This window comes from Mycolicibacterium sp. 624 (assembly GCF_040548615.1).
In the GTDB taxonomy this organism is placed as follows: Bacteria; Actinomycetota; Actinomycetes; order Mycobacteriales; family Mycobacteriaceae; genus Mycobacterium.
Genome location: NZ_JBEPRZ010000001.1, coordinates 571638 through 629308 on the forward strand (window position 1 = coordinate 571638; position 57671 = coordinate 629308).

General features: G+C 68.2%; 42 protein-coding genes (2 of these 42 cut by a window edge). 17 read left to right on the forward strand and 25 right to left on the reverse strand.

The genetic code is table 11. The features are described 5' to 3' along the window. The 3 genes in view from ABIA65_RS02610 to ABIA65_RS02620 are tightly spaced (at most 55 nt apart) and all read left to right on the forward strand, a layout consistent with a single transcriptional unit that may run on beyond the window. Positions 1 to 419 carry the end of a vWA domain-containing protein gene (locus ABIA65_RS02610; RefSeq protein WP_354522513.1) on the forward strand. Its footprint begins 568 nt before the window's first position, so 419 of the gene's 987 nt are visible here — the last part of the coding sequence; the start codon falls outside the window, past its left edge; it ends in the stop codon at positions 417 to 419. Beyond that, positions 416 to 1042 carry a hypothetical protein gene (locus tag ABIA65_RS02615; protein ID WP_354522514.1) on the forward strand — a complete coding sequence of 209 codons (627 nt, stop codon included), beginning with the start codon at positions 416 to 418 and terminating at the stop codon, positions 1040 to 1042. Before ABIA65_RS02610 ends, ABIA65_RS02615 begins: the two co-directional genes overlap by 4 nt. A gap of 55 nt (positions 1043 to 1097) precedes the next feature. After that, complete coding sequence (locus ABIA65_RS02620) at positions 1098 to 1733, forward strand: MOSC domain-containing protein (RefSeq protein WP_354522515.1); 636 nt, start codon at positions 1098 to 1100, stop codon at positions 1731 to 1733. A 63-nt stretch (positions 1734 to 1796) separates the two neighbouring features. On the opposite strand, the gene ABIA65_RS02625 is transcribed toward ABIA65_RS02620, so the two are convergent. Continuing rightward, positions 1797 to 1964 (reverse strand): hypothetical protein, encoded by a 168-nt coding sequence (locus ABIA65_RS02625; protein WP_241401942.1) that lies wholly within the window; start codon positions 1962 to 1964, stop codon positions 1797 to 1799. 324 nt (positions 1965 to 2288) lie between these two features. On the opposite strand from ABIA65_RS02625, the gene ABIA65_RS02630 reads away from it, so the two are divergent. Then, on the forward strand, positions 2289 to 4217 hold the full coding sequence (locus tag ABIA65_RS02630; protein WP_354522516.1) for a potassium transporter Kup: 1929 nt from the start codon (positions 2289 to 2291) through the stop codon (positions 4215 to 4217). A 16-nt stretch (positions 4218 to 4233) separates the two neighbouring features. Here the strand turns inward: ABIA65_RS02630 and hrpA are convergent, their stop codons facing one another. Both hrpA and ABIA65_RS02640 read right to left on the reverse strand, forming a co-directional pair. Continuing rightward, positions 4234 to 8178 (reverse strand): ATP-dependent RNA helicase HrpA, encoded by a 3945-nt coding sequence (gene hrpA / locus ABIA65_RS02635; RefSeq protein WP_354522517.1) that lies wholly within the window; start codon positions 8176 to 8178, stop codon positions 4234 to 4236. An 18-nt stretch (positions 8179 to 8196) separates the two neighbouring features. Beyond that, positions 8197 to 8601 (reverse strand): VOC family protein, encoded by a 405-nt coding sequence (locus ABIA65_RS02640; RefSeq protein WP_241401945.1) that lies wholly within the window; start codon positions 8599 to 8601, stop codon positions 8197 to 8199. A gap of 104 nt (positions 8602 to 8705) precedes the next feature. Between ABIA65_RS02640 and ABIA65_RS02645 the strand changes: the two genes are divergently transcribed. Continuing rightward, a complete protein-coding gene (locus ABIA65_RS02645; protein WP_241401946.1) occupies positions 8706 to 9881 on the forward strand; it encodes a hypothetical protein in 1176 nt (391 codons plus the stop codon). Positions 9882 to 9891: 10 nt separating this feature from the next. Here the strand turns inward: ABIA65_RS02645 and ABIA65_RS02650 are convergent, their stop codons facing one another. The 5 genes from ABIA65_RS02650 to ABIA65_RS02670 all read right to left on the reverse strand — a co-directional run bounded on the left by ABIA65_RS02650 (position 9892) and on the right by ABIA65_RS02670 (position 14248). Then, positions 9892 to 10290, reverse strand: coding sequence for a hypothetical protein (locus ABIA65_RS02650; protein ID WP_354522518.1), 399 nt, complete (start codon positions 10288 to 10290; stop codon positions 9892 to 9894). Between the two features lie 129 nt (positions 10291 to 10419). Next, entirely contained in the window at positions 10420 to 11598 is a 1179-nt protein-coding gene (locus tag ABIA65_RS02655; RefSeq protein ID WP_354522519.1) for a SpoIIE family protein phosphatase, read from the reverse strand. After that, positions 11598 to 12398, reverse strand: coding sequence for an alpha/beta fold hydrolase (locus ABIA65_RS02660; RefSeq protein ID WP_241401949.1), 801 nt, complete (start codon positions 12396 to 12398; stop codon positions 11598 to 11600). The genes ABIA65_RS02655 and ABIA65_RS02660 overlap by 1 nt, the downstream gene beginning before the upstream one ends. 36 nt (positions 12399 to 12434) lie before the next feature. Further along, complete coding sequence (locus tag ABIA65_RS02665) at positions 12435 to 12908, reverse strand: SRPBCC family protein (RefSeq protein ID WP_241401950.1); 474 nt, start codon at positions 12906 to 12908, stop codon at positions 12435 to 12437. 110 nt (positions 12909 to 13018) lie between these two features. Next, on the reverse strand, positions 13019 to 14248 hold the full coding sequence (locus ABIA65_RS02670; RefSeq protein WP_354522520.1) for a DUF7373 family lipoprotein: 1230 nt from the start codon (positions 14246 to 14248) through the stop codon (positions 13019 to 13021). 82 nt (positions 14249 to 14330) lie between these two features. Between ABIA65_RS02670 and ABIA65_RS02675 the strand changes: the two genes are divergently transcribed. Next, positions 14331 to 15791 (forward strand): protein adenylyltransferase SelO, encoded by a 1461-nt coding sequence (locus ABIA65_RS02675; protein ID WP_354522521.1) that lies wholly within the window; start codon positions 14331 to 14333, stop codon positions 15789 to 15791. 114 nt (positions 15792 to 15905) lie between these two features. After that, positions 15906 to 18167, forward strand: coding sequence for a M20/M25/M40 family metallo-hydrolase (locus tag ABIA65_RS02680; RefSeq protein ID WP_354522522.1), 2262 nt, complete (start codon positions 15906 to 15908; stop codon positions 18165 to 18167). On the opposite strand, the gene ABIA65_RS02685 is transcribed toward ABIA65_RS02680, so the two are convergent. Next, a complete protein-coding gene (locus tag ABIA65_RS02685) occupies positions 18164 to 18511 on the reverse strand; it encodes a hypothetical protein (RefSeq protein ID WP_354522523.1) in 348 nt (115 codons plus the stop codon). The two genes, ABIA65_RS02680 and ABIA65_RS02685, sit on opposite strands and share 4 nt — an antisense overlap. 72 nt (positions 18512 to 18583) lie before the next feature. Between ABIA65_RS02685 and ABIA65_RS02690 the strand changes: the two genes are divergently transcribed. Together ABIA65_RS02690 and ABIA65_RS02695 are read left to right on the forward strand one after the other, a co-directional pair. Further along, the gene (locus ABIA65_RS02690; protein WP_354522524.1) at positions 18584 to 19255 is read left to right on the forward strand and encodes a TetR/AcrR family transcriptional regulator; all 672 of its coding nucleotides are present in this window, start codon (positions 18584 to 18586) and stop codon (positions 19253 to 19255) included. Positions 19256 to 19354: 99 nt separating this feature from the next. Next, positions 19355 to 19999: a YoaK family protein gene (locus ABIA65_RS02695; protein WP_354522525.1), complete on the forward strand. Its 645-nt coding sequence runs from the start codon at positions 19355 to 19357 to the stop codon at positions 19997 to 19999. 7 nt (positions 20000 to 20006) lie between these two features. Here ABIA65_RS02695 and ABIA65_RS02700 read toward each other — a convergent pair whose 3' ends face one another. The 8 genes from ABIA65_RS02700 to ABIA65_RS02735 all read right to left on the reverse strand — a co-directional run bounded on the left by ABIA65_RS02700 (position 20007) and on the right by ABIA65_RS02735 (position 29003). Next, positions 20007 to 20840, reverse strand: coding sequence for an ABC transporter ATP-binding protein (locus ABIA65_RS02700; RefSeq protein ID WP_354522526.1), 834 nt, complete (start codon positions 20838 to 20840; stop codon positions 20007 to 20009). Next, positions 20833 to 21687 carry an ABC transporter ATP-binding protein gene (locus tag ABIA65_RS02705; RefSeq protein WP_354522527.1) on the reverse strand — a complete coding sequence of 285 codons (855 nt, stop codon included), beginning with the start codon at positions 21685 to 21687 and terminating at the stop codon, positions 20833 to 20835. The genes ABIA65_RS02700 and ABIA65_RS02705 overlap by 8 nt, the downstream gene beginning before the upstream one ends. Continuing rightward, a complete protein-coding gene (locus ABIA65_RS02710) occupies positions 21684 to 22556 on the reverse strand; it encodes an ABC transporter permease (RefSeq protein WP_241401959.1) in 873 nt (290 codons plus the stop codon). Before ABIA65_RS02710 ends, ABIA65_RS02705 begins: the two co-directional genes overlap by 4 nt. Beyond that, positions 22553 to 23503 carry an ABC transporter permease gene (locus tag ABIA65_RS02715; protein WP_354522528.1) on the reverse strand — a complete coding sequence of 317 codons (951 nt, stop codon included), beginning with the start codon at positions 23501 to 23503 and terminating at the stop codon, positions 22553 to 22555. Before ABIA65_RS02715 ends, ABIA65_RS02710 begins: the two co-directional genes overlap by 4 nt. A gap of 34 nt (positions 23504 to 23537) precedes the next feature. Continuing rightward, on the reverse strand, positions 23538 to 25187 hold the full coding sequence (locus tag ABIA65_RS02720; RefSeq protein ID WP_354522529.1) for an ABC transporter substrate-binding protein: 1650 nt from the start codon (positions 25185 to 25187) through the stop codon (positions 23538 to 23540). A 34-nt stretch (positions 25188 to 25221) separates the two neighbouring features. After that, entirely contained in the window at positions 25222 to 26421 is a 1200-nt protein-coding gene (locus ABIA65_RS02725) for a M24 family metallopeptidase (protein WP_241401962.1), read from the reverse strand. 79 nt (positions 26422 to 26500) lie between these two features. After that, positions 26501 to 28093, reverse strand: a complete 1593-nt coding sequence (locus tag ABIA65_RS02730) for a gamma-glutamyltransferase family protein (RefSeq protein ID WP_354522530.1) — start codon at positions 28091 to 28093, stop codon at positions 26501 to 26503. A 235-nt stretch (positions 28094 to 28328) separates the two neighbouring features. Further along, positions 28329 to 29003 carry a TetR/AcrR family transcriptional regulator gene (locus ABIA65_RS02735; protein ID WP_241401964.1) on the reverse strand — a complete coding sequence of 225 codons (675 nt, stop codon included), beginning with the start codon at positions 29001 to 29003 and terminating at the stop codon, positions 28329 to 28331. A gap of 238 nt (positions 29004 to 29241) precedes the next feature. Between ABIA65_RS02735 and ABIA65_RS02740 the strand changes: the two genes are divergently transcribed. After that, positions 29242 to 29904, forward strand: a complete 663-nt coding sequence (locus ABIA65_RS02740) for a TetR/AcrR family transcriptional regulator (protein ID WP_241401965.1) — start codon at positions 29242 to 29244, stop codon at positions 29902 to 29904. A gap of 141 nt (positions 29905 to 30045) precedes the next feature. Here the strand turns inward: ABIA65_RS02740 and ABIA65_RS02745 are convergent, their stop codons facing one another. The 3 genes from ABIA65_RS02745 to ABIA65_RS02755 are packed head-to-tail and all read right to left on the reverse strand — an operon-like array spanning position 30046 to position 32923. Beyond that, entirely contained in the window at positions 30046 to 31479 is a 1434-nt protein-coding gene (locus tag ABIA65_RS02745) for an NAD(P)(+) transhydrogenase (Re/Si-specific) subunit beta (RefSeq protein ID WP_354522531.1), read from the reverse strand. Continuing rightward, positions 31476 to 31802, reverse strand: a complete 327-nt coding sequence (locus ABIA65_RS02750) for an NAD(P) transhydrogenase subunit alpha part 2 (protein WP_354522532.1) — start codon at positions 31800 to 31802, stop codon at positions 31476 to 31478. Before ABIA65_RS02750 ends, ABIA65_RS02745 begins: the two co-directional genes overlap by 4 nt. A gap of 2 nt (positions 31803 to 31804) precedes the next feature. Continuing rightward, positions 31805 to 32923, reverse strand: a complete 1119-nt coding sequence (locus ABIA65_RS02755) for a Re/Si-specific NAD(P)(+) transhydrogenase subunit alpha (RefSeq protein ID WP_354522533.1) — start codon at positions 32921 to 32923, stop codon at positions 31805 to 31807. Between the two features lie 162 nt (positions 32924 to 33085). Between ABIA65_RS02755 and ABIA65_RS02760 the strand changes: the two genes are divergently transcribed. Then, complete coding sequence (locus ABIA65_RS02760) at positions 33086 to 33964, forward strand: EamA family transporter (protein WP_354522534.1); 879 nt, start codon at positions 33086 to 33088, stop codon at positions 33962 to 33964. Positions 33965 to 33975: 11 nt separating this feature from the next. After that, positions 33976 to 35115, forward strand: a complete 1140-nt coding sequence (locus tag ABIA65_RS02765; RefSeq protein ID WP_354522535.1) for an acyl-CoA dehydrogenase family protein — start codon at positions 33976 to 33978, stop codon at positions 35113 to 35115. A 6-nt stretch (positions 35116 to 35121) separates the two neighbouring features. Here ABIA65_RS02765 and ABIA65_RS02770 read toward each other — a convergent pair whose 3' ends face one another. The 4 genes from ABIA65_RS02770 to ABIA65_RS02785 all read right to left on the reverse strand — a co-directional run bounded on the left by ABIA65_RS02770 (position 35122) and on the right by ABIA65_RS02785 (position 38744). Beyond that, positions 35122 to 35775: a flavodoxin family protein gene (locus ABIA65_RS02770; RefSeq protein WP_241401970.1), complete on the reverse strand. Its 654-nt coding sequence runs from the start codon at positions 35773 to 35775 to the stop codon at positions 35122 to 35124. 69 nt (positions 35776 to 35844) lie between these two features. Next, the gene (locus tag ABIA65_RS02775; RefSeq protein WP_354522536.1) at positions 35845 to 36855 is read right to left on the reverse strand and encodes a LacI family DNA-binding transcriptional regulator; all 1011 of its coding nucleotides are present in this window, start codon (positions 36853 to 36855) and stop codon (positions 35845 to 35847) included. Between the two features lie 73 nt (positions 36856 to 36928). Continuing rightward, positions 36929 to 38047, reverse strand: a complete 1119-nt coding sequence (locus ABIA65_RS02780; protein WP_354523071.1) for a sensor histidine kinase — start codon at positions 38045 to 38047, stop codon at positions 36929 to 36931. Positions 38048 to 38102: 55 nt separating this feature from the next. Beyond that, a complete protein-coding gene (locus ABIA65_RS02785) occupies positions 38103 to 38744 on the reverse strand; it encodes a response regulator (protein ID WP_354522537.1) in 642 nt (213 codons plus the stop codon). 299 nt (positions 38745 to 39043) lie between these two features. Between ABIA65_RS02785 and ABIA65_RS02790 the strand changes: the two genes are divergently transcribed. The 5 genes from ABIA65_RS02790 to ABIA65_RS02810 are packed head-to-tail and all read left to right on the forward strand — an operon-like array spanning position 39044 to position 56345. Then, positions 39044 to 39226, forward strand: a complete 183-nt coding sequence (locus ABIA65_RS02790; RefSeq protein ID WP_241401972.1) for a hypothetical protein — start codon at positions 39044 to 39046, stop codon at positions 39224 to 39226. Positions 39227 to 39242: 16 nt separating this feature from the next. Further along, positions 39243 to 51812, forward strand: a complete 12570-nt coding sequence (locus ABIA65_RS02795) for a type I polyketide synthase (RefSeq protein WP_354522538.1) — start codon at positions 39243 to 39245, stop codon at positions 51810 to 51812. 6 nt (positions 51813 to 51818) lie between these two features. Next, a complete protein-coding gene (locus ABIA65_RS02800; protein WP_241401974.1) occupies positions 51819 to 54233 on the forward strand; it encodes a PEP-utilizing enzyme in 2415 nt (804 codons plus the stop codon). A 43-nt stretch (positions 54234 to 54276) separates the two neighbouring features. Next, positions 54277 to 55557, forward strand: coding sequence for an acyl-CoA dehydrogenase family protein (locus ABIA65_RS02805; RefSeq protein WP_354522539.1), 1281 nt, complete (start codon positions 54277 to 54279; stop codon positions 55555 to 55557). After that, entirely contained in the window at positions 55557 to 56345 is a 789-nt protein-coding gene (locus tag ABIA65_RS02810) for a tyrosine-protein phosphatase (RefSeq protein WP_241401976.1), read from the forward strand. The genes ABIA65_RS02805 and ABIA65_RS02810 overlap by 1 nt, the downstream gene beginning before the upstream one ends. Before the next feature lie 16 nt (positions 56346 to 56361). Here ABIA65_RS02810 and ABIA65_RS02815 read toward each other — a convergent pair whose 3' ends face one another. Continuing rightward, a protein-coding gene (locus tag ABIA65_RS02815) for a LuxR C-terminal-related transcriptional regulator (RefSeq protein WP_354522540.1) crosses the window boundary here: on the reverse strand, positions 56362 to 57671 show its 3' portion. The gene runs 1051 nt beyond the window's last position; the window shows 1310 of its 2361 coding nt (coding positions 1052–2361); its start codon lies beyond the right edge, outside the window; its stop codon occupies positions 56362 to 56364.

A 57671-nucleotide genomic window follows, 5' to 3' on the forward strand; every position in this document is an offset into this window, starting at 1 on the left:
TGGTGTTCTACCTCGGTACGGGCGCGGGCGCGTCGCGGGCACCTCAGCGGCAGTTCGATTTGGCCGAGAACTCGGTGGACGGTGGCGCGGTACTCGGCTACGGCACCGCTGCGGGTGGTGTGGTCCCGCAGCGCCCATCGGTGCGCTCGAGCGTCGACGAGTCGGCGCTGCGGGCGGTCGCCGAGCAGATCGGTGTGCCGTATGTCGCCCGTGACGGCAGGCCCGACAGCGAGGACGCCCTGTTCGAGGGCACCGACGAACCCGCCGAGGCACCCGACGCCGTGACCGTGTCCAGCGCGGCCGTCGAGACGTACTGGGCTCCGGCGATCGCCGCCGCGGCGCTGATCCTGCTCGAACTGACGCTGATGTTGCGCGACTACCGGCGCACCCGGCCGCCTCCCGTGGACGTGATCACGTGAGCGCCTCCCGCCGCCGGCTGCTGGTGTGGTCGGCACCCGTCGCGCTGCTGCTGGTCGTGGCGATCGCCTGGCTGTGCGCCACCGGTATCGCCGGCCAGTCCGCCGCAGCCGAGTTCAAGGCGGGTGTCACAGCGGTTGCCGACCGCCGCCTGCCCGAGGCCGAGCGGCACTTCGCCGAGGCAGCGGACGGCGACCCCGCCGACTCCTGCCCGGCGCTGGTGAACCTGGTCCTGGTCCGGGAGACCCGCGGCGACGACGCCGTCGCTGCGGGCGACGGCCCCGGTGCGATCGACCGGTACCGCGACGCACTGGCCGTCGTCGCCTCCGCTCCCGGCGGGTGCTTCGCGGGCAATGAGGACTCCGACGCTGAGCGTCGCGCCGTGCGCGCCGACTCGGCGAACCGACTGCAGACCAAGCTCGACAGACTTCAGGCGCCGCTGCCCGCACTGCCACCGCCCGCGGCACCACCACCTCCACCCCCGCCGGCCGCGCCGCCACCGGCAGAGGGTCCGGCACCCGAACAGCAGCCCGACGTGCGTCGGCTGGATCCCGCCGGCGGCGACCCGCTCGACAAGTTGGGCCAGCTGCTCGAGGACGCCGCCGAGGTTCGCGGCGCGCCGTGACCGACGGAACTAGTCTCTGGGTGTGACAACGCGCGGTGGGGCAACAGTATTGACGGTGAACAGCGCCCACGTCGGTCCTGACGGATCGGCACCGAGGTCGGGCATCGACAAGCGCCCCGTCGAGGGGGACATCACCGTGCGAGCACCCGGCCCGATGCACGGCGGCCTCGGCAGTGGCCTGGTCGGCGACGTCATCGGCAACCAGAGGGTGCACGGCGGTGATGACCAGGCGGTGTACGCCTACGCACGCGAGGATCTCGACGTGTGGGAGACCCGACTCGACCGTGAGCTCACCAACGGCATGTTCGGCGAGAACCTCACCACCAGCGGCCTCGACGTCACGAACGCGGTGATCGGTGAGCGGTGGCGGGTGGGCTCGGACGGTCTGTTGCTCGAGGTGACTCGTCCCAGGACCCCGTGCAAGACGTTCGTCAGCCGGCTCGGAATCGACGGCTGGATGAAGACGTTCACCCGCGGTGGCACCCCGGGCGCCTACCTCCGCGTGGTTGCGGGCGGAACGATTCGCGGCGGCGACTCCGTTGAGGTCATCGACCGCCCGGACCACCGCGTCACCATCGGCACCGTGTACCGCGCGCTCATGCTCGAACCCGACCTGCTGCCCGGCATCCTCGCCGCCGACGCCCTGCCCGAGGACGTCAAGGAACACGTCCGCCGGCGACTCCACGCCTGACCGAGTCTCAACATGAAGAAGGGCACCCGGAATCCCGGGTGCCCTTCTTTCGTCTGCCGTGTGTCAGCGGCCGTTGCCGACAGTCGAGGTGACGACTCCGACGGAGGCCTGCTGCTGGTTGTTGTGCACCCACTCGTGATGGTCGATGCCCGCCTGCGCGGGTCCGGCCAGCCCCAGGAGGGCGGCGGCGAAACCGGTGGCGACAATGCTGGCAAATCCGAACTTCTTCATTTCTCTTCCTCTTTCCGATGTCCTGCATACGTTCGAACCGTGACGCGGAGGCCGCGACTCGAAGTACGTGTGTCAACCGAATTAGGTTTCCCTCACTTCGGTATGTCTGTTCTAACGCCCATGTCAGCGGTCTAATTCCATTGGCAGCAATTGACCGGCGGGTGGCAGGAAGTACTCGAATGCGGGCCAGAATCGGCATCCAAACGGTGCCCGAGTGAGGCAACGCACCCGGCTCTGCGGAATAATCTCGGGCAAACGCAGTCACCGATCGCCTCCGCCGACGGGAACCCGAGCCCTACGATGCGTTCGGACTGAGGAGGAGCCGTGGCCACAAACCTGGAGTCTGCGGCGCCCTCGCACGCACCCCGCCTGTCGACACCGATCGTGATCGGCGCCCTCGGCGTCGTGTTCGGTGATATCGGCACGAGCCCGATCTACACCCTGCAGACCGTGTTCGACCCCGGGGACCCGCATCCGGTGCCCATCGCGAGGGACCACGTCTACGGCATCGTCTCGCTGATCTTCTGGTCGGTGATGCTGATCGTCACGCTCACCTACATCACGCTTGTCATGCGTGCGGACAACAACGGTGAGGGCGGCATCATGGCCCTCATCACGTTGTTGCGGCGCTGGACCGGCGCGGCAAGCCGACGCACGTCGGTGATGCTCTCTGCCCTGGGGATCTTCGGCGCGGCGCTGTTCTTCGGCGACAGCATGATCACCCCGGCGATCTCCGTGCTGTCCGCTGTCGAGGGCCTCAAGATCGTTGAGCCCGAACTCGAGCCGTGGATTGTGCCCATCACCGCCGTGATCATCGTGGCGCTGTTCTCCGTGCAACGACGCGGGACCGCCGCGGTCGGCCGGTTCTTCGGGCCGGTGATGATCGCGTGGTTTCTGACCATCGGCGCGCTGGGTGTCATCGGCATCACCCACGAGCCCGAGATCCTCAGGGCACTGTCGCCCACGTACGCACTGGGTTTCATGGCCACGCACTTCCACATCGGCTTCTTCGCGCTGGCCGCCGTCGTACTCGCGGTCACGGGCGCGGAGGCGCTGTACGCCGATATGGGGCACTTCGGCCGTAAGGCCATCACGATCGGCTGGCTGGGCCTGGTGCTGCCCGCGTGCACGCTGAGCTACTTCGGTCAGGGTGCACTGCTGCTCGGCGACGAGCAGAAGGTGAATGCACCGTTCTTCCTGCTGGCCCCAAACTGGGCGGTCATCCCACTGGTCATTCTGGCGACAGCGGCGACGGTGATCGCCTCGCAGGCCGTCATCACCGGCGCATTCTCGGTGGCGTCGCAGGCGGCGCAACTCGGGTACCTCCCGCGGCTGCGGATCATGCACACGTCCGCGTCGACGATCGGCCAGATCTACGTGCCGATCATCAACGGTGTGCTGATGATCGCCGTCCTGATCCTGGTCTTCGCGTTCCGTTCCTCGGGGGCACTTGCCTATGCCTTCGGCATGGCGGTCACCGGAACGATCACCATCACGACGACGCTGTTCCTGTACTACGCCAGAACCCGGTGGCGCTGGCCGCTGTGGGGGGTGCTTATCGGAGGCGGCGCACTACTCGCGGTTGACCTGCTGTTCTTCGCGGCCAATCTGACCAAGCTGGTGCATGGCGCGTGGCTGCCGCTTCTCATCGCGGTCACCGCGTTCACGGTCATGACCACGTGGAAGCGGGGCCGTGCCATCGTCACCCGCAGGCGAGCCGAGGTCGAGGGCCCCCTGCGCCCCTTCGTCGGCGGACTGCCCGACCGCGATCCACCGTTGACCCGCATCCCCGGCACCGCGATATTCCTCAACCGTGGCAGCGAGACCGCGCCTCTGTCGATGCGCTCCAACGTCGAGCACAACCATGTCCTCCATCAACAGGTCGTGATCGTGTCGCTGGAGATCGAACCGGTTCCGCGCGTGGCTGAGACCGAACGGATGTCGGTCGACGACCTCGGGCTGGCGAGCGACGGGATCATCTTCGTCAGCGCCCGATACGGCTACATGGAGCGACCGGACGTCCCGGCGGCGCTGCGGCTGCTGGACCCGTCACAGACCGAGGGACCCATCGATCTCGACACCGCGTCCTACTTCCTGTCGAAGCTGGAGTTGGTGATCTGCGACAAGCCGACCATGTCACCCTGGCGCACCCGGCTTTTCATCGCGACGTCCTACATCACCGCGGACGCGGCAGCGCACTTCAACCTGCCCGTCCCCCGCACGATCATCATCGGCTCTCGCCTCGAGGTGTGAGCACGAGGCCTGCTCGTCAGCTCACGACAGCGTCGATCGCCCGGTAGATGCGCTGCTCGCTGACCGGACGCGGGGTGCCCAGCTGCTGCGCCCATAGACTCACCCGAAGTTCCTCGATCTGGCGGGCGATATCGCGCACGTCCGCGCCGGCCGCCCGGCTCGGCGACAGCGCGCCGAGCAGTTCCTCATACGCCCCGCGAACCGCGTGCACTCGTGCCATGCGTTCCCGGTCGGCTTCCACGCCATGCGGCAGCCGATCCAGGCGTCTGCCGATGGCCAGCAGATATCGGTTCAGGTCGGCCAGATGCGCTGCGCCCGTCCGGGTGACGAAGCCGGTTGGCAGCAGCGCAGCCAACTGTGCCGTGATGTCGGCGATGGCGGCAGCCTGCGCCCCAGGCGCCTTATCGGGAATCGCGACCCGCACGTCATGCGCGGCGACCAGGACCTTCTCCACCCGCTTGACCACGTCGAGAGTCGTCGAAACCAGATTCGCCGCCACACGGTCCCGAAGCTTTGCGAAATCGGCTCTGATCCATGCTGGTTCGCGCACCAAGGCGTCCACCGCGGCATCGGCACAGTCCTCGATGAGGGCGCTCAGTGAGCCATCCGGGTTGGCGCCGAGCACCAGGCGGGTGCGCGTATCAAGTGCGCGCTCAACGGCTTTGACCGGGGACGCCACTTCCAGTCGCAGCAGCCGTCGGGTTCCGGCGCCCATCGCCGCCTGCTGCTCGGCCGCCGTCGCGAACACATCCAGAGCAACGGCCGCACCGGCATCGACCAAGGCCGGGAATCCCCGCACGGTGTGCCCGCCACCGGAACTCTCGACACTGCGCGGTATCTCGTCGAGGTCGGCGGGCCATCCCCGCAGCCCGGTCCGGCGCAGGTCTCCGGCCACCGCGCCGGCGACGGCCTGCTGGATCGGCGCGGCCAACCGCTCCTTCAGCTCATCGAGATCCTTGCTCCGGGCGATTTCAGCACCGTCGGTGCCCTCGACCGCGAACGTGACCCGAAGGTGGGCAGGCAACTTGCCGATGTCGAAGGCGTCGATCGGCACCAGTACGCCGGTGCGCCTGCGCAGTTCGCGTTGCAGTGCCTCGAGCAGTGACTCACTGCCGGGCTCCATGGTCTCGAGCACGGCACGGGCGGTGTCGGGTGCGGGCACGAAGTTGCGTCGCAGGTCCTTGGGCAGCGACCGGATGAGCGCGGTCACCAGTTCCTCGCGCAGGGCGGGTACGTGCCAGGCGAATTCGTCACCACCGAGGCGTGCGAGGACCTCGACCGGTACATGCACCGTGATGCCATCGTCGGTCGCGCCCGGCTCGTAGCGGTAGGTGATGGGCAGGGTGAGGTCACCCGCCTGCCATGCGTCGGGCTGATCGACGTCGGCATCGTTGCGCAGCAGGTCATCGCGGGTGAAGGTGAGCAGGTCGGGTGTGCGATGCCGTTGCTTCTTCCACCAGCCGTCGAAATGCCGCGCCGAGACGACCTCGGCCGGGATCCTGCTGTCGTACAGCGCGTACAGCTCGTCATCGCCGACCAGCAGGTCGCGACGCCGGGCCCGCTCCTCGATCTCGGCGAGGTCCTCCAACAGCCGGGTGTTATCGCGGAAGAAGTGGTGGCGGGTCTGCCAGTCTCCCTCAACGAGCGCGTGCCGGATGAACAGTTCCCGGGCCAGCACCGGGTCGACCTGGGCGTATCCCACCCGACGCCGCGGCACCAGCGGCAGGCCGTAGAGCGTCACCCGCTCGAAGGCCATGACCGCGCCTCGCTTGGCATCCCAGTGCGGCTCGCTGAAGGTGCGCGCCACTAGGTCCCCGGCGACGCGTTCCACCGTCTCGGGTTCGATGCGCGCGGCGACGCGGCCGAACAGCCGGCTGGTCTCCACCAGGTCGGCGACGACGATCCAGCGTGGCGGCTTGCGCGTCAGCACCGATCCCGGTGCGAGGACGAACTTCGAGTTGCGCGCACCCTGGTAGTCGCGCGAGTCACCCTCGCGCAGACCGACATGGCTCAGCAACCCCGCGGTCAACGCGGCGTGCACCCGAGTCGGGTCGGCAGGCTCTGGATCTCCGGACTCGATGATGCCCAGGTCCCGGGAGATGCTGCGCAGCTGCCCCACCAGGTCCTGCCATTCCCGGATGCGCAGGTAGTGCAGGAACTCGTCGCGGCACATCCGCCGAAATGAGCTGCCGGAACGTTCCTTTCGCTGTTCGCCGAGATAACGCCAGAGGTTGAGGAACGACACGAAGTCGGAGTGCTCATCGGCGAAGCGAGCGTGCTTCTGCTTGGCCGCGTCCTCACGATCGGTGGGTCGTTCCCGCGGGTCGGGGATCGAGAGGGCCGCGGCCAGCACCAGCACCTCGCGCACGCATCCCTCGGCGTCGGCCTGCAGGATCATCCGGCCGATCCGGGGGTCCAGCGGCAGCTTGGCGAGGCGGCGCCCGATGTCGGTGATCGCTCCGGCACCGTCGAACGCGCCGAGTTCCTGCAGCAGCGTCACACCGTCTCGAACGCTTCGCCTGTCGGGCGGATCGAGAAACGGGAACTGCTCCATATCGCCGAGGCCCAGCGCCGCCATCTGCAGGATGACGGCGGCGAGGTTGGTGCGCAGGATCTCCGGATCGGTGTAGCGCGGCCGGGATTCGAAGTCATCCTCGGAGTACAGCCGGATGCACACACCGGGCGCGGTCCGTCCCGACCGGCCCGCCCGCTGGGAGGCCGACGCCTGCGATATCGGTTCGATGGGCAGCCGCTGCACCTTGGTCCTGCGGCTGTACCGCGAGATCCGCGCGGTACCCGGGTCCACCACGTACCGAATGCCCGGCACGGTCAGTGAGGTCTCGGCGACGTTGGTGGCCAGCACGACGCGGCGTCCAGAATGCCTCGGCGCGAACACCTTCTGTTGCTCGGCGGTGGGGAGCCGCGCGTACAGCGGCAGGATCTCGGTCGGGAGGCGATCACTCTTGAGCGCATCGCGCAACGCCTCTGCGGTGTCCCGGATCTCGCGTTCACCGGACAGGAACACCAGCACGTCACCGGGCGGCTCGGCCTCCAACTCCCGCACCGCGTCGACAATCGCCTCGGTCGGATCACGAAGCTCGGTGCGCACGATCTCGTGATCGGGGTCGTCGGGATCATCGTCGCCGTCGGCCGGGATCGCCACTTCCAGTGGCCGGTACCGGATCTCGACCGGGTAGGTACGCCCGGACACCTCGACGATCGGGGCCCCGCCGCCAGATCCATGTTCGGCCCCGCCGAAGTGCGCGGCGAAGCGCCCCGGCTCGATGGTCGCCGAGGTGACGATCACCTTGAGATCGGGGCGGCGCGGCAGCAGTTCGCGCAGGTACCCCAGCAGGAAGTCGACATTGAGGCTTCGCTCGTGGGCCTCGTCGAGGATCAACGTGTCATAGCTCAGCAGCCGGCGGTCACGTTGTATCTCGGCGAGCAGGATGCCGTCAGTCATCAGCTTGATGAGCGTCCGGTCGCTGGCCTGATCGGTGAACCGGACGGTGTAACCGACGGCCTCGCCCAACGGTGTGCCCAACTCGTCGGCGATGCGCTGCGCCACCGTGCGCGCGGCGAGTCGGCGGGGCTGCGTGTGCCCGATGGTGCCGCGTATCCCGCGGCCGAGTTCCAGGCAGATCTTCGGCAGCTGCGTGGTCTTGCCCGACCCGGTCTCGCCGGCGACGACGACCACCTGGTGCTCGCGGATGGCGGCGGCGATCTCGTCCCGACGCTCGCTCACCGGCAGGTCGGGGTAGGTGACGGTGGGGACGGCCGCGGTTCGGGTCGCGATCAGCGCCTCGGCCGAGGCGATCTGCTGGGTGAGACGCTCGAGGTGTTCGGGGCTGGGGTCGCGGAGGTTCTTCAGCCGCCGGCTCAGCCGGGCCGCGTCACGGATGCTGACACCCGACAGGCGGTCACGCAGTGCGCGGACGTCGGCGCGGGGCGGTTCGGACACTCGGTTGAGGATAGGCGGTCAGCCCGCACCCACCGTCGTGAGACAGAACGGGTGCCCGGCGGGATCGAGCAGCACCCGCCACATGGTTGGTCCGGCCTGGTGGTCGGCGAGTCGGGCACCCAGCGCGACAGCCCGTTGCACGGCGTCATCGAGGTCGGTCACCGAGATGTCCAGGTGCATCTGCTGGCGCTGCGGCGGGCCCGGCCAGGTCGGGGGCACGTGATCTTCCACACGCATCATCGCCAGTATCTGCGTGCCGTCGGTGATGGCGATGACGCTGCCATCCGGGGTTTCCACTAGCCTTCGCATCCCCAGCAGCGCGCCGTAGAAGTCCGCGAGTTCGGCCGGATCGGCACAGTCAATGGAGGTCGCCGCCAGTCGTCCCACGGGTTCGGCCGGGACTTCGCCCGTCGGAGTCGTCACAGCCTCCACCTTGACACGACGCTGCGACAGTCGTCGCGCGGTGGCCGTCGGCGTGGGCCCTGCACAGGACGTCGAATTCACCCTGTCCGGCAATTTCGGCTTACATGGACACAGTGAGTCGACGACATCTGGGACGCAGCTGTCCGTCGGCTGCGACGATTCTGGTCCTCGTCGGGGTCCTCGTGAGCGCGGGCTGCGGCACACCGGTCGATGGGCCCGCGGGGTCACTGAGCACCACCACCCCGCCCCTGACGCCGGGCACCAGCACGACGCAGCCATCGAGCAGCTCGGCGCCGACGGGACCCCTGGTGGCCTATCGCACGGCGGGCGAGATCGGGATCGTCGACGGGACCAGCGTCGTGGCCTCGGCGCCCGGCAACTTCGCGTCACTCAACGATCCCCTCACCACCGAGGACGGGCGGTTCGTCTTCGCGCACGCCGCCGACGGCGACGTCGTCGCTATCGAGGTGGCCACGAAGAAGACCAGCGCGGTGCCCGTGCCACCCGGCGTGCGGATCGGCACGGGTGGCGGAAGCACCATCGTCTGGCTTGAGCAGCCGGGCCGGTTGATGCAGGTGGACCTGGCCGACACCGCCCCGGGCCCGACACTGCGCCAGCAGATCGCCCTGCCCGCCGTGTCGGTCTCACCGGCCCCTGCGTCGAGGCTGCTGACCGCGCGCGGCGGCACGGCCGTGCTCGCCAGGGTGGAGTCCGCGTCATCGGCTGACGGCGGTCCCGAGACGTTGTACGCGGTGCGCGCCACAGGTGAGCCGACCTCGCTCGGCGTCGTCGACGCCGACACCCCAGTGGCCGCTGCGACCCTCAGTCCTGACGGCAGCCGGCTGGCGTACGGGCTGTTCCGGCCCACCAGCGACACGTGCGGGACGGCCGCCGTTGTGGTCACCAGCGCCGACGGCTCCCAGCACACGTTCGATGTCGCCGCACCGGACGCGCAGACCGGCTCGCAGGTGATGCGCATGTGGTGGGAGCAGACGGGTCCGATGGAGCTGAGCCTGGCCACGTGGCGGTGCGATCCGAAGAGCTACTACTCCCCGCTGGTGTGGGAGTTCGGCGAGGACCGCCTCAAGGAGGTGGACCCGCGGACGGTGGCGCTACAGGCCGCCGACATCGTGCCGGGTCAGCGCGCGCTCATCATCCCGCAGGGCGGCGAGACACCGGAGGACGCGGGAACGCTGGTCGTCGAGGACAGCGGACGACGCATCCCCGTCAAACCCGGCGTCGACACGATCGACATCATCCCCGCCGCCGCGCCGTCGTGACGGGCCGCGATCAGGGCGAGGCGAGCCGACGCGCCGAGCCCCGGCTGCGCTGGTAGAGGACGCCCACCGCCGCGACGACCTCGATGACGGCGATCGTCGTCGCGACCGCCATCGGGGCCGGCATGCCCGCTGCGCTTGCCGGGATCTCACCGCCGTGACGGTGCCCGGCGGTCGGCATGTGGAGGGCAACCATGGCGATGTTCATGGTTGCGACCAGCACCCAGGCGCGGGAGGTCCCGCTGATCCAGAGGTCGCGGGCGCAGTACAGGCACACCGCGGCCATCGTCAGCATCACCACGACGGCCGCGGAACCGGTCGCGTGACCCACCGCGACGCCGTGCAGCACCGCCGAGCACACCGCCAGCGCCGCGCACGCGCGGCGTCCGAGCACGCTCAGCGCAGCGGTCATGAGCCGATGGCTCGAGACGTGGCGTCAGTCGGTGCATCCATGGTCGTCCTCCGTGTCCATTGTCGGCGAACCGGCGCGGGTCTGCTCTGTGTAGACCGCGAATGGACGCAGAAGTCATCGTGGATGGGCTCAGTGCGCGGGCGGCACACCGAGGGCGAGCAGGGCGGTGTCGTCGTCCACGCCGGCGCCGATGTCGGCCAGCAGTCGGCTGAAGGCTCCGACAATCTCCCCGGCCGTGGCCGGCGCGCGCTCACGCGCGAAGCGCAACAGCCCGCCGTCATCATCGAAACGCTCCTTGTCGCCCCTGGTCCGCGCCTCGGTCAGGCCATCGGTGTAGAGGAGCAGCGTGTCACCGGGACCCAGGTGGACCGCAACGGAGGCGAACTGCGGGTTGCGGAACATGCCCACCGCCTGCCCGCCCGGCGTGGGCACGTACCGCGCCTCGCCGTCGGCGCCAAGCAGCAGCGCGAAGGGGTGCCCGCCGCTGGCCATCTCGATCTCGAAACCCGCACAGTCCCTGGGACACTCGCACGCGCCACACTTGGTGATCACACCGAACAACACGGTGCAGAACCGCCTTGGATCGTAACCGCCGGACTCATGGGCCAGCATCGTGTCCAAACTGCGCAGTACCGCCTCGGGGTGGTCGTCGTTGACCGCTGAGGCGCGCAGCGTGTACCGCGTCAGCGACGTAAGCGCGGCCGCCTCGGCGTCCTTTCCGCAGACGTCGCCGAGGAAGAACGCCGACCGGCTCCGCGTGAGGGGAAACAGATCGTAGAAGTCTCCACCGACCTCCGAAGCGGATGCGGCGTGGTAGTACGCCGCCGCCTGCAGGCCGGGCGGTGGCGACAGCGACGGAGGCAGCAGCGAGCGCCGCAGTGTGGTGGCGAGGACCTCGGCGCGCTCCTGGGCGACCTCGGCACGACGGCGTTCGACGAGCAGCTCGTGTTCATAGGACCGTCTGTCGCTGGCGTCCTGAACGGTCACCCGGATGAGGTCGGGCCGCCCCGTCGCGTCGTATCCGACATTCGCGCTGACGAACGCGGGCAACCGGCTGCCGTCGGCAGCAACCAGGTCCACCGTGATGCCATTGAGCTTGCCGACCATCTGAAGCACCGGCGCGAGGTGCGTCTCGAAGTACATCCGCCCGCCGACGGTCAGGAAGTCGGAGAACGGGTGGCCGACCAGGTCCACGGGTGCGCGGCCCAACCAGGTTGCGAGGGTGTGGTTGGCGGCGGTGATCGTGCCGTCGAGTGACATCGCGAGGATGCCGCAGGGCGCGTACTGATACAGGTCGTGCTCGGACATCAACGCGTTCCGATGAACTCGATGATCGCATCGGCCGTGTCTGCAGGTGCGCTCACGTGCGGGCAGTGCCCCCACGCGTCGAGCGTGACCAGCGTGCTGCCCTCGATCTGCCGGTGCACGTAGGAGCCGACCTCGCGTGGCGCCAACGTGTCGTGTGCGCACTCGATGATGAGCGTCGGCACCGCGACCCGATTCAGGTCGTCGCGGTTGTCGGAGAGGAACGTCGTCCGCGCGAACACTCGGGCCATGGCGGGGTCCGTTCGGCAGAAGGTGTCCGCCAGCTCATCGCCGAGTTCGGGTCGATCCGGGGTGCCCATGATATTGGGTGCCATGGTCCGAGACCAGCCGAGATAGTTGGCCTCCAGCGAGGCCAGCAACTCGTCGACGTCGGCCCGGGAGAACCCTCCGACGTATCCGTCGTCGTCGAGATAGGACGGGGACGGTGTCAGCAGGACGAGCTTGGCGAAGGGCACCGGATCGGCGGCGACGGCAAGTACTCCCATCATCGCCGCCACGGAGTGCCCGACGAACACGACATCGCGCAACTCCAGGTCGTGCAGGATCTCGAGGATGTCATCGGTGTACCCCTGCAGCGTCGAATACCGCTGTTCATCCCATGCGCCCGGATCCGCTGCACCACAACCGACGTGGTCGAACAGGACCACTCGAAACCGTGGTGCGAGACGGTCGACGACACGGCGCCAGAGGTTCTGGTCGCAGCCAAAGCCGTGCGCGAGCACCACTGTCTGACCGGTCGGGTCACCGACCACGTGCACGTTGTTGCGCGTGCGCACGTTCACCGTCCACCCCCTGCACTCGGCGTCACCGGACAGTCGCTACTCCTGCTCAGGCTGGCGATGCTCCGCTAACGATGCCAGGCGCCTCGTGCACTCACGATTGCGGGGGGCTGCGGCGGCAAGCGCGAGTCGCTTGGGCAACCAGCCGAGCGGCGCACCGACGGGCACCTCCGCCATCTCGACGCGACATCCCTCCTCGATGTCGAACAACCGCAGGGTGATCCGTGCCTTTCCGAACGGCCTGCCCTTGGCCAACAGCACCAGGCGCTCGAGCGGTACGGACTCCTCGACGACGGTCGCGTCGTCCAGCAGGACGGGCCACACTCCGAGGGAGTGCTCGATGGTGGTACCCGGCCTCGGCCAGTCGGAGTCGACTGCGCGCATCCGGCTGTTACCCACCACCCACTGCGAATAGGTCCAACCGTCGGCCAGCACGTCCCACACGCGCTGGCGTGAGGCGGCGATGTCCCGCTTCACCGCCAACGAACTATCTGCATCGTCGAAACTGGCCATCAGACAACACCTCTCACCGCCGCGACGGGATCGACCACCGAGTAATCGATGGGTCGACCCACTGCCGTTTCGCCTACCCGGAGGTGCCGGCGATCAAACACGGCGCGCGGTCAGTGGGCGGTGAGCATGACGTACTGCGCTGCCACCTGCTGGTGGGCATCCTTCAACTGATCCGCCTGAACCTCGATGGCGTACCGGTCACCCGAGGCAACGCAATAGAAGCCCTTCGGGAACTGCAGGCAGCGACTGCCGGGGAGTGCCGGTACGGGGTCGGCCGCGCTCACACCGTCGACCGAGACCTCCTTGCCGAACGAGTTCGCGACCAGGCTCGCTGACGGCGCATCCTTGGCCTCGTAGACGTTCGCCTCTCCCATCGCGACGACGGTGACCCCGGCGTCCTCGAACAGCGTGGCCGAGCCGACCGGATTGCTCTGGAAGTGCACGGCCCCGCGGGGGCTGTAGGCGGCGTTCTTGCTTGCCGGGGCGGTTCCCGCCTCGGCGGGGATCGTCCGGACAAGCAGCCCGGTGGGGTCGAGCGCGACGTCCGCGAGCGCGTCTATTGGGGTCGGGGTGAACTGGTCGATCAGCGGCCCCTGCAGGTCGATCGCCTTCGCCACCATGGCCGCGGCGGGGTCGAGCACGTCGATCGACTGGGCCATCTGCATGAGCACGAACGGCCCACGCGGTGTGAACGATCGAACGGCCGCCCATGGCCGTTCCGTGCCGTGCGGCGTGAACGGATAGGTGGATGCGACGGCGTCGGCATGGCCGGGGATCGCGGTGCTCGTCGGGGTGACCCCCTGGATCGACTGCTGCGCGGCGGCCTGACTCATCTCGCCCGCGGCTGCGGTGGCGGCGGCCGGGTCAGGGAACCGCAGCACCCCGTTGACCAGGATGCTCTTGTCGGGGGCCTGCCGAGCTGACACGAACCCGCCGACCATGCCGCGTTGCTCGGCGGCCACTGCGACGGTCGCCGGTCCGATCTGCTCAAGCGCCGCCGGTGCGGTGATGAGGTAAGTGCTCGACAGGTACGGGTAGACCATGTCGGGGTCGACGTCCCACGGGCCCACGATGAAGTCGGCCATGTGCTGGGTCTCGGCGACGATGCCGGCCGGGGCGTTGCCCGCGACGCCCAGTGCAGGCCGGGGTGTGGTCGGGTAACCGCCCACGTCGAGCTTGTCGGGGCTGACGATCTGCGCGGGTGCCGGTGCGGGTTGCTGCTCAGCTGTCGGGGTTGCCTGCTCGGTCGGGCTGCCGCATGCTGCGATCATCAGTGCTCCCGCCAGGGCTGCACCGATTCTCGTGGCGCGCCGCATCGTGGTGCTCTCTCGTCGGTTCATCGTGAGTAAACCTATCGGGGCCGCCCAGATGTGTTGGCCGTTCACGCCAGGGCAATCCTGCGTCGTCCGTACCCTGGAGCATGTGAGCCTTGCACCGGGTGCCTCAGTCGCGCTTGACGACTTCTTCGCGCGCGAGTTGCCGGAGATGTCGATCCGATGGCAGGCCGCGACGGCCGACAATCCGCGGCTGCTCGTCCTCAACGATGTGCTCGCCGACGCTCTCGGCCTCGATCCCGTGTGGCTGCGCAGCGCCGATGGGCTGCGGTTCCTGCTCGGCAACTCCGTGCCCGACGGTGCGACGCCGGTGGCCCAGGCGTATGCGGGTCACCAGTTCGGCGGTTTCGTCCCGCGCCTCGGCGACGGGCGCGCGTTGCTACTCGGCGAGTTCAGGACCGACGACGGTCTTCGTGATCTCGCGCTGAAGGGCTCGGGTGCCACCCCGTTCTCACGCGGCGGCGACGGCCTCGCCGCGGTCGGACCGATGCTGCGGGAGTACGTGATCAGCGAGGCGATGCACGCGCTGGGAATCCCGACCACGCGCTCGCTGGCCGTCGTCGCGACAGGCGGTCAGGTGTACCGTGACACCGCGCTTCCCGGAGCGGTCCTCGCCCGGGTCGCGGCCAGCCACCTGCGGGTCGGCAGCTTTCAGTACGCGGCCAACCACGGTGACCGCGATGTGCTGCGCCGATTGGCCGATCACGCGATCGCCCGGCATCATCCCGCCGCCGCGGACGCCCCGAATCGCTATGTCGCACTGTTCGACTCGGTGGTCTCGGTACAGGCGGAGCTTATCGCCAGGTGGATGCTCGTTGGCTTCGTGCACGGTGTGATGAACACCGACAACATGACGATCTCGGGTGAGACCATCGACTATGGACCGTGCGCGTTCATGGAGGACTTCGATCCGGTGACGGTCTTCAGCTCCATCGACTACGCCGGCCGCTACGCCTACGGCAACCAGCCCGCCATCGCGGCGTGGAATCTCGCCCGGTTCGCCGAGACGCTGCTACCGCTGATCGACGACGACGCGGATCGTGCGATCAAGGTCGCCACGGCCTCCCTCGGCGCGTTCGGCCCGCAGTACGAGCGGGCGTGGTCGGCCGGGATGCGCGCCAAGCTCGGTCTGCGGCCCGATGTCGACGACGAGCTCTTCACCGCGCTCAACCGCGACCTGCTCGACCTGCTCGCGCAGAGCCCCGTCGACTACACGACGTTCTTCCGGTCGCTGAGTGCGGCCGTCCGCGGTGACACCGAACCGGCCCGGGGTCTGTTCATCGACTTGGCGGGAATCGATGCGTGGCTGGCGCGTTGGGCTCCGCTGGCCACCGATGCCGATGCGATGGACCGAGTGAACCCGCTGTACATCCCGCGCAATCACCTGGTCGAGGAGGCCCTCGCCGCGGCCACCGCCGACGACCTGGCGCCGCTTCAGCGCCTGCTGGAGGCGGTCAGCGCCCCGTACGACGAGCGCCCCGGCCTGGAGCGCTTCGCCCAGCCGGCCCCGCCGGACTTCGGCGACTACCAAACCTTCTGCGGCACCTAGCTTTCCCCGCCGAGATCTACACAATGGTCGTGAACACGCCCTCGCGAACAACCATTTCGCAGGTCTCGCGAGCGAATGGCACCCAAAGGAGTCTGTGTCCGTAGTCTCGGGGTCGTGCTCGATCAGGCGAAGCGGTTCATCGCATTGGCGTTCCTGCTACTGATCGCGGTCGCGGTCGGCGTGGATCAACAAGCCCGAGGGTATGAGGCGTCAACCGCTCCCGCCGGGGACTTCAGCGCCGAGCGGGCATTCCGGATTGTGCAGGATATAGCGCGCGAACCGCACCCGATGGGCACACCCGCACACGCCCGTGTTCGCGAGCGCCTCGTCAGCGAACTCGCAGACATCGGGTTGGAGCCCGAAATTCACGAAGGGGTCGGACGGTGGCCCGAAGACATCGACCGCGACACGATCTCCGTTGGCCACGTCTCCAACATCATTGCGCGGGTGCCGGGTTCAGATCCCTCCGGCACGATCTACCTTGCGGCGCATTACGACTCGGTGCCCTCCGGGCCCGGCGCCAACGATGACAGTGTCGGAGTCGCGGCGGTCTTGGAGACTGTGCGGGCGCTGCGCAGCGCGGGAAGCGCGCTGCGCAACGACGTGGTCGTGCTGCTCACCGACGGTGAGGAAGCCGGCCTGCTCGGCGCCGAGGCCTTCGTGCACGCCCTGCCACAGAGCACACAACCGGGGATAGTGATCAACCACGAGGCGCGCGGTGCTGGTGGTCCACCGTTGCTCTGGCGGGTCACCGCGCCGGACGGGGGTCTGATCCGAGCCGTCGAAGGTGCCGCGCCTCATCCCGCGGCGGACTCGTTGTCGACGGCGCTCGGCGCCAGCATGACGTCCAGCACCACCGACCTCGCTGCGTTCGGGCCGGGTGGGCTGGCGGTGCTGGATTGGGCATACGTCGGCGGCGGAGCCTACTACCACAATCGCTTGGACGACCCCGCCCACGTCAATCTGGCAACAGTGCAGCAGATGGGTGACAACACCATTGCGCTGACGCGGGAACTGGGACAGCGCGACCTGGCATCGCTCAGCGACGATCGCAATCGGTCGTATTTCCAGCTGCCCGCCGGTTTACTCGTCGTGTTCCCCTCCTGGGTGACAATCGCCCTCGCCGTCCTCGCGCTGGTCGGGTTGGCCGTTGTCGTTGGGTTGGCGCGGCGTGCGGGCGAAGCCACGCTCACACGCGTGCTGGCGGCTGCCGTGACCGCGCTGGCCGCGGCGGCCATCGCCGTGGCGGCGACGTTCGGTCTTTGGTGGGTGCTGTCGACAGTCCGCCCCGGGTACACCCTGCTGGCCGATCCGTACCGTCCATGGCCGTACTACGGGGCCATGGTGCTGCTCGCCGTGGCCGTGCTGCTGATGTGGTATGCGTTGTCGCGCAAATGGTTCGGGCCGAAGTCGGCATTGCTGGGAATGCTGTGCTGCGTTGTGGTCGCTGGCGCAATTCTGACGTTCACCGTGCCCACCGCCGGCCACCTCTTGGTGATCCCCGCTGTCGCGGCCCTCGCAGGTTGGCTGATCACGTACACAGGGGGTCGGGGGCACGTGGTGGTGATGGCTGTCGCACTGGTCCCGGCAGCAGTATTCCTCAGCGGAAGCATCTGGCCGAGCATTCAGTTAGGCGTTGGCACAGCACCATTCGCAGTCGTTCCTGCAGTGGTGCTGCTCACGGGGTTGATGCTGCCCTTACTCGAGGTCGGGCCGCCGGCAGCCCCGCTCTCGCGGCGTTACGCCTGCGCACTGCCCGCGGTGCCACTGGCGCTGGCGCTCGTGTTGGCAGCGACGGGACTCGCAGTGGATCGTTTCGATGAATCACATCCGATGCCGTCCGAGCTGAAGTACGCACTCGACGCCGACAACGCTTCCGCACAGTGGATATCGCGGATGCCGCCGGATCGATGGAATGGTGGTTTCGTTTCCGACGCGTCCCCCGAGGGAGCGTTCAGCGAACTGTGGAGTGAGACGTCCCACAGCGGCCCCGCCGCGGCCGTCGACCTTCCGGCTCCAGCGGTCGACATCACGTCAGACACCGTCGAATCCGGCGATCGCCGGCTGCGACTGCGGCTGCGCTCATTGCGCGGCGCGACCGCTATCGGAGTTCATTTCGAGGCTGCCGACATCCGTTCTCTTACGGTGGCTGGCCGAGATATCACACCGGTACCCGCGGACGGCTTCCGCTTCTACGCCCCGCCTCCAGAGGGTTTGGAGGTCGAGATCGTTGCACCCTCCGGTCCGCTGACGCTGCGCGTCAGCGACTACCTGTGGCTTCCCGATTCCGGACTGCCGGCCTTCGAACCACCGCCCGCGGACATGTTTCTGGCGCAAGACAGCGAAAGTGCGGTGTTCACGACACCCACCATCTAGCCCTCCGACCACGCTGCGACCGGGAACTGCAGAAACACGCCAACGTCGTGGTCGACCACATCAGCAATCGCCTCGTGCAGTCCATCAGCGCGCGCTTGCCTGGAGTCCACTCGGGACGCCGTCCACTTCGACCGCACCTCGATCACGATGTCGAGACCGCCGGCGTCCCATTCGCCACGCTTCCGGAAGCGAAGATCCACATCTCCAGGCTTCAAGGTCCCGGGAACGTACGGCTCCTCGGGACAATTGACAGCGAGGCTCACCGCATGCGGAAGAACCTCTTGCAGTCGCTCAAGTTCACTGGGCGTTACCGACGACACGTAGGCGATCTCCACCAAAGGCACTCAACGAGGATAGCCAGACCGGCGCGACCGGTATGTGCGTTCATACCTACCGTCGTGTGCCACAGTACTTCTGTGAAGTACGTGCAGAATTGGCGGTTCCCCGTGGTGGACTGGTCATCGACGCGGGGCAGGATTCTGCTGGAGGCCTCGGTCCTCTTCGCGCAACGCGGCTACTTCGGTACCTCGACGCGTGACATCGCCGAGGCTGTACATATCAAGCAGCCGTCGCTGTTTCACCACTTCCAGGCCAAGCACGAGATCTTCCGGACCCTCATCGAACTTGATCTGGGCCCGTCGATCGCCCGGATGAACGAGCGATTGAGCGAGGACACGAGCTGGGCCGAGAAATTGCACCTGTCCATTGCGTACGACGTCCGCGAGATCCTGCAGCAGCCCTTCGATGCGCGAGGGCTGTACCAGGACGCCGTGCTCGCATTGGACGAGTTCGCAGCCGAGCGTGAGGGCATCGCGCTGTTCCACGGCCAGCTCGAGCAGGTGATCGAAGGCGGTCGCGAGGCACGAGAGTTCGTCGCAGTGGAGCCGAGCTTCGTGGTGCGGGCGATCAACGGCGTACTCTTCGAAACCCTGCGCGAACAGGGCGGACCTACCGGTGAGATGCGTATCGACCGACCGCTTCAGGCGGCATCGTTCCTCCTGCGCTCCCTGCTTGAGGATCAGTCCCGCCTTGCGGGCATCCGCGAAGCCACGTCCGCTCGTCTGAATGAACCTCGCGACGCGCAATAGTTCCCTATCGTTCGATAGACTGCGCCGATGTGTCCAGTCGAATCTGCCCCCGCCGTGCGAGGTAGTGCCTTCGTACGACGACATCTGCATCTATGGCTGATGATGACGCTGACAGTGGTCACCGGAGCCCTCGACGCGGTCGGCTACCTCGGCCTGGATCGCGTCTTCACCGGAAACATGACAGGCAACGTCGTCATCCTCGGAATGGGTATCGCGGCGGAGGACGGCCTGCCCGTCGCCGGGCCTCTGATCGCCCTGTTCGGCTATGTGCTTGGTGCCGCCGCGGCGGGCAGGTTGCTGCGAGGGCGTCGCAGCGGTTGGAACACGGTGATCACTGCCACGATCCTGGTCAACGCCGTCGTGCTCGCCGCCACGGCGACGGTCCTGGTCTTCGTTCCGGAGGCGGGCGCCACAGTCACCGGCGTCCTAGTCGCCGCAACCATCGCCGTTGTCATGGGCGCTCAGGCGTGTACCGCGCGCGTCCTCGCGGTGACCGATATGACCACCGTCGTCGTGACGTCCACGATCACGTCCTACGCGAGCGAGACACTCTTCCTCGGCGGGTTCGCCGCGCTGCGGCATCGCCGGCTGTGGGCCGTCGTCGCGATCTTTGCGGGTGCGTTGGCCGGCGGTTTGATGATGAAGATCCACATCAGCGTCCCGGTCTACCTGGCGGCGGTCGCCACGCTTGTGACTGCGCTTGTGGGACACCGCTATTGGAACGGCGCGGCCAAGACCACCTAGGTAGGTTTCACCCGGTCGACGACAGCTGTTCGAGCACACCGGGCTGACGCCATGCCGGGCTGGGAATGCTGGCCTTCAGGCGCTGGGTGTAGGGGTCACGAGGGTCGCGCAGCACCCGGTCAGTGGCGCCAGACTCGACCACTCTGCCGTGATGCAGCACCACAACGTCCTCTGTGAGCTGACGGACGACGGCCAGGTCATGCGATATCAACAGGTAGGCCGTGCCGAGTTCGGTGCGGAGGTCGGCCAGTAAGTTCAGGATCTGAGCCTGGATCGAGATGTCCAATGCCGCAACGGCTTCGTCGAGAATGATGATACGAGGCTCGACTGCGATCGCGCGGGCGATGGCAACTCGCTGGCACTGACCCCCGGACAACTCGCGCGGAGTTCGTTCACGCTGTGCCGCGGACAACCCGACAAGGTCGCAGAGCTGCTCGATGCGGGCGCTACGGGTCATACCGTTGCCCGGCGGATGGAGGCGCAGCACCTCGTCGAGGCATTCACGCACGGTCGCACGCGGATCCAGCGAGCCGTAGGGATCCTGGAACACCATCTGCATCAGACGGGCGCGATCGCGGCGCGCCCGCCGTGTCGTCGCCGGCTTGGTGACGTCGCGTCCCAGCACGCGGACCGTGCCCGTGGTGACGGATTCCAGACCCATGATGATCCGAGCCAGAGTGGTCTTCCCCGAACCGGATTCGCCGACGATGCCTAGATCGCGTTCGGGGAGCATCCGAAACGAAGCCCCGTCCACCCCGCGGGTCTGGACGCCCCGACGCGTGAATATGCGCGAGACATCGGATACCTCGATGAGCGACTCCGGTGTACTCGCGTCAGTCATGGATCTCCTCCGCACCGGTTGAGAACGTCTCGCGGTCCTCGGCCGTGATGACCGGGAGGCGATGCGGACGTTCGTCGATTGATGGCCGCGATCTGAGAAGCGCGACGGTATAGGGATGTTGGGCACCGGTGTGCAAATCGCCTGCGGCGATCTGCTCGACGATCCGCCCGCGAAACATCACACAGACGCGATCGCACAGCGCACCGGCGAGTTCGAGGTCGTGCGTGATGAACATGAGGCCGAGCTCACGCTCTCGACACGCATGTCGCAGGATGGCCGCGACCTCGGCTTGACGTGTCACGTCGAGCGCGGTCGTGGCCTCGTCGGCGAGCAGGAGCCCGGGGTTGGTCGACAGCGCGGCCGCGATCACCGCACGCTGCAGCATTCCGCCCGAGTACTGGTGCGGGTACTCGTCGAGCCGGCGCTCCGGATCGGGAATGCCGACCTCGTTGAAGAGTTCCACGGCACGTTGCCGGGCAGCGGATCGCGACATGCGGCGGTTCACCCGCAGCGCCTCGGTCACGTACTCCCCGACCCGGGCCACCGGGTTGACGGCGGCTCGCGGATCCTGGAACACCATCCCGAGGTCGACGTCCCGGAACCGGCTGAGCTCGCGAGGCGTGAGGCGCAGCACGTCGTGGCCGTCGAACAGGACGTTGCCGGTCGTGGTCGCCGCCGCGGGGAGCAGTCTGGCGATCGCATTGGCGGTCGTGCTCTTGCCGGAGCCGGATTCGCCGATGAATCCGACGATCTCGCCGCGACCGATGGTGAAGGACACGTCGTCGAGCGCGACGGTGCCGTCGGGCATCGTCACACTCAGCCGATCGACTTGCAGCAGAGCACTCATCGTCGGTCACCACCGATGCTGGCGCGGTCGGCGATGCGGTCACCCACGAGCGACACGCAGGTCACCACGATCACCAGGGCGATGCCGGCATAGAGAGATTCCTCCCAGTACCCCTGCAGCAGTCCGCGTTGCCCCTCCGACACCATCAGCCCCCAGTCCGATCCCGGCGGTTGAACGCCGAGGCCCAGGTAGGACAGTGCCGCGAGGTCCACCAGCGCGTAGCCGAAGCAGATCGTGGCCTGTGCGAGCATGGTCGGCGTCACGGCGGGTAGCAGGTGGCGCAGCGCCATTCGCCAACGGGATTGACCGATCGTCACCAACGCCGTCATGTAGGGCAGCGACATTTCCCCGATCGCCACGCTGCGCACGATCCGCCCCACAAACGGAATGTACGAAATGGCCAGGGCCATCACGGCAGTGGTGAATCCGGGTCCGAGAACCGCGACGGCGAGGATGGCCAGCAGTAGACCGGGGAACGCGAAACCGACGTCGAACAACCGGCTCAGCACCCGGTCGACCCATCCGCCGCACATGGCGGCAATGAGCGCGAGGGCGGTTCCCACCGAAGCCGAGATCAGCACGACGATGGTCGGTCCGAGCAGGCTCGACCGCGCGCCGTACAGCAGTCGGCTGAAGATGTCGCGGCCCGAACCGTCGGTGCCCAGAAGCGCGCCCGGCTCGGATGGACGATAGGTGCGCGCGAAGTCGACGGCCGACGGGTCATGGGACGCGATCAGGGGTGCGAACAGGGCCAGGAGTACGACGACCGCGATGACCGCGGTGGCCACCATGCCGGCGACGCCAAATCCGTTGCGGTGCTTGTTGGCCGGCCGCCGGCGACGCAGCGACTCCATCAGGATGGCGGTCATGACTTGATTCCGACCCTGCTGCGCACGCGGGGGTCTATGACGACCTGAAGCACATCGACGATGAGCACCACGATCACGACGACCGTGATCAGGAGCAGACAGACGGCTTGAACCACGGCGAAGTCCTTCTTGGCGACGGCCTCGGTGAGAAGTGACCCGATGCCGTCCAGGGCGAAGGCGCGCTCCACCACAACGGATCCGACGATGAGGCTGGTCAGGGTGAGACCCACCACCGTGGCAACGGGAGTCAGTCCGTTTCGGAGGATGTGTTTGGTCACGATGGTGCGGGTCGGAAGACCACGCGCCGTCGCGGAGCGAACGTGGTCGCGGGCGGCCTCCTCCTTCAGCGCCGCCCGTGTCACTCGGATGACGTACGAGCAGGACGCCAGTGTCAGCGCCAGCACCGGCAGGGTCAGATGATGCAGACGGTCGACGAAACCCTCACCCGACCCGAAGGTGGGGAACCAGCCGAGTTCGACGGCGAACACGAAGATCAGCACCGCGGCCGCGACGAACGAGGGCACCGCGACGCCGACAGATGTGAGTCCGAGGATCACGTCACTGATCGAGCGGCGGGCCAGGGCCGCCACGATGCCGAGCCCGACGCCGACGACGACGATGACCACCAGTGAGTACGCAATCAGCGCCACCGTCGTCGTCATGCGCGGCCCGAGAAGGTTCCACACGTCGTCGCGGTAGTTGATCGACTGGCCCAACTGCCCGGTCAGGATGTCGCCGAGCCAGCTGATCCACCTGGTCAGGAACGGATCGTCGAGGTGGTACTGCTCACGAAGCACCGCGATGGCCTCGGGTGACAGCGTGCGGTTACCGATCAGGTAGGCCAGCGGATCGCCCGGGGCGACATACAACGCGCCGAAGATGAGGAACGACGACAGCAGCAGCGTCACAACTCCCTCGGCCAAGCGCGTTGCGATGAAGCGAGTCACGTCGAGTCCGCGGCGTCGAGCCCCTGGGGGCGCATCACGCGGCCCCGATCCTGGCCGCCCACGGGAAGTACAGGAAGGCTATTGAGGCGGTCGCACCGGTGATTCGGTCGCCCATGTACATCGGGATTCTCGGGTTGGCGACGTTGATGAGGCCGACGTTGTCGACGAGCGCGGATTCCGCGTCCAGGAGATGTTTCGCCCGAGCGTCGTCATCGAGTGTCGTGAATGCGGCGGTGACGTTGTCGGTAACCCCCGGGGCCTTGAGTTGACCGTAGTCATAGGCACTCTGGGGGGTGAACTCACTGAGCGAGACGATCGGGTCGGCGACTCCGGCACCGTACTCGACGACGACGAACGCGTCGTACTGGGCGCGCGCCGCCTTGTCGAAGTACAGGTTGGTGAACGACGTGACGGGCAGCGGAACCTGCTTGACGTCGAGGCCGATCTCTCGCGCGGCGTCGGCGAGCAGTTCGGCGGTCTTGGACTCCGCCTCCAACTCGGTGGGGTAGGCGACCGAGATCGTCTGTCCGCCAAGGCCCTTATCCGCAACGAGCTTGCGCGCGCCGTCGAGGTCCCGTGCCGGGTCGGCGTACTTCGAGGCGGCGGCCTCCCACAGACTGCGGCTGTATCCCCACGCCCCCGGCTGAATCGGCGATGTGGAGGCCTGCGCGGTGCCACGGTAGACACCGTTCACAATCGCCTCACGGTCGAAGGCCATGCTCAGTGCGCGCCGAACGTTCACATCCTGCATCGGCCCGGCCTTCTCGGTGGGCCGGATGGCCAGCCAGTCGGTGCTGGCGCCGAGGTAGAAGTTCCCCTTGCCCGACGTCCGAAGCGGTTCCATCGACGACAGCGGGGTTCGATAGGTGCCATCGATATCGCCCGAGAGCAGGCTGCTGGTGATCGTGGACTCGTCGGTGACGAATGTCAGCGTGACGCGGTCGGCCAGCGCGCTGCGGTCCCCGTTCCAGTAGTCGGCGTTCTTCCGCATCGTGATGCTGCTGCCCGGCTTCCAGGTGTCCAGCGCGAACGGGCCTGTGCACATGATCCCGCCGCGGGCGGTGCCGTACGCCGGCCCGGCGGCTTCGACGAACTGCCTGTTCCCCACGACGCCGGCGGCCGTGGCGAGGATGCGCTCGAACAGGGCATCGGGCTGCTTGAGATGGACCGTGACCTGATCGGGGGCCGTCGCCTCGATCGACGTCACGTTGTCGAAGAACGGTTCTGCCCAGTAGGAACCGACCTTGGGGTCGAGATTCCTGGACAGGCTGAATGCCACATCGTCAGCGGTGAGCGGTGCTCCGTTCCAGAACGTGACACCCGGCCGGACGGTGAAGACCAGCGTGGTGTCGTTCGGCCGGTCCACCCGTTCCGCCAGGCCCGGCTTCAGGGTCATGTCCTCGTTCTGCACCATGAGGCTCTCGCACATGTTGGCCAGGGCCGTGTTCTCCGAATCGGCGTACGCGCGAGTCCAGTCGAGTGATGCCGGTTCACCAGTGGCGAGGTTCCACGTGAACGCGTCGATCGGGCCCTTCGCCGCGGGAGTCGTGAAGATCTCCTCCATCTGCCCCGCACCACCCTGCGGGGCGCCCGCTGGTGGGCGGTCGGTCGAGCAACCGGCCAACCCCGCGGCCACGGTGAGTGTGGCCGCCAATAACGCGGTCCCTGACTTCTTCATCAGCATGTCGGCTCCCTGGGTCGTGCAGATCGGTTTTGGTTTACTGCCAGATGTCGATGACGGGTGCGAGGTCACGGGGCCCGTGCTCTGTCACCACGATGTTGCGTTCGAAGGTGGCGCCCGTCCCGTCCCTGATGACGAAGCGCTCCAGTGCCAGCGTCATGCCGACCTCGATCGGACGCAGGTTGTCGTCACGGATCCACGGCGCCTCGAAGCCCAGCCCGATACCGTGACCGCCAGCCTTGAACTCGGCCGCGGCGAAGTCGTAGTTCTGTTGGCGCAGCAGGTCGTCGGCTGCTCGCGCCACATCGGCGACCGTGGCGCCTGGCACCGAGGCTGCGACGGCGGCGTTCACCGAGTCACGGGCGAGTTCGAATGCTCCGGCCTGGGCGTCCGTCGGGGCCCGGTCGATGACGCGGCTGCGGGCGAGGTCGTAGAAGTAACCTCGGTAGGCCCCGCTGAAGTCAACGGTGAAGAGGTCACCGGCGCGCAGTCGCCGCTGTGACCAGGTGGGCGCACCGTCGTGCCCGCCCCCCGAATCCTCGCCGAACGTCGTCACAAATGCGTTGGCAACGACGGCGTCCCGCCTGGTTGCCTCGGCGATCAGCGCCGCGGTGACCTCAGCCTCGCTGACCCCGGCGTGCAGGGTGTCCAGCGCGAACCGGAACGATGCGTCGGCGATGGTCGCGGCGTGTTCCAACAGTGCGATCTCGGCGCTGGACTTTATGGAGCGCAGGTGCTCGACGAGGTCATCGGCGATCAGGATCTCGCCGTCAACCACTGGGGCAGCCGCCTTTTCGAGGTGGCCGAACTGTCGTGCCGTCATGGTGTCGGCGCCGCAGACCGCAATCCTGCGACGTACGCCTGCGAGCACCTCGGCCACGAGGTCCCCGAGTGTCTGTCCGCTGGCGTCAAGGAAGCGGTGATCGGTGACGGCATAGGGCGCGGCAGCCTCGTCGTCCGAGCACAGTACCGATTCGTCCTGCGTCACCACGAGTGCCGCGTACCCGCGGTCGGCCCAGGCGCCAGGAACGTCGCGAATGATCGGGAAGAAGGGGTAGTGACCGCATAGGTACTGCACATTGGCGAATCGCTCGACGGTGCCGCCGCCGCGCGCCCAGATGACGATCGCATCGACGCCGGCGACGTCCAGTAGTTGGCGCAATCTCGCCAGCCGTTGGTGGTACTCGGCTTCCGCGATCGGGGGCGGGTTGGTCGTCGGATTGGTAGGGGTACTCATGCTCATCACTCCTCATCCGTTCGTGCCCCGGGCACCGGTCGGTCGAATCTATGCTGCCTCTTAGACATTGGTCGTCGCCCTAGCTCGGGTCGTGCCGTGGGTAGTGCGCGATCACGGCGGCACCGTCTGAGCGCGGGTCAGACGCGGCCGTCATCGCGCCGTGTTGATCGGCGAAGACGACGTTGGCCTGCCCGAGTACCTCGCTGCGAGGCGGCACCTCGTGGAAGAACAAGCCGCTGCGTGCAACAGACTCGCGTGCAGGCGCGGCGATATCGGACTCCAGGGATACCGAGTCGAGAATGCAGCCGTCGCTTTGCAGGCCGACGATTCCTCGCGGGGCCGCCACGGCATCCTGGGCGGTGGCTCCGGCCGTCGCACGGAGGAGGATCTGGCCGAGCACCTGGGGCTGGCCCTGCCCGCCCATCGTCGACAGCACGTGACGCACTGACCCGCCGCGCAGCGTCATGGCCGGCATGAGCGTGTGGAGGGGCCGCTTCCCTGCCGCAAGCACGTTGGGTGAATCGGCGTCGAGCGAGAAACTGGTTCCGCGATTGTGGAACAGAATCCCGGTCTTGGGGTCGATCAATCCCGCCCCAAATGCGTGGTACACGCTCTGGATCAATGAGACCGCGTAGCCGTCGCTGTCGGCGGCGGCTATTCCGACGGTGTCGCCATGGGGTACGAGCGCGGGCTCTCCGGTGGCGGCGCCCACGGGTGCCATCTCCCGCAGATCCGAGTTGATGAGCGCATCAACATCCACCTCGGCGTGGCGGGGATCAGCCAGGTAGCGGTCTCGAAGTGCGTTGCCCTGGTGGAAGAGTCGCATGAGGGTGCCGAAATCCGCCCCCAGCGGGTCGGAGAGGCCGAGTTCCTCCACGGCACGCAGGACTCGCAGCAGGATGAAGCCATGGGTGTTCGGCGGGCTGGTGAAGACGGAGAGGTCGCCGAACGTCGCCTCGATTGGCGCGACAGTCTCTGGTGTGAAGTCCGCGAAGTCGTCCATGGCCAGAAGCGAGCCCCGAGAGGCCAGATGGGCGAGGCTGTTTGTGGCGCTCTCACCGAGGTAGAACTCGTCGGGGCCGTGCTCGCGTAGGCGCCGGAACGTCGCCGCCAGTTCGGGCTGCCGCAACAGCTCGCCCGATCGAAGACTCACTCCGCCCGGGCGGAACACGCGGTCGAAGTCCGGTGTGCCATGCAGATCCGCGTTCTCGGGGTGAGTCAGGTGGCTGGCCAGCGACGCTGAGACCGCTACCCCGCGCGTGGCCGCCTCCTCGGCCGCCTCCAGCGTGTCGGACCACGAGTATCGAGAACCGAAGGTGCGCAGCGTCTCCCACCCGCGAACACCGCCGGGAACGGTCACGACGTGTGCGCCACGCGCGGGCAGACTCCTGCCGAAGGTCGTGCGCACGGCGGCGGTGTCTGTCCGCCTCGCCGCAGGACCCGAGGCGTTGACACAGGTCACCCGGCCATCGGGCGTGCGGACCAGCGCGATCACGTCACTGCCGAGGGCAACGTTGTGCGGATAGACCACGGCGAGCACCGCCGCGGCCGCAATCGCCGCATCGATCGCAGTGCCTCCGCCGCGGAACACGCGCAGGGCGGCTTCGGATGCGAGGGCGTGCGGAGCTGCGATGGCACCAGTGAAGGACGCCGTACCGGACGATGGGGACAAGATCGACGCTACTCCTCTTGAGATCTTCAACGTGGCCGCCGCCGCAATGGCCACCTGAGGGGCCTGACGCTCGCCGCGATTGCGTTGCCGAGATCGAGAATGTGTCGACGGTCACGCTCTCAGCCTATCGAATGATAGGCCACTTTCCATGGTTAGGGAAGACCCCAGGTGGCGGGATGCCAATTGGGATCAACGTCCCTGTGGTGGAATCGAACTGCATCTCAGATCACGCCGGCTACGGAGCGCCGCCTGTATCGGCAATGCCGCTTAGGAGTATTCGGCTCATCACTTTGCCGACCTCCCCGCCACTTAGCTCACCGCCCGGGCGGTACCAACGGTGCATCCAGTTGACTGCGCCAAGGACTGTGTAAGTCACCATCCGAGCATCGAGGTCGACCTTGAATTCCCCCTTCTGGATGCCATCCTCGACGATCGCCATAACGGCATCCTCGAAGCGTTGGGCACTATCCAGAAAGAACTGCTGCAGCTCGGCTCCCGTGGAACTGAGCCAGCGGCCGTCCTCCTGGACGTAGAGATTGAGAAACGGGTAGTGCTCCTCGTAGGACGAGGCCAGCAGCTCGATCACTTCAGCAATTCGATCGACCGATGAACCTCGCTTGGCAGCTATCGCTTCCGCCCCAGTGACGTTGTAATCGGAAGCGCGGCGCACCAGCTCTAGGAAGATCTCCTGCTTCGTCCCGAAGTAGTAATAGATGTTGGACTGGCTGACGCCCAGATGGTTGGCGATATCGGTGATGCTGGTGCCATTGAAGCCGTTGAGTGCGAACACTTCGGCGGCCTTCGCAAGAATCTGCGCGCGCTGTTCCAGCCACGCCGCGCTGCGTTCTTTACGTGCCAACTCCCTGCGCTGCGCGATCTTGCTGGGCTCTCGGGTGCTCGACTCCTTCATGAGTCAACTCTCTCATCGTCCGCGGCCTGATGCCTGGAGCCCAGGACTACCTCATCGAGCGGATCGCCCAGCGCCGCGACACCCGGACCAACGATCTCCTCGACGCGATATGCACGCCGAGCGGCTCGAGCACATTCAGCTGGCGGAGGGCACCGTGCTCACACACCTCCCGTCCTTCACATTTGCCGGGTTGGCCTCCCTGCCGGTCACCTTCCGGCAAGTGAGCTAACGTGGCCGGGTGGCGCAGGAAAGTGCAGCGAACACCTCGCTCCCGGACCTTCGCGCGCGGCCCAACCGGCGTTCGGCACCGATGCGGGCCGAAATCCTCGACGCCATGGCACGGCTGCTCGACACGGGCCAACTGCACCAGTTGTCGGTAGAGAACATCTCGCAGGAGGCGGGCGTCTCGCGCCCAACGTTCTACTCCTACTTCGCCTCTAAGTTGGAGATCGTGCTCGAGCTCTACCAGGTCGCCGCGGCGGAGATGTACTCCGCGATTACGCCGATCTGGAACCGTCCAGCAGACCAGGCCCCGCCGGACGCCATCCGAGAAGGCCTCCGCGCGATGGTCGCCGCATGGGTACCACGCCGGGCGGTGTTCCAGGCCTCCTTCGAACTCCGGTACGTGGACTCCGACATGATGGCGGCCACGCAACGGACGATCGCCTACTTCGCCAACGCCATCGGCGCCCAGCTAGACGCCGACCGCGCCGCCGGGATCGCTCCTCCTGGTCCACCCACCGGGCCACTGGTCACCATGCTCCTCTGGTCCTCCGAGCACGCGGTCTACATCGCAGGCCGCGGGCTCAGTGAGGACCTTCCCGACGAGCACGCAGCGACCCTGCCGCTCGAGACGATGTGGCTGGGCGCGCTATACGGGATCGTCCCCACGACGTCGTGAGTCGGGTCCGCGAGCAGGTGAGTCTGATCCTCGATCGAGGTAGGCGAACCCCTATGGCGAGGCCCGCTCCTCCGCGGCGCAGACGCAAACTCGCACCCAACCATGAGGTTGGGTGCGAGTTTGTGTGGTCGTGCTGGAGTACTAGAGGGCTTTGAGTTCCTCGATGACCTCGGAGACTGATTTCTTGGCGTCACCGAAGAGCATGGAGGTGTGGTTGAGGAAGAACAGCGGGTTCTCGATTCCGGCATACCCGGAGGACATGGAGCGTTTGAGCACGATCACCGAACGCGACTCGTCGACGTTGAGGATCGGCATGCCGTGGATCGGGCTGCTCGGGTCGTTGCGGGCCGCGGGGTTGGTGACATCGTTGGCCCCGATCACGATGGTGACGTCGGTGCGGTTGAACTCACCGTTGACGTCATCCATCTCCTTCATCGCGTCATACTCCACATCGGCCTCGGCCAGCAGCACGTTCATGTGCCCGGGCATCCGACCGGCCACGGGATGGATGGCGTACTTGACCTCCACGCCCTTCTCCTCGAGCAGGCTGGCCATCTCCTTGACCGCGTGCTGGGCCTGCGCGACAGCCAGGCCGTAACCCGGGACGACGATGACCTGGTTGGCGTAGGCCATCTGGATCGCGGCATCAGCGGCCGAGGTCGCCTTGACCGTGCCCTGATCCCCACCCACCAGCGCCGCGACATCACCACTGGCACCAAACGAACCGAACACGATCGCCGGGATCGACCGGTTCATCGCCTTGGCCATCAGATTGGTCAGAATCGAACCCGACGCACCCACGATCATGCCCGCCACGATCATCGCGGTGTTGTTGAGCGCCAGACCCGCCGCCGCCGCCGAGAGCCCGGTCAACGCGTTGAGCAGGCTGATGACCACCGGCATGTCCGCCCCGCCGATCGGGAACACCACGAACAGACCCATGACCCCGGCCAGCACCAGCACCAGCACGATCACCCAACCCGGACTGCCCTGCCCGGCGTTCAGCCCGATGTAGACCGAGGCGGCCACCGCACCCAGCAATAGCAGCACGTTGGAGGCCTGAAACACCTTCGCGGACTTGACGAGTGTCTTCTCGACGTTCTTGGGGATCGACTCCTGCAGCTTGAGGAACGCCACCAGCGACCCCCAGAACGACACCGACCCGATGATCGCCGCGAACAGCGATCCCACCACCAGTGCGACAGTCGGATGCTGCTCGGGGGTGAAGTGGGCGAACCCGTCGGTCTCGATGAACTCCGCCCACGCGATCAACGCGACCGTGCCACCACCGACACCGTTGAACAGCGCCACCAGCTGTGGCATCGCGGTCATCTTGGTCTTCTTTGCCGGCGGCACACCCAGGATGACGCCGATGAGCAGACCGGCCACGATGAGAATCCAGTTGACCGACGCGGTGTCACGCACCTTGATCAGGGTCGCCACGACCGCCAACGCCATACCGGCGGCGGCGATCAGGTTGCCGCGCACCGCGGTCTTGGGTCCGGTCAACCCCGACAGACCCAGGATGAACAGCGCGAACGCGACGATGTAGAGGGTGTTGACGAGGTAGTTCACTTGTCCGCCTGCGCCTTCTGCACCACTTCGGCCTTCTTACCCTTGAACATTCCCAGCATCCGGTCGGTCACCAGGAACCCACCGATCACATTCAGCGTGCCGAAGATCAGCGCGACGAACGCGATCACCCGCACCCCCCACCCCGCATCAGCGGGCAACTCACCCAACACGATCAGGGCGCCAAGCACGACGATGCCGTGAATGGCGTTGGTGCCCGACATCAATGGCGTGTGCAAGGTGTTGGGCACCTTGGAGATCACGGCGAACCCGACGAACCCGGCCAGCACCAGGATCGCAAGATTGGCCAACAGTTGGTCATACATGACTAGGAAACCTCCCGGGTGACGCACGAGGCCGCGACGACCTCGTCGTCGAAGTCCGGTGCCAGCGCACCGTCGGTGATCAATAACTCCAGCAGCGAGGTGATGTTCTTGGCATACAACTCGCTGGCGTGCTCAGGCATGGTCGCGGGCAGGTTCATCGGCGAGGCAATCGTCACCCCATGCTTGACGACGGTCTGACCCGGTTCGGTCAGCTCGCAGTTACCACCGGTCTCCCCGGCCAGATCAATCACCACACTGCCGGGCTTCATACCCTGCACCGCGGTGGCGGTGACCAGACGCGGCGCGGGCCGACCCGGCACCAGCGCGGTGGTGATCACCACGTCGAACTTGGTGATCGCCTCCTCCAGGGCCTTCTGCTGCTGCGCGCGCTCCTCATCGGTCAACTCACGGGCATACCCGCCCTCACCGGCGGCATCAATACCCAGATCCAGCCACTGCGCACCCACCGAACGCACCTGATCGGCCACCTCCGGACGCACGTCATAACCAGTGGTCTTGGCACCCAGACGCTTGGCCGTGGCCAACGCCTGCAACCCCGCGACCCCCACACCCAGAATCAGAGCGCTGGTCGGCTTCACCGTGCCCGCCGCGGTCGTGAGCATCGGGAAGAACCGCGTCGACAACGACGCCGCCAACACCACTGCCTTGTATCCGGCCACGTTTGCCTGCGAGGACAACGCATCCATCACCTGCGCACGCGAGATCCGCGGAATCGCCTCCACCGCGAACGCTTGCACACCGGCGTTCTTGAGCGCTCCGATCTGGTTCTGCTCGTTGCGCGGTGCCAGGAATCCGACCAGCGTCTGACCCGACCGCAACCTGGCGACCTCCTCAGTCGTGGGTGGGGCCACCTTCACCACCACATCGCACCCCCAGGCATCACCAATGGTCGCGCCCGCCTCGACATACAACTCATCAGGCAACAACGCCCGCTCACCAGCACCAGACTCCACCACCACAGCCACACCACTGCCCACGAGAGATGACACCGCCTTGGGCACCACCGCCACCCGGCGCTCATCAGACCCCGACTCGGCGACCACACCCACAGATGTCGCCCTGGTTGCCCGGCGCGCAGCGCCGTCTTCAGCTTCAGTCATGTCTACTTCCCCCGCCGGATCACCCGCGGTTTGCTCTGAACTCAGACACCCTAACCGGTACCGCCAGTCACGTAAGACCTAGACGAAACCGCATCGATACAGTTGTGCACTGCGCCCAGAACCCAGGAGTTGCACGCCCAAGAACTAGGAGTTGCAACCGTCGTGACGACAGTTGGGCACCGCATTCCCCCCTGGTCGGTGCCGATGTTCTTCATCGTCGGCGCGGTGTCGCAGTACGTCGGGGCGGCCGTCGGCGTGTTCCTGTTCGAGACCGCCAATCCTGCGGCCGTGGCGTGGTTGCGCGCGGCCGCCGCTGCCGTCGCGCTCATCGTGTGGCGACGCCCGTGGCGACGGACCTGGACCCGTCGCTCGCTGGCGGCCGCAGCCGCATTCGGCGTTGTCACTGTGGGCATGAATGTCGCGTTCTTCGAGGCGATCGCCCGCATTCCGCTCGGTACCGCCGTGGCGATCGAGTTCCTGGGCCCGGTGGCCGTCGCCACCCTGGGGTCACGGCGACCTCGCGATCTGCTTGCCGCGCTTCTGGTTGCGGCCGGTATCGCGCTGCTCACGGGTGTGCACACGGGGATTGACCTGGCGGGCGTCGGCTTCGCGCTGATCGCCGCCGCCCTGTGGGCCGGATACATCCTGCTCGGCAAGCGCGTCGCCGACGCGGGTAGCGGCCTCGACTCGCTCGCCGTCGGGATGGCTGCGGCCGCCGTCCTCCTGGCCCCCGCGCTGCTCACCGGGCAGCTCATCGAGGATGCGTCGGTGTTCGCCGACTCGAGGGTATGGCTGCTGGGGGTCGCGGTCGGCGTGCTGTCCACGGCAGTGCCGTACGCGCTGGATCAACTGGTGCTCACCGCGATAGGCCGCGCCCGGTTCGCCCTGTTGCTCGCCCTTCTGCCGGTCACGGCCGCGTTCGTCGGCGCGGTGATGCTCGGGCAGCGGCCAACCGTCGCCGAGACCGCGGGCATCGCTCTGGTGGTGGCCGCCCTGGCGATCAGTGTGCGCGGCGATACAGTGAGGCCGCCCGAAAACTAGGAGATGCAACTATGTCCGTGGACCGGATTCTGCCGTCAGACGAGGCCGCCGAGCTGATCGCGCTGACCCGCGAGGTCGCCGACAAGGTGCTCGATCCGATCGTCGACGAACACGAACGCACCGAGCGCTACCCCGAGGGCGTGTTCGCGCAGCTCGGCGCAGCCGGCCTGCTGAGCCTGCCGCAGCCCGAGGAGTGGGGCGGTGCCGGTCAGCCGTTCGAGGTCTACCTGCAGGTCCTCGAGGAGATCGCCGCACGGTGGGCCGCGGTGGCCGTGGCCGTCAGCGTGCACAGCCTGTCGTCGCACCCGCTGCTGATGTTCGGCACCGACGAGCAGAAGCAGCGCTGGCTGCCAGGCATGCTGTCGGGAAACCAGATCGGCGCGTACAGCCTGTCCGAGCCGCAGGCCGGATCCGATGCCGCCGCGCTGCGGTGCGCCGCCACCCCCGATGACGGCGGTTACGTGCTCAACGGCTCGAAGTCCTGGATCACCCACGGTGGGGTCGCCGACTTCTACACGCTGTTCGCGCGCACAGGTGAGGGCAGCAAGGGCATTTCGTGCTTCCTGGTGCCCGGTGATCTCGAGGGCCTGAGCTTCGGCAAACCCGAGGAGAAAATGGGCCTGTCCGCGGTGCCGACCACGTCGGCGTTCTACGACAACGCGCACCTCGACGCGGACCGTCGCATCGGCGCCGAGGGCCAGGGGCTGCAGATCGCGTTCAGCGCACTGGACTCCGGGCGACTCGGCATCGCCGCGGTCGCGGTGGGTATCGCGCAGGCCGCGCTTGATGACGCCACGCGCTATGCCAACGAGCGAACGACGTTCGGCCGCAAGATCATCGACCACCAGGGGCTGGGCTTCCTGCTGGCCGATATGGCGGCGGCGGTGGTCAGTGCCCGAGCCACCTACCTCGACGCCGCGCGACGTCGGGACGCCGGCCTGCCGTACTCCACACAGGCCAGCGTCGCCAAGCTGGTGGCCACCGACGCGGCGATGAAGGTCACCACCGACGCCGTGCAGGTGTTCGGCGGCGCCGGGTACACCCGCGACTACCGCGTCGAGCGCTACATGCGCGAGGCCAAGATCACCCAGATCTTCGAGGGCACCAACCAGATTCAGCGTCTGGTCATCGCGCGCTCGCTGGCCGGCTAGGTCGCGTCAGACGACGGAGGTCTCGGTCCACACCCTGTTCGACCGGACGGTGTCCAGGCGGTAGTCGGTGACGCGGCTGGTGTACAGCCGTCGACCCAAATCGAGGGCGGCCGACACCGGATCGGTGGGGTCCTGCCGAATCTCGCCGCGGCTGTTGGCATTTCCAACCACCACGCCGACGAGGTCCTGGTTGAGGTAGCGCGTCAGCTCGCCGAACTGTGCGATAACGCCCGCCGTCGCGCCGAGGTAGCTCTCCTCGCAGGAGATCACCACGCCGACCTTCTTGCCCATGATGCCGTCGACCACGCGGTCCTGCTGCGGCGCACTGTTGGCGGTGTAGCAGAACAGCCGGTCGAAGACTGTCTTGAGCCGTCCGGGCATGCCGTAGAAGTACAGCGGCATCGCGAACACGATGCCGTCGGCGGGCAGCATCTTGTCCAGCAGCAGTGACTCGTAACGGTCGTCGAGGCTGCAGCTGCGGTCATCGGGCCGCCGGCACGTCCGACAGTTGCCCAGCATGCGCTCGACGTAGTCACCGAGGAACACGTGCTCGACCTCGTTCCCGGCGGCAACGGTGCCGTCCACAACGGCCTCGGCGAGGACGTGCGAGTTGCCGTCCTCGCGCGGGCTTGCACTCACGACCAACGTCTTCATCGTCATTCTCCTATGCTAAAAGGTTTTTTCAGATACGGTGCGATGGGCTGGGCTAGTCAATTGATCAGGGGTGGGTCAGGCCGTGCGGCGAAGCGTCGACGTCCGGGCCCGCAGTTCGGTCGGCACGATGATGACGCGGTCCTCGGGTTCGTTGCCGTCGATCAGGTCGATCAGCAGACCCACCGCTCGCTCTCCGATGGTTCGCGGGTGACAGAACACGCCCGTGACCTCTGGACACGTCAGGTTGAACGTGCTGCTGTCCACACAGCTGCACAGCCCGAGGTCGGTCGGCACCCGGATGCCCAGCTGAGTCGCCCTCTGCAGGACGTCCATGGCGATGTCCTCGGCACCCGCGTAGATCGCGTCGGGCGGATCGTCGGCGTCCAGCAGTGCTCGTAACGCGTCACCCGCCGAGTTGCCCGCTCCGGTCTCGATGATTCGCACCGGGATGCCCCGCTGCTGCGCGAAAACCGTGTACGCGGCCACGACATCACGGGTGTAGGACCGTGCCCGATCGGTGATCATGGCGGCGGGACGCCGAAAGCCCTGCTCCCACAGGTGTTCCAGGGCGTTGGTTGTCGCGGCCTCGTGATCGTTGTCCACGACGTAGGGGCTGTCACGTCGGGTCGCGGTGCGGCCCGCGGTGACCACCGGGTGCGACGACGTCCAGGCCGGATCGAGCAGGCCCTCGTCACCGTGCGGGTCGACGATGATCGCGCCGTCCACCGCGAACGCGGTGATCGCGGTGGGCCCCACTCCCGGTGGCGTGAGCACCAGGGCGTAGCCCGCCCGCCCGGCGGCCTCCGATGCGCCGTTGAGCAGTTCGAGGAAGTACTCGGAGTTCGGGATCAGCATGCTCGATCCGCTGTCCGGGTCGAACGGTGCGACCTGGATCGCGAGAGTGCGGCTGCGGTTGGTGACCAACTGCTGCGCGTGCACGTTGGCCGCGTAGCCGAGATCGGCGGCGACTTGCATGACGCGCGCGCGGGTGTCCTTGCCGATGCGTCCCTGGTTGCTCAGCACGTGGGACACCGTCGTGAGCGATACGCCGGCGGCCGCGGCCACATCGCGGATCGTCACCGCCACATCGATCTCCGCTCTGCTAAAACGTTTTTTCTATGATGCGCGACGCCCGCCGGAGTGTCAAGCCCTGAGCGGGTCAGGGCTCGGGCGGTGATGTCACGGTGACGACCGTTCCCACACCGGTGCGCGAGTCGATCTCCATCTCCCCACCCATCGCCTCGAACCGCGCGAGCAGCGACCCCAAGCCGATGTGCCCGGCGGCCACGCTGTCGGTGATGCGCGTCGGATCGAAACCCGTACCGTCATCGGCGATCGTCAGCACCACCCGGTCGCCGCTGCGCCGCAGCGTCACCGTCACCGTGGTGGCGTTGGCGTGTTTGTGGATGTTGGTCAGCAGTTCGCGCGCCGCCCGGTGCAGAAGGGTCTGCGACACTGGCTTGCCGACGTCCTCGAGGTCGGCGATGACCTCGTAGTCACCGCGGGAGGCGAACTGCCGCAACAGTTCCCGCACGGCGGCCTCCAGGCCCAGCTGCGCCAATACCTGCGGATGCAGTTGTGTGACGGTGGAGCGCAGCCCCGCCGCGGTCTCCTGCAGGGCGTCGTAGACCACGTCCAGCGCGGGATCTGGGCTGCGTTCCCGAAGCTCGTCGACCTCCATCCGCGCGGCCAGCAGATTCTGTAGCGGCCCATCATGGAGGTGCTCGGCGATCTCACGATTGTGTCGTTCGTCGGCGGCCATCGCCTCGGCCACCAGCTGACTGCGCACCTCCTGCAACGCCTGCACCCGCGCCTGTCGGCGGGCCAGGAAGAAGCACAGTGCCGTCACCGCGACCGCCAGCCACAGCAGGAACCCGACCTGGGTGTAGACGATGTCGGGAAAGCCAACGTGATCGTCGCGTTTGGAGTAGACGATCCACGCCGTCAGGTAGCCGACCGCCGCCAAGAGACCGAGCGCACCGGTCAGCAGTGGGCGGTCCTGGAACGCCACCGAGATCGGCAGCAGGAAGAACACCGGCAGCAGCGCCGCCGTCGCGCCGCCGGAGACGACGCACAGCACGACGATCACCAAGACGTCGATCGTGGTGGACGCCCAGTCCGCCCACCGCGGCACCGGACCGCGGAGCACGATGGCAACCCAGGTGACCGCCGCGGCGGCGTAGACCCCGAGCACGACGGTGTAGACGCCGGGAAGCCACGAGTCGACCTCCCAGATCCAGACCACGAGCGCGATCAGCGCGATCAGTGGCAGCCGCATGAACGCCGTGACGCGCACGGGCTCCGCGGCGAAGTAGGTGAGGATCCGGGTCACGCTATTCCAGCAGCCCGCGGCGCATCGCCTCCGCGACAGCGGCCGCACGGTCGCCGACGCCCAACTTCTCGTACAGCCGCTGCACGTGGGTCTTCACCGTCGACGGCGCGAGGAACAGTTCCTTGGCCATGGCCGGGATGCTCCCCCCGGCGGCGATGAGCTTGAGCACCTCGCGCTCGCGGGGGCTCAGCGTGGGCGCATCCGACTTGCCCTGTTTGCGGATCTCCCCGGCCAGCCCCGCGGCCAGGCTCGGGGCAACGACATCGCGGCCCTTGGCGCACTCGAGCACGCCGTTGACGAGTTCGGCGCGGCTCGACTCCTTGGGCAGGAATCCGGCGGCGCCCGCCTGCAGCGCGTTGTAGACGATCGCTGCCTCGTCGTGCGCGGAGATCAGCAGGACTCGGGTCGACAGTTCGTCGCGCACGACGGCCGCGGCAACCTGAGCGCCGTCGAGACCGGGCATCCGGTAGTCGAGCAGGGCGACCTGGGGTGCGTGCTCCCGGATCGCCTCGAGTGCCGAGATCCCGTCCTCAGCCTCGGCCACCACCTCGATATATCCGCTGTTGTTGAGGGCGCGCACCACGCCGTCTCGGAACATCGGATGGTCGTCTCCTACGACGACCCGCACCTTCTCTTCGGCCACCCGCCAAGCGTGTCACAACACGGCCGCGACCTCGCCCGATTCAGTTCCGACGCGATGACGTGGCGAACACGCAGGAGCGACGGGAGTTAATGGATTCGTTAGAAGTTCCGACCGTCCGTCGGCCCCGCGGTGGCGTCAACGCCGGCCAGCCCGTTCCCGCGTCACCGCTGGTAGCGGCTGTTCTAGGCACCCTCGCAGCGACGGCGGCACAGGGCAGGACGGCGCACTGGGAGGGCAGCGTGTCGGCTATCGTCACCCATGCGCGACACACGGGTCATTTCGCCAGTAGATTTGCGGCGATGACCCGGTACGCAATGCGAATGGGTCGGGGGCAAAGTCCGCGCCGGGACAGCGACGTCCTGGGGCGGATTTCGAGCGCGGGTGCGCCGCACGTGGTCGACCACCGTGGCGCGCCCGCCAAGGCATCCGAACCGGGCTCAGCACCGAACACCTCAGCGTCGCTGCCCGGCGCGACGGTCTGACAGAGGACGACACCGAATGGTCAACCAACTCGAACACGCGACAGAGGCGCTGCGAAAGGCCCTCGTCCAGGTCGAACGGCTCAAGAACCAGAACCGTGCGCTGCTGGAGCGCTCGGGTGAGCCGATCGCGATCGTCGGGATGTCGTGCCGGTTCCCGGGTGGCGTCTCGACCCCCGAGGACCTCTGGGACATGGTGGCCCAGGGCCGCGATGTGGTGTCAGATCTCCCCGACGACCGCGGCTGGGACGCCGCCGGACTCTATGACCCCGACCCGGATGCACCGGGCAAGTCGTATGCGCGCACGGGTGGCTTCGTCGAGAACGTCGCCGACTTCGATGCGAGCTTCTTCGGGATCGCGACGAGCGAGGCGCTCGCGATGGATCCCCAACAGCGCATGCTGCTCGAGTTGTCCTGGGAGGCCCTCGAGCGCGCCGGTGTTGATCCGACATCTCTGCGCGGCAGCTCGACGGGCGTGTTCGCCGGGGTGATCGCCGGCGGCTACGGCATGTCCGACGACGCCATCGAGGGCTACCGGCTGACCGGCATGACCTCGAGCGTCACATCGGGCCGGGTCGCCTACGTGCTCGGACTCGAGGGTCCGGCCGTGTCGGTCGACACCGCCTGCTCGTCGTCGCTGGTGGCGTTGCACATGGCCATGCAGGCGCTGCGCCTCGGCGAGTGCGACCTGGCCCTGGCCGGTGGCGTGACGGTCAACGCGACACCGACCATCTTCGTGGAGTTCAGCCGCCACCGCGGCCTGGCACCCGATGGCCGCTGCAAGCCCTACGCCGGCGCGGCCGACGGCGTCGGCTGGGCCGAGGGCGGCGGCGTGCTGGTGGTCGAGCGCCTGTCCGACGCGCTGCGCAACGGCCACAATGTGCTGGCCGTCGTCCGCGGCTCTGCGGTCAACCAGGATGGTGCGTCGAACGGGCTGACGGCGCCCAACGGGCCGTCGCAGCAGCGCGTGGTGCGCGCCGCGCTGGCCAACGCGGGATTGACCTCCACCCAGGTCGACGTCGTCGAGGGCCACGGCACGGGAACCCCACTGGGCGATCCGATCGAGGCGCAGGCGCTGCTGGCGACGTACGGCCAGGACCGGTCGCAGCCGCTGTGGCTGGGCTCCATCAAGTCGAACATGGGTCACACGCAGGCCGCAGCCGGTGTCGCGGGCGTGATCAAGATGATCATGGCGATGCGCCACGAGCTGCTACCCAAGTCGCTGCACGTCGACGAGCCCAGCCCACACGTGGACTGGACCGCGGGCGCCGTCCAGCTGTTGGCACAGGCCCAGCCGTGGCCCGCCGGAGAGACACCGCGCCGGGCCGGCATCTCGTCGTTCGGCATCAGCGGCACCAACGCGCACGTCATCGTCGAGCAGGCGCCGGCACCGGAGGCCAAGCCGGCCACCGAGAGCGCGCCCACCCCGCTCCTGCCGTGGGTGCTGACGGCCAAGTCACCGGCGTCGCTCGCCGCGCAGGCCGGTCGGCTGTCCAGGTATCTGGAGGAACACGCGGATGCCGGCGACCGCGACGTCGCCTGGACGCTGGCGGGCCGGGCGGCATTCGACCACCGCGCGGTGGTGCTGGGTGCCGACCGCGCCGAACTGCTCGCTGGGCTGGCCGAACTGGCAGCCGACGACGAGGCGGGGACCAGGGCGGTCCGCGGGCATGCCACGCCGGTGAGCAAGACGGCCTTCGTGTTTCCCGGGCAGGGTAGCCAGTGGATCGGCATGGGCGTCGAACTGCTCTCCAGCTCAACCGTTTTCGCCGAGGAGATCGCGGCGTGCGATGAGGCGCTGTCGGAGTTCGTTGACTGGTCGCTGCTCGATGTGCTGCGCGGCGCTCCGGGTGCCCCCACGTTGGACCGCGTCGACGTCGTCCAGCCCGTGCTGTTCGCGGTCATGGTGTCACTGGCCCGGCTGTGGAAGTCGATCGGCGTTGTCCCCGACGCGGTGATCGGCCACTCGCAGGGTGAGATCGCCGCCGCCCACGTCGCGGGTGCCCTGTCGCTGCGCGACGCGGCCCGCGTCGTCGCGCTGCGCAGCAAGCTGCTGATCGCGCTGTCCGGTGACGCGGGCATGGTGTCGCTGGCGTGCAGCGCCGAACGGGCCCGCGAACTGCTGCTCGGCCTCGGCGACCGCGTCGGCATCGCGGTGGTCAACGGTCGCTCGGCCGTGGTGGTGTCCGGCGAGGGTGCCGCACTCGACGAGCTGGTGCGCCAGTGCGAGGCGCTGGACATCCGCGCCCGCCGCATCGACGTCGACTACGCGTCACACTCCCCCGCCGTGGAGGCGATCCTCGACCAGCTGGTCGAGGCGCTGGCCGGTATCGAACCACGCTCCACCCGAACCACTTTCATCTCGACCGTGACGGGCGAGTCGATGGACACCGCGGGCCTTGACCCGCAGTACTGGTACCGCAACCTGCGTCAGACCGTCGAGTTCGACAAGGCCGTCCGGACGGCGTGCAAGCACGGTTACCGGGCGTTCATCGAGGCCAGCCCGCATCCCGCGCTGATCGCCGGTATCGAGGACACCGTCACCGACTGCGCCGACGCCCCGGGCGACCCGATCGTCGTGCCGTCCCTGGGCCGTGACGACGGCGGCCTGGACCGCTTCATGACATCGGCCGCCCAGGCCTACGTCGCCGGTGTCCCGGTGGCGTGGCGCGAGGTGTGCCCCGGCGGTGACCTGCTCGACCTACCGACCTACGCGTTCGACCGGCGCCGCTTCTGGTTGTCCGGCGGCGCAGGCGGTTCCGGCGACGCGAGCGGTTTCGGTCTGGCGGGCTCCGGCCACGCGCTGCTGAACGCCGTCGTCGAGGTGCCCGACTCGGGTCAGGTCATGTTGACGGGCCGGCTCGCCGCGTCGTCGCAGGGCTGGCTGTCCGATCACGCGGTCGGCGGCACGGTGCTGTTCCCGGGCGCCGGCTTCGTCGAACTCGTCATCCGCGCGGGTGACGAGGTCGGCTGCCCCGCCATCGAGGAACTGACGCTGCAGGCACCGCTGGTGGTGCCGCCGTCGGGCGTGCCGCTGCGTGTGGTGGTCGGACCGGCGCAGGAGTCGGGAACCCGTGCGGTGTCGGTGTTCTCGCGCCACGCTGACGACGTCGCGGACTGGGTCCTCAACGCCGAGGCCATCGTGGGCTCGGAGGCCGGCACCCCAGGCGCAGACCTGTCGGCGTGGCCGCCCGCCGGCGCCGTGCCGGTCGATGTGTCCGACGCCTACGGCATGCTCGCCGAGCGGGGCTACGAGTACGGCCCCGCCTTCCGTGGGCTGACCGCGATGTGGCGACGAGGTGCCGAGGTCTTCGCTGAGGTCGCCCTGCCGCAGGACGTGGCCGCCGGTGACTACGGGGTGCACCCCGCGCTGCTCGACTCGGCGCTGCACGCCGTGGCGCTGGCCGCCGACGACTTCGGCTCAACTGCTCCTCACGTCCGCGGGACTCTGGCACTGCCCTTCTCGTGGGAGCAGGTCACGCTGCACGCCGCGGGCGCATCGTCGGTTCGGGTGCGCATCACCCCGACCGGCACACACTCGGTGTCAATCGAACTGGCCGACGGCCTCGGCCTGCCGGTGCTGTCGGTCGGGTCCATGACGGCGCGGCCGGTGAGCGCCGATCAGATCGCCTCGGCCATGGCGAGCAGCCGCGCCGACGGCGAACTGTTCGAGGTGGACTGGTCGCCGGTCAAGGCGCCCGCGACCGTGCCGCCGCTGCCCGACGGTGTCGTCACGTTCGAGTCATCCTCGGCAGCAAGCGATTCCGCGGATCTGCCGGCCGCAGTGCGAGACGCGACAGTGGCCGCCCTGACCCGCATCCAGTCCTTCCTCTCCGAGGCTTCCGCGCACGCCAGGAGCAATCAGGAATCCGGCACGCTGGTGGTCATCACCCGTGGCGCCGTGGCACCACTGCCCGGCGCCGACGTCACCGACCTGGCCGGCGCCGCAGTGTGGGGCCTGGTCCGCGCGGCGCAGACCGAGAACCCCGGCCGCATCGTCCTGGCCGACGTGACAGGCGAATTCGACCTCGCCGCGCTGCTCTCAGTCGGCGAACCCCAGATCGTGCTGCGGGACGGCGTGATGTACGCCCCGCGCGTCACGCGCAGCCGCGGCACCGACGGCGTTCTCACCCCGCCCGACACTGGCAAGCCATGGCGCCTCGGCGTCACAACGGCTGGCACGTTCGAGGACCTCGCGCTGCTCGAGGTGCCGAACTCCGACGCACCACTGCCCCCCGGGCACATCCGGGTCGAGATGCGTGCCGTCGCGGCGAACTTCCGCGACGTCATGATCACGCTCGGCATGTTCACCCACGATGCGCTGATCGGCAGCGAGGGGTCCGGCGTCGTCACCGAGATCGGCCCCGACGTCACGGGATTCGAGATCGGCCAGCGGGTCATGGGCCTGTTCCCCGAGGGCACCGGCACGCTGGTGGCCGCCGACGCCCGCCTGGTCGCGCCCATCCCCACCGGGTGGACGGACGCGGAGGCCGCCGCCGCACTGGTGGTGTTCACCACCGCCTACTACGGGCTCAAGGAGCTGGCCGACGTTGCACCCGGGCAGTCGATCCTCATTCACGCCGCCACCGGCGGCGTCGGCCTCGCCGCCGTGCAGCTGGCCCGCCACTGGGGTATGGAGGTGTTCACCACCGCCAGCCAGCCCAAGTGGGACACGTTGCGCGCCATGGGCTTCGATGACGACCACATCGGGGACTCCCGCACGCTGGACTTCGAGCAGAAGTTCCTCGACGTCACCGGCGGGCGCGGCTTCGACGTGGTGCTCGACTCGCTGGCGGGCGACTTCGTCGACGCGTCGCTGCGCCTGCTCCCCCGCGGTGGAGTGTTCCTCGAGATGGGCAAGACCGACATCCGCGACGCCGACACCGTGGCCGCCGCACACCCGGGCGTCCACTACCGCGCGTTCGACCTCTTCGAGCCCGGCCGGCCACGCATGCACGACTACATCGTCGAGCTGTCGGCCATGTTCGAGGCGGGCATCCTCACCCCGCTGCCCGTCACCACCTTCGACGTCCGGCGTGGACCCGCGGCGCTGCGGCACCTGAGCCAGGCCCGTCACATCGGCAAGGTCGTCATGACGATGCCCGGCGCGTGGACGTCGGGCACGGTGCTGATCACCGGCGGCACCGGCATGGCGGGCGCCGCCATCGCGCGGCACGTCGTGACCAGGAACGGGGCACGCCATCTACTGCTGGTGTCACGCCGCGGACCCGACGCCCCCGGTGCCGCCGACCTCATCGCCGAGCTCACCGCGGCAGGTGCCGATGTGCGCGTGGTCGCGGCCGACGCCGCCGACCGGGCCCAGCTGCAGGCAGTTCTGGACAGCGTCGACGTGCCGCTGTCGGCCGTCGTGCACGCCACCGGTGTGCTCGACGACGCCGTCATCGGCTCGCTCACGCCCGAGCGCGTCGCGCCGGTGCTGCGCGCCAAGGTCGATGCCGCCTGGAACCTGCACGAACTCACTCGCGGCGCCAATCTCGGTGCCTTCGTGCTGTTCTCGTCGATGGCCGGCGTCGTCGGCTCCGCAGGCCAGGCCAACTACTGCGCGGCGAACACGTTCGTCGACGGTCTCGCGACGCACCGGCGCGCACACGGCCTGCCCGCGACGTCGCTGGCATGGGGCTTGTGGGATCAGGCCAGCGCCATGACCGGTCACCTCGCCGACGCCGACCTGTCCCGGCTCGGCCGCGACGGCATCCTCGCGATGTCGAGCGATGACGCGATGGCGCTGTTCGACAGCGCGCTCGTCGTGGGTGAGGCGCTGCTGGCCCCGGCGCGGATCGACCGCAGCGCACTGCGCACCCGTTCGGCACAGGGCGTCCTGCCGCCCATGTTCAGCCGGTTGGCCAGCGCGCCGACCCGACGCCGCGTCGACGACTCGCTGGTCGCCGCGAAGTCGAAGTCCGCTCTGGCACAACGGCTGCAGGGCCTCTCGGAGCCCGCGCAGCAGGCGCTGATCCTGGACCTGCTGCGATCGCACATGTCGACGGTGCTCGGCACCACGGACCCGGACTCGATCGCCGCGGAGCTGGCGTTCTCCGATCACGGTTTCGACTCGCTGACGGCCGTCGAGCTGCGCAACCGGCTCAAGACCGCGACCGGTCTCGCGCTGTCACCGACCCTGATATTTGACTACCCGACGCCGGAGGCGCTGGCGGGCTACATCCGTACCGAGCTCGCCGGCGACACCCTGGCGCAGGAAGCACGCCAGACCTCATCGGCGGTGTCGGTGATCGACGAGCCGATCGCCATCGTCGGGATGTCCTGCCGCTACCCCGGAGGCGTCGACTCCCCGGAGGCGCTGTGGGACATGGTCGCCGATGGTCGGGACGTCCTCACCGACTTCCCGACCGACCGCGGCTGGGACCTCGCCGGACTGTTCAACGCCGACCCGGACGCCCCCGGCAAGTCGTACGCCAGCACGGGCGGCTTCGTCGATGACGTGGCGGGTTTCGACCCGGCGTTCTTCGGGGTGTCTCCCAGCGAGGCGCTGGCGATGGACCCGCAGCAGCGGCTGTTCCTCGAGCTGTCGTGGGAGGCGCTGGAACGCGGCGGTTTCGACCCGGCATCGTTGCGCGGCAGCGCCACCGGTGTCTTCGCGGGCATCATCGCGCAGGGCTACGGTATGGGCGCCGACGGTGTCGAGGGCTTCCGGCTGACCGGCCAGGCGGCCAGCATCGCCTCGGGCCGCGTCTCCTACGTGCTCGGCCTCGAGGGCCCGGCGGTGTCGGTGGACACCGCGTGCTCGTCGTCGTTGGTCGCCCTGCACATGGCGACGCAGTCCCTGCGCCTCGGTGAGTGCGACCTCGCGCTGGCCGGCGGTGTCACCGTCAACGCGACGCCCGATATCTTCGTCGAGTTCAGCAGGCAGCGTGGGCTGTCCGCCGACGGCCGCTGCAAGGCCTTCGCCGGCGCGGCGGACGGCACGGGCTTCGCCGACGGCGGTGGCGTGCTGGTGGTCGAGAGACTCTCGGACGCACAGCGTCTCGGTCACCCGGTGCTCGCCGTGGTCCGCGGGTCCGCGGTCAACCAGGACGGCGCGTCGAACGGTTTGACCGCCCCCAACGGTCCGTCACAGCAGCGCGTGGTGCGCGCCGCGCTCGCCAACGCGGGTCTCGCACCGAGCGACGTCGACGCCGTCGAGGCGCACGGCACCGGCACCACGCTCGGTGACCCGATCGAGGCGCAGGCGCTGCTCGCGACCTACGGTCAGAATCGGTCGGAGCCGCTGTGGCTGGGCTCGATCAAGTCCAATATGGGACACAGCCAGGCCGGTGCAGGCGTGGCCGGCGTGATCAAGGTGATCGAAGCACTGCGCCACGACACGCTTCCCGCGACGCTGCACGTCGATGAGCCCAGCCCACACGTGGACTGGTCGATGGGATCCATCTCGCTGCTCACCGAGGCCAGGCCGTGGAAGGCCAAGCAGGCCAACGGGCACGTCCGTCGGGCGGGTGTCTCGTCGTTCGGCATCAGCGGCACCAACGCACACGTGATCATCGAGGAGGCGCCCGCAGTCGACGCGCCGGTGATCGTCGCCGAGCATGCCGGATCCATCGGCTCCTCGCGCGAGCGCTCGTCGGCGGTCTCGCCGTGGACGCTGTCGGCGAAGTCGCCCGAGGCGTTGACGAGTCAGGCCGGGCGCATCGCCGATCACGTCGAGGCCCACCCGGATCTGGACGTCCTCGACATCGGCTGGACGCTGGGCGGGCGCAGTGCCTTCGCGCACCGCGCCGTGGTGCTCGGCGCCGACCGCGACGACCTGCTGCGCGGCCTGCGCTCCCTGGCCGCCGACGAACTCACCGATGACATGGTCCGGGGCCGCGCCAGCGGCGGCAAGACGGCCTTCGTGTTCCCGGGTCAGGGCTCGCAGGCGCTCGGCATGGGACGCGAGCTGCACGCCGCCCACCCGGTGTTCGCCGATGCATTCGACGCGTGTGCCCGCGAACTGGACCGCCACCTTCTGCGCCCGGTGCGCGACGTGATGTGGGGTGCCAACGACGCGCTGCTCGACAGCACCGAGTTCGCCCAGCCCGCGCTGTTCACCGTCGAGGTGGCACTGTTCCGGCTGCTCGAATCCTGGGGTGTGCGACCGGACTACCTGATTGGCCACTCCATAGGCGAGCTTTCGGCCGCGCATGTGGCCGGTGTCCTGTCGCTGGAGAACGCCGCGGCGCTGGTGGTCGCCCGGGGCAGGCTCATGCAGCGCCTGCCCGAGGGCGGTGCGATGGTCGCCGTCAACGCAACCGAGGACGAGGTCGCACCGCTGTTGCGCGACATCGAATTCGGGGGCGTCTCGATTGCCGCCGTCAACGCACCCAATTCGGTCGTGATCTCGGGTCCGCAGGACGCGGTGCTCGCGATCGCCGAGACCCTGCGCGAGCAGGGCCGTCGCACGCATCAGCTCGCGGTGTCGCACGCGTTCCACTCGTCGCTCATGGAGCCGATGCTGCTGGAGTTCAACACGCTGGCCAGCGGCATGTCCGTTGCGGCGCCGGGCATTCCGGTGATCTCCAACCTCACCGGTGACGTCGCGGGACCCGACTTCGGCACGTCGGCCTACTGGCAGCGCCACATCCGCGAGGCGGTCCGCTTCGCCGACGGCGTGCGGGCGCTGGCCGCTGCGGGCGTGACGCGCTTCCTCGAACTCGGACCTGCCAGCGGGCTGACGGCGTCGATCACGCAGACCCTTGCCGATGTCGACGCCGCCACCGAACCCGTCGCGGTGTCGGTGCTGCGCAAGGACCGGCCGGAGCCCTCCACGCTGCTGACGGCACTCGCCGAGATCAACGTCGCCGGTGGCGATGTCGCCTGGCGCGGTGTCTGCACCGGTGGCCGACTGGTCGACCTGCCCACCTACGCCTTCCAGCGCCGCCGGTTCTGGCTGTCGGGTCGTGGCGCGGGCGCCACCGACGCCGTGGGTCTTGGCCTCGGCGGTACCGAGCACGCGCTGCTCGGCGCGGTGGTCGAGATGCCGGAGACGGGCGGCGTGACGCTGACCGGCCGGCTCGCGGTCTCGTCTCAGTCGTGGCTGGCCGACCACGCCGTCGGCGGAGTGGTGCTGTTCCCCGGCGCCGGGTTCGTCGAGCTGGCGATCCGCGCGGGCGATGAGGTCGGCTGCTCGAGAGTTGATGAGCTGATGCTGCACGCCCCGCTGGTGCTTCCGCCCGAGGGTGTCGCCGTGCAGGTGGTCGTGAGCGCGGCCGATGCCGGCGGTGCGCACGTGGTGTCGATCTTCTCCCGGCCCGACGGTGACAGGTCGGCGTCGGGCGCCCCATGGACGCTGCACGCCGAGGGTGAACTCGGCGTCGAGTCATCCGCGCCCGGTGCCGAGCTGACGGTGTGGCCGCCGGTCGGCGCACGTGAGGTCGACGTCGCCGACGCCTACGCGGTGCTGTCGGAGCGTGGTTACCAGTACGGTCCGGCGTTCCAGAACCTCACCGCGATGTGGCGTCGCGGCGAGGAGATCTTCGCCGAGGTCCAGCTCGGGCAGGACGTGTCGGTCGCCGGGCTCGGCGTGCACCCGGCCCTGCTCGACGGCGCGCTGCACGCGGTGATCCTCGGCATGGACTCCGAGGAGCTGGCCCTGCCGTTCTCCTGGCAGAAGGTGTCGCTGCACGCCGCGGGGGCGTCTGCGATCCGGGCCAGGATCGCGCCGAACGGCCCGAGTTCGATGTCGATCGACCTCGCCGACGGACTGGGTCTGCCGGTGCTGTCGGTGCAGTCGATGGTGGCCCGGCCGGTGACGGCCGCACAGTTGGCGGCAGCCGTCGGCGGCACGTCCGGTGGCGAGCTGTTCGAGGTGGCCTGGACCCCGCTGGTCCCCGACCCCGCAGCGTCGTCCGACGTCGAGATCCCGTTCCACGAACTGCGCTCGGCAGCAACGGATCCCGGCGTGCAGGAGGTGTACGCCACCACGCACGAGGCGCTGGCCCGCATGCAGTCGTGGCTGACCGAACAGGAATCAGCCACGCTGGTCGTCGTCACCAGCGGCGCTGTTGCGCTGCCCGGCGAGGATCTGCGTGATCTCGGCGGTGCCGCCGCATGGGGTCTGATCCGGGCCGCGCAGACCGAGCATCCCGGCCGTGTGGTGCTGCTGGACACTGATGACTCCCTGCCGCTTGACCAGGACCTGCTGACGGCCGTCGTGGGCGTCGCCGAACCGCAGGTCGTGCTCCGCAAGGGCGTCCTGCATCACACCCGCGTGCTGCCGAGCCGCGCCGCCGACGCGGTGCTGACCCCACCGGCCGACGGTGCGCCGTGGCGGTTGGCTGTCAACAAGTCGAGCACCTCGGGAACATTTGAAGACCTGGTGCTCGAGCCGATCCCCGACGCTGACGCCCCGCTCGAGCCGGGTCGCATCAGGGTGGCGATCCGCGCGATCGCGGCCAACTTCCGCGACGTGATGATCACGCTCGGGCTCTACCCCGGTGACGCCGTGATGGGCATCGAGGCCACGGGCGTGGTCACCGAGATCGGTTCCGACGTCACAGGTGTCGCCGTCGGCGACCGGGTGATGGGTCTGTTCCCCGAGGGCACCGGCACCGTGGCGACCACCGACGCACGTGTGGTCCTTCCGGTGCCCGCCGACTGGCGCGACGCCCAGGCGGCCGGTTTCACCGTCGGCTTCGCCACCGCCTACTTCGCGCTGCGCCAGATCGCCGACGTGGCGCCCGGCCAGTCGGTGCTCATCCACGCCGCGACCGGCGGTGTCGGCATGGCGGCGGTGCAGCTGGCGCGGCACTGGGGCCTTGAGGTGTTCGCCACCGCCAGCCAACCCAAGTGGGACACGTTGCGGGCCATGGGCTTCGACGATGACCACATCGGTGACTCCCGCACGCTGGAGTTCGAGCAGAAGTTCCTGGCCGTCACCGGCGGTCGCGGTGTGGATGTCGTGCTGGACTCGCTGGCCGGGGACTTCGTCGATGCCTCGCTGCGCCTGCTGCCGCGTGGCGGCGCGTTCCTGGAGATGGGCAAGACCGATATGCGCGACGCCAACACCGTCGCCGCGGCCCATCCCGGTGTGCGCTACCGCGCGTTCGACCTGTTCGAGGCCGGCGCCGACGGTGTCGCGTCGATCCTGTCCGGTGTCGCATCGCTGAGCGGAGGCGGTGTGCTCAAGCCGCTGCCGGTCAGCACGTGGGATGTCCGGCGGGCCCCCGCGGCGCTGCGGCATCTCAGCCAGGCCCGTCACATCGGCAAGGTCGTCATGACTATGCCCGAGGCGTGGACGTCGGGCACGGTGCTGATCACCGGCGGCACCGGCATGGCCGGAGCATCCATCGCGCGTCACATCGTCGCCAATCACGGTGCGCGCGACCTGCTTCTGGTGTCGCGGCGCGGACCCGACGCCCCTGGTGCGGCCGAGTTGGTCGCCGAACTCACCGAGGCAGGCGCCAACGTGGCGGTCGTCGCCGCCGACGTCGCCGACCGCGACGCGCTGGCCAAGGTGCTCGCGGGCATCGACCATCCGCGGCCGCTGTCGGCGGTGTTCCACACCGCGGGTGTCATCGACGACGCCGTGGTGACGTCGCTGACGCCCGACCGCGTCGACACCGTGCTGCGCGCCAAGGTCGACGCCGCCGACAACCTGCACGAGCTGACCCGCGACCTCGACGTCTCGGCATTCGTCCTGTTCTCGTCGATGGCCGGACTGGTCGGTGGGTCAGGTCAGGCCAACTACTCGGCGGCCAACGCCTACCTGGACGCACTGGCCTGGCAGCGCCGCACCCAGGGCCTGCCCGGCATGTCACTGGCGTGGGGCCTGTGGGAGCAGGCCAGCGGGATGACGGGTCACCTGCAGACCGCGGACCTGGCCAGGCTCAACCGCGACGGCATCCTCGCGTTGCCGGTCGAGGAGGCGCTCAGCCTGCTCGACAAGGCGCTGGTGGTCGATGAGCCGTTCCTGGTGCCGGCCCGGATCGATCGCGGTGCGCTGCGCACCAAGTCCTCGGCGGGCACGCTGCCACCGATGTTCAACGAGCTGATCTCCGGTCCGGCGCGGCGCCAGGTGGGTGACTCACTGGCGGCGGCGCAGTCGCGCTCCGCGCTGACGGCGCGACTGTCGGGGCTGCCCGTCGACGAGCAGCAGATGGTGCTGCTGGATCTGGTGCGCTCGCATATGGCGACGGTGCTCGGCCTGCCCTCCCCGGACGCGATCGGTGCCGATCTGGCGTTCTCCGATCACGGCTTCGACTCATTGACGGCGGTGGAGCTGCGCAACCGGCTCAAGGCCGCGACCGGCCTGACGCTGTCGCCGACACTGATATTCGACTACCCCAATCCGTCGGCACTGGCCGAGTACTTCCGCACGCAGCTCGGCGGCGAGGAGGCCGCGGGGCCCGCCCCCAGTGCCGTCGAGGACGAGCTGCGGCGGGTGGTCGCATCGATCCCGATCAAGCGGCTCCGGCAGGCTGGCGTGCTCGACATGCTGCTGAACCTGGCCGGGGAGACCGGCTCGGGCAGCCCTGTCGTCGGCGGTGCCGAGGACACCGCCGAGCCGCGCACCCAGGACATAGCGGACATGGATCTGCAGGAGCTGCTGGCAGCGTTCCAGGACGATGACGACTAGGCCGCGATGAGGGTCGTCGTCACCGGCGCCGACACCCTTCTCGGTCAGGGCGTGGCGATGCGGCTGACCAGCCTCGGCCACAACGTCACCGGCGTCGGCTCCACGCGTCCCGAGAGTTGGCCGGGCTCAGTCGCATTCACCACCGACACCGGTGGGTTGCTGAATGCGGATGTGGTGGCCTGGTGTGATCCCGCCGCACCCCTGCCCGTCACCGGCGCACGACGGATCGTCATGGCCGCACCGCTGGGCCAGCACGTGCAGCCACCGAGCGACGTCGAGTGCATCGCGGTCCGGTTTCCGCAGGTACTCGGCCGCTCGGTCGATGACGCGGTGCTGCGCCGCTTCGCCCGGCCGGTGCAACTGAGGTCCGGCGAGATCGTCGACCGGCCTCTTCAGGTGGTGCACCCCAACGACCTGCAACGCGTGTTCGTCCGTGCCGTAACGGATTCCAGCCTGCCAGCCGGCGTCATCGACGTCGCCGCCGAGGGCCACACCACCATCCGCGCCATCGCGGGCGCGTTGGGACGGCCGCTACTGCGGGTGCCGACACGGTTCCTGCCGGTCGCCGACCCCGGTCCGCAGGCACCGCTGGACACCCGTCGCCTGCGCGAGGAGTGGGATTGCGCGCCCACGTGGACCGCGGCGCAGTGCGTCGATGACTTCGCGTTGGTGTGCCGGGCCCGCTTCGCCATCGGCCATCGTGTCGTGGCCCTGCCGTGGCGCCTGCCGCGGGTACGGGAGATCCCGGCGGTGGACACACCGTCCGAGGACGGCGTGGCGCCGGTGCCTGCCGGAATCGGCGGCGCCAACGGTGAGTTCGACACACCAATCGACCCGCGATTCCCGGCGTTCGTCGCGACCAACCTGTCCGAGGCGTTGCCCGGACCATTCTCGCCGTCGTCGGCGTCAGTCACCGTGCGCGGCACCAGGGCTGCGGCGCTGGTGATCTCGCAGCGGCTGCGGCCCGGCGGTGCGGTGCAGCGCGAGATGTCCAAGCGCACCACCGGGGTGTTCGGTCACCGCCTGTACGCCGGTATCACCTCGGGTCACTTCATGGCCCAGACCGTTCCGCTGGTGAAGCCGGACCTCATCATCAACGGATTCTTCGGCCGGACCATCGAGGGCCTTCCGCTGTTCGGTGACGAACTGCCGCCGGTGAATCGGCGCAACATCGTCGGGCACGTACGTGGTGTCCTCACCTTCGCCAACAATCTGCTGGGGTTGACGGCCGGGTCGGGGCAGGACACCCGCGACTTCGTCGGCGATGTGACGCGCCTGGAGTCGCGCGCCGCCGGTGTCGCCGATCTTGACGACCAGCAGTTGCGTGAGCTGATGGCGCTGGCCCGCGACCACGTGGTGCATGCGTGGGTGCTGGCGTCGGCGTCGATCCTGGTGTGCACCGCCTACGGGGTGATCCTGCGGATCCTGTGCGGACGTGACGTACTGCCGTCGACCGGTGCGGACATCACCAGCGCACAGTCGCTTGGCGCGGTGCACCGGCTGGCGGCCTCCGCACGGCGTGACCCGGCGGTGGTCGCGCTGCTGAGCACCCCCGAGCCCGACCTCGCCGCCCTGACGCAAATCGCACCCCGGTTCGCCGCCCAGGTGGAACGCGAGATCGGTGTCATCGGCCACCGGGGCCCCGGTGAGGTCGAAATGCGTTGTGCCACATTCTCCGACGACCCGCGGTTGCTGCTGCGAATGGTCGCCAAGACGTTGCAGGCCCCGGCCTGGTTACCACCGCAGCCACCCGCTATTCCGCTATGGGTGCGCCCCGTCGCCGCCGCGGCGGCGGGCCAGATGCGTGATCGCGAGGTCCGCCGCGACCGCATGGTCCGCACCATCTGGCTGCTGCGCGGACTGCTCCGCGAGTACGGGCGGCGGCTCGTCGCCGCGGGCACCCTCGAGCAGCCCGACGACGTCTTCTACCTGCTGGTCGACGAACTGGATGCGCCGCCGCCGGACCTGACGGCAGTCGTGGCCAGGCGCCGGGCGCAGCAGACCGAGCTGCAGCGCCACGTGCCACCGGAGGCGTTCAGTGGCTCCTGGGCTCCCACGGCGGCGCCCACGACCGAACTGACCGGCGGCGACGTGCTGCACGGGCTGGGCGTCTGCGCAGGCGTCGTACGCGGCCGGGTGCGCGTCGTGCGCCCCGAGACCATCGACGATCTCGAGCCCGGTGAGATCCTGGTCGCGAAGGTCACCGACGTCGGTTACACCCCGGCGTTCGCCTATGCGGCGGCCGTCGTCACCGAACTCGGCGGGCACATGTCGCATGCGGCAATCGTGGCCCGTGAGTTCGGTGTGCCGTGTGTGGTCAACGCGCGGGGCGCGTCGACCCGACTGCCGACCGGCACCCTGATCGAAGTCGACGGCGGTACGGGACTCGTCACGGTGCTTGCGCCCGCGCCCGACGCCTGACGTGCCCGGGGACCATCTCGACGGGTGTCATATCGTGGCGGTCATGGACTTCGCGATGTCGGCCAAGGGGCAGGACTTCCACGATCGACTCACCGCCTTCATGATCGAGGAGGTGTTCCCCGCCGAGGAGTCCTACGACGCGTACCGGCTCCAGGCCGGACCAGGTGATCACACCGTTCCGCCGGTGATCGAGGAACTCAAGGTGAAGGCCAAGGCGCGGGGCCTGTGGAACCTGTTCCTACCGTCGGAGTCGGGGCTGACCAACCTGGAGTACGCCCCGCTGGCCGAGTTGAGCGGCTGGAGCATGGAGCTGGGCCCCGAGGCGCTCAACTGTGCCGCCCCCGACACCGGCAACATGGAGACGCTGCACCTCTTCGCGAACGAGGCGCAGAGCAAGCAGTGGCTCGAGCCCCTGCTGGCCGGTGAGATCCGCAGCGCGTTCGCGATGACCGAGCCCGCAGTGGCCTCCAGCGACGCCCGCAACATTCAGACCACGATGCTGCGCGACGGTGACGACTACGTCATCAATGGCCGCAAGTGGTGGATCTCCGGTGCGGCCGACCCGCGCTGCAAGATCCTCATCGTGATGGGCCGCACCAACCCGGATGCGGCCAGCCATCAGCAGCAGTCGATGATCCTCGTCCCGGTCGACACACCGGGTGTCTCGATCGAGCGCTCGCTTCCGGTGTTCGGCTGGCAGGACCAGCACGGCCACTGCGAGGTCAGCTTCGACAACGTGCGGGTGCCGGTCGGCAACCTGCTCGACGAGGAGGGCAGCGGCTTCGCGATCGCCCAGGCACGCCTGGGACCCGGCCGCATCCACCACTGCATGCGCGCGATCGGTGTGGCCGAACGCGCGATCGCGTTGATGACCCACCGGGTGCAGACTCGCATCGCGTTCGGCAAGCCATTGGCCGAGCAGGGTGTGGTGCAGCAGCAGATCGCCCAGTCCCGCAACGAGATCGACCAGACCCGGCTGCTGTGTCACAAGGCGGCGTGGACCATCGATCAGCACGGCAACAAGAGCATCGAGGCGCGCCAGCTGGTCGCGCAGATCAAGGCGGTCGCCCCGCAGATGGCGTGCAATGTCATCGACCGGGCGATCCAGGTGCACGGGGCGGCAGGCATCTGCGACGACACCCCGCTGGCCCGGATGTACGGCTGGCACCGCGCGATGCGGCTGTTCGACGGACCCGACGAGGTCCACATGCGCACCATCGCCCGCAATGAACTGGGCCGGGAGAAGTCCGCGATGGCCACGGCGGCGAGCCGCCAATCGACCACGGCGGCGAGCCGCCAATCGAGCACGGCGGTGATCGCGTAATGGGATCCCATGGCGACGAACTGTCGGGTGCCTGGAACTTTCGTGATGTCGCTGAGGAGACGGGTATTCGGCCCGGCAGGCTCTACCGCTCCAGCGAGCTGAGCAGGCTGGATGACGGTGGCCGGTCGGCGCTGCTCGACCTCCGCATCGCCGATGTCGCCGATCTCCGGTCGGACCGTGAGGTCGAACGGCGCGGTGCGGGCCTGGTGCCCCGAGAGGTGTCGATTCACCGACTGCCATTCCGTGAACTCGGCGAGCAGGCGCCACACGAGCAGGCGTTCGAGCAGTCCCTGGCCTCCAGCACCGGCGAGGACGTTGCCGTCGTGGCCGGCCGATACATGACCGACGAGTACGCCAAGTACCCGGGCTTGCCCGGTGCGCAATCCGCTGTCCGCCAGCTGATCTCGCTACTGGCCGATGGCCGTCCGGTGCTGGCGCACTGCTTCGCGGGTAAGGACCGCACGGGTTTCACCGTCGCGGTGGCACTTCAGGCGGTGGGCGTCGATCGCGACGCGGTGATGGTCGATTACCTGCGCAGCAACGATGCGATACCGCCGCTCAAGGAACAGATCCTCGAGTCGCTGCGCAAGCGCACCGATGAGCAGACCAAGGAGATCGAGACCTTCGCCGAGGCGCAGCTGACCGACGAGGTGCTTGGCGTACGAGAGGTGTACCTGCACACCGTTTTTCGGGTGATCGACGAGGAGTACGGGTCGGTGGCGAAGTACCTCGACGCCGTCGGCGTCACCGAGGACCAGGTGCGGCGGCTGCACGCCAACCTGCGCTGAGCGGCCGGCCTCCCCATCAGCCAGAGGCCCGAGAACCCTCCGACAGCATGATCAGGCGCGCGACCTCAACCCGCCGTGCCACGTTGAGCTTGCGCAGCACGTTGGCGACGTGAGTGTCCACGGTGCGGATACCGATGAACAGGATGTTGGCGATCTCTCGGTTCGTCTTACCCTGTGCGATAAGTTGCGCCACTTCTGTCTCGCGGCGGGTCAGGGCGCCCGTCAGCGGCGCGGGCTGCGCGTCGACGCCAGTGGGCCTACCCATGCCAACCGCCCCATGGGCGCGCGCGTCGGGCGAGCCGACCGCGGGTAGCTGCCGCGCGGCAAACGTGGCAACGATCTCGGGAAAGTTCACCAGAGCCATCCTCGGCTCGATCCGGGTCTGCATTTCGACGGCGTCGGCACCCAGCTCCGCAGACGATCGTTCGAGGACACGGATCCGTTGTGCGGAGAGCACATCGATGCCGATGAGCAGATCACTGCCCGAGTACTTCCAGTAGTGCCCGGTCATCCCCAGCAGTACTGCGGCAAGTGAGTACTCCCCCTGCATCGCCAGCGACCAAGCGACCACTTCGGTCGCCAATGCCACGCCGAGAAAATCCTGTACCGAGGCCTTCAGTTGCAATGTCCGTCGCGCTTCGGCGTACGCCTGGGTGTACTCCCCCTCCAGATAGTGGACGAGGGACCGCACCCAGGACACCAATCCTCGGCACCAGACGTCACCATCCGCCAGGCATATCCGCTCGCACTCATCGCACTGCTCCAGGGCGACGCGGCGGTCGCCATAGAGCGCCCGCAACTCCGCGTTGAGTTCGAGCAGAAGGGTGAGCGCCCATGGCCGAACCTTCCCATAGGCACCGCTGAGGGCATTCTGAAGTAGAGCGATGCCCTCACTGTGGTGGCCACGAAGTGTGAGGCAGCTGCCAAGCAGACCCTTCGACAGATACGCCTCGTCGGCGCAGTCCGCGAGAAGCGCCAGTTCGTGGCACTGCCCCAGCGATTCCTCCGCCTCGACGCGTAGGCCGCCCAGGAGTTGCGACCAGCCCTTTGTGAGCAGCAGCAAGCACATCTCGGACGCGTCGGGCTCGGTCCGATCTCCGAGCCGATCGGCCCAGATCAAGCTCTCCTTGATGTGGCCCCCAGCAATCCAGTACGGCCACAGATGCGCATAGAGCTCCGCCGCCTTGTGGGCGCGCGACTCGTCGGCGATTGACCAGTCGAACGCTGCGCGGAAGTTGCCGATCGAGTTCTCGAGACCGGCCAGAATGGGACGCTGATCCGAGCCGAACCAGTTCTCGAACGCCACACGCGCCGCACTGACGCAGT

Excerpts from the sequence above, each read along its gene's own strand:
- ABIA65_RS02805 (WP_354522539.1), top strand. The coding sequence starts at position 54,277 with ATGGACTTCGCGATGTCGGCCAAGGGGCAGGACTTCCACGATCGACTC.
- ABIA65_RS02655 (WP_354522519.1), bottom strand. The coding sequence starts at position 11,598 with ATGTCCGAGCACGACCTGTATCAGTACGCGCCCTGCGGCATCCTCGCG.
- ABIA65_RS02800 (WP_241401974.1), top strand. The coding sequence starts at position 51,819 with ATGAGGGTCGTCGTCACCGGCGCCGACACCCTTCTCGGTCAGGGCGTG.
- ABIA65_RS02750 (WP_354522532.1), bottom strand. The coding sequence starts at position 31,802 with ATGTATGACCAACTGTTGGCCAATCTTGCGATCCTGGTGCTGGCCGGG.
- ABIA65_RS02700 (WP_354522526.1), bottom strand. The coding sequence starts at position 20,840 with ATGACTGACGCGAGTACACCGGAGTCGCTCATCGAGGTATCCGATGTC.
- ABIA65_RS02645 (WP_241401946.1), top strand. The coding sequence starts at position 8,706 with ATGGACACAGTGAGTCGACGACATCTGGGACGCAGCTGTCCGTCGGCT.
- ABIA65_RS02710 (WP_241401959.1), bottom strand. The coding sequence starts at position 22,556 with ATGACCGCCATCCTGATGGAGTCGCTGCGTCGCCGGCGGCCGGCCAAC.
- ABIA65_RS02665 (WP_241401950.1), bottom strand. The coding sequence starts at position 12,908 with ATGGCCAGTTTCGACGATGCAGATAGTTCGTTGGCGGTGAAGCGGGAC.
- ABIA65_RS02725 (WP_241401962.1), bottom strand. The coding sequence starts at position 26,421 with ATGAGTACCCCTACCAATCCGACGACCAACCCGCCCCCGATCGCGGAA.
- ABIA65_RS02780 (WP_354523071.1), bottom strand. The coding sequence starts at position 38,047 with ATGCGGCTGCCACTGATCGCGCTGATCGCGCTCGTGGTCTGGATCTGG.
- ABIA65_RS02810 (WP_241401976.1), top strand. The coding sequence starts at position 55,557 with ATGGGATCCCATGGCGACGAACTGTCGGGTGCCTGGAACTTTCGTGAT.
- ABIA65_RS02695 (WP_354522525.1), top strand. The coding sequence starts at position 19,355 with ATGATGACGCTGACAGTGGTCACCGGAGCCCTCGACGCGGTCGGCTAC.
- ABIA65_RS02735 (WP_241401964.1), bottom strand. The coding sequence starts at position 29,003 with ATGAAGGAGTCGAGCACCCGAGAGCCCAGCAAGATCGCGCAGCGCAGG.
- ABIA65_RS02705 (WP_354522527.1), bottom strand. The coding sequence starts at position 21,687 with ATGAGTGCTCTGCTGCAAGTCGATCGGCTGAGTGTGACGATGCCCGAC.
- ABIA65_RS02650 (WP_354522518.1), bottom strand. The coding sequence starts at position 10,290 with ATGACCGCTGCGCTGAGCGTGCTCGGACGCCGCGCGTGCGCGGCGCTG.
- ABIA65_RS02770 (WP_241401970.1), bottom strand. The coding sequence starts at position 35,775 with ATGACGATGAAGACGTTGGTCGTGAGTGCAAGCCCGCGCGAGGACGGC.
- ABIA65_RS02790 (WP_241401972.1), top strand. The coding sequence starts at position 39,044 with ATGACCCGGTACGCAATGCGAATGGGTCGGGGGCAAAGTCCGCGCCGG.
- ABIA65_RS02625 (WP_241401942.1), bottom strand. The coding sequence starts at position 1,964 with ATGAAGAAGTTCGGATTTGCCAGCATTGTCGCCACCGGTTTCGCCGCC.
- ABIA65_RS02765 (WP_354522535.1), top strand. The coding sequence starts at position 33,976 with ATGTCCGTGGACCGGATTCTGCCGTCAGACGAGGCCGCCGAGCTGATC.
- ABIA65_RS02795 (WP_354522538.1), top strand. The coding sequence starts at position 39,243 with ATGGTCAACCAACTCGAACACGCGACAGAGGCGCTGCGAAAGGCCCTC.
- ABIA65_RS02720 (WP_354522529.1), bottom strand. The coding sequence starts at position 25,187 with ATGCTGATGAAGAAGTCAGGGACCGCGTTATTGGCGGCCACACTCACC.
- ABIA65_RS02670 (WP_354522520.1), bottom strand. The coding sequence starts at position 14,248 with ATGAACCGACGAGAGAGCACCACGATGCGGCGCGCCACGAGAATCGGT.
- ABIA65_RS02755 (WP_354522533.1), bottom strand. The coding sequence starts at position 32,923 with ATGACTGAAGCTGAAGACGGCGCTGCGCGCCGGGCAACCAGGGCGACA.